Annotated in this window: 45 protein-coding genes and 4 tRNA genes (1 of these 49 cut by a window edge); 27 read left to right on the top strand and 22 right to left on the bottom strand. The window is 43.2% G+C overall.

All coding sequences use genetic code 11. The features are described from left to right. From sdhA to J3U64_RS07735, 4 genes are all read right to left on the bottom strand, one after another. Nucleotides 1–878, bottom strand: the 5' portion of a protein-coding gene (sdhA, locus tag J3U64_RS07750; RefSeq protein ID WP_100141523.1) for a succinate dehydrogenase flavoprotein subunit. The gene continues 892 nt to the left of window position 1, outside the view; 878 of the gene's 1,770 nt are visible here — the first part of the coding sequence; the start codon lies at nt 876–878; its stop codon lies off the left edge, out of view. A 2-nt stretch (nt 879–880) separates the two neighbouring features. Further along, nucleotides 881–1,228, bottom strand: a complete 348-nt coding sequence (sdhD, locus tag J3U64_RS07745) for a succinate dehydrogenase, hydrophobic membrane anchor protein (RefSeq protein ID WP_267389978.1) — start codon at nt 1,226–1,228, stop codon at nt 881–883. Continuing rightward, nucleotides 1,225–1,605 (bottom strand): succinate dehydrogenase, cytochrome b556 subunit, encoded by a 381-nt coding sequence (gene sdhC / locus J3U64_RS07740; protein ID WP_100152105.1) that lies wholly within the window; start codon nt 1,603–1,605, stop codon nt 1,225–1,227. Before sdhC ends, sdhD begins: the two co-directional genes overlap by 4 nt. A gap of 139 nt (nt 1,606–1,744) precedes the next feature. Next, on the bottom strand, nt 1,745–2,512 hold the full coding sequence (locus J3U64_RS07735) for a GntR family transcriptional regulator (RefSeq protein ID WP_267389977.1): 768 nt from the start codon (nt 2,510–2,512) through the stop codon (nt 1,745–1,747). A 223-nt stretch (nt 2,513–2,735) separates the two neighbouring features. Here J3U64_RS07735 and J3U64_RS07730 point away from each other — a divergent pair, with 223 nt between their 5' ends. Next, the gene (locus tag J3U64_RS07730) at nt 2,736–3,713 is read left to right on the top strand and encodes a malate dehydrogenase (protein WP_267408823.1); all 978 of its coding nucleotides are present in this window, start codon (nt 2,736–2,738) and stop codon (nt 3,711–3,713) included. A gap of 58 nt (nt 3,714–3,771) precedes the next feature. Here the strand turns inward: J3U64_RS07730 and J3U64_RS09990 are convergent, their stop codons facing one another. Continuing rightward, complete coding sequence (locus J3U64_RS09990) at nt 3,772–3,948, bottom strand: protein MIGRI (RefSeq protein WP_416384666.1); 177 nt, start codon at nt 3,946–3,948, stop codon at nt 3,772–3,774. An 80-nt stretch (nt 3,949–4,028) separates the two neighbouring features. Here J3U64_RS09990 and metX point away from each other — a divergent pair, with 80 nt between their 5' ends. The 4 genes from metX to J3U64_RS07710 all read left to right on the top strand — a co-directional run bounded on the left by metX (nt 4,029) and on the right by J3U64_RS07710 (nt 8,137). Then, complete coding sequence (gene metX / locus J3U64_RS07725) at nt 4,029–5,168, top strand: homoserine O-succinyltransferase MetX (RefSeq protein ID WP_267408822.1); 1,140 nt, start codon at nt 4,029–4,031, stop codon at nt 5,166–5,168. Continuing rightward, nucleotides 5,165–5,761, top strand: a complete 597-nt coding sequence (metW, locus tag J3U64_RS07720) for a methionine biosynthesis protein MetW (protein ID WP_267408821.1) — start codon at nt 5,165–5,167, stop codon at nt 5,759–5,761. The genes metX and metW overlap by 4 nt, the downstream gene beginning before the upstream one ends. Before the next feature lie 272 nt (nt 5,762–6,033). Further along, on the top strand, nt 6,034–7,755 hold the full coding sequence (argS, locus tag J3U64_RS07715; protein WP_267408820.1) for an arginine--tRNA ligase: 1,722 nt from the start codon (nt 6,034–6,036) through the stop codon (nt 7,753–7,755). 297 nt (nt 7,756–8,052) lie between these two features. Beyond that, nucleotides 8,053–8,137, top strand: a tRNA-Leu gene (locus J3U64_RS07710). A 465-nt stretch (nt 8,138–8,602) separates the two neighbouring features. Here the strand turns inward: J3U64_RS07710 and J3U64_RS07705 are convergent. The 3 genes from J3U64_RS07705 to J3U64_RS07695 all read right to left on the bottom strand — a co-directional run bounded on the left by J3U64_RS07705 (nt 8,603) and on the right by J3U64_RS07695 (nt 8,889). Next, a tRNA-Val gene (locus tag J3U64_RS07705) sits at nt 8,603–8,678 on the bottom strand. A 26-nt stretch (nt 8,679–8,704) separates the two neighbouring features. After that, a tRNA-Asp gene (locus J3U64_RS07700) sits at nt 8,705–8,781 on the bottom strand. A gap of 32 nt (nt 8,782–8,813) precedes the next feature. Continuing rightward, nucleotides 8,814–8,889 (bottom strand) — tRNA-Val (locus J3U64_RS07695). An 886-nt stretch (nt 8,890–9,775) separates the two neighbouring features. On the opposite strand from J3U64_RS07695, the gene J3U64_RS07690 reads away from it, so the two are divergent. Then, entirely contained in the window at nt 9,776–13,129 is a 3,354-nt protein-coding gene (locus J3U64_RS07690) for a PilC/PilY family type IV pilus protein (protein ID WP_267408819.1), read from the top strand. Nucleotides 13,130–13,824: 695 nt separating this feature from the next. Continuing rightward, nucleotides 13,825–17,358 carry a PilC/PilY family type IV pilus protein gene (locus tag J3U64_RS07685; RefSeq protein WP_267408818.1) on the top strand — a complete coding sequence of 1,178 codons (3,534 nt, stop codon included), beginning with the start codon at nt 13,825–13,827 and terminating at the stop codon, nt 17,356–17,358. A gap of 209 nt (nt 17,359–17,567) precedes the next feature. On the opposite strand, the gene ribA is transcribed toward J3U64_RS07685, so the two are convergent. After that, nucleotides 17,568–18,191, bottom strand: coding sequence for a GTP cyclohydrolase II (gene ribA, locus J3U64_RS07680; RefSeq protein WP_267408817.1), 624 nt, complete (start codon nt 18,189–18,191; stop codon nt 17,568–17,570). 4 nt (nt 18,192–18,195) lie between these two features. Then, nucleotides 18,196–18,900, bottom strand: coding sequence for a GAF domain-containing protein (locus tag J3U64_RS07675; protein ID WP_267408816.1), 705 nt, complete (start codon nt 18,898–18,900; stop codon nt 18,196–18,198). A gap of 376 nt (nt 18,901–19,276) precedes the next feature. Between J3U64_RS07675 and J3U64_RS07670 the strand changes: the two genes are divergently transcribed. The 7 genes from J3U64_RS07670 (at nt 19,277) to J3U64_RS07640 (ending at nt 28,597) form a co-directional block, all read left to right on the top strand. Next, complete coding sequence (locus J3U64_RS07670; protein WP_100141536.1) at nt 19,277–19,459, top strand: hypothetical protein; 183 nt, start codon at nt 19,277–19,279, stop codon at nt 19,457–19,459. Nucleotides 19,460–19,980: 521 nt separating this feature from the next. After that, nucleotides 19,981–20,370, top strand: coding sequence for a YgiW/YdeI family stress tolerance OB fold protein (locus tag J3U64_RS07665; RefSeq protein WP_267408815.1), 390 nt, complete (start codon nt 19,981–19,983; stop codon nt 20,368–20,370). A 304-nt stretch (nt 20,371–20,674) separates the two neighbouring features. Next, a complete protein-coding gene (locus J3U64_RS07660; RefSeq protein WP_267408814.1) occupies nt 20,675–21,994 on the top strand; it encodes an SLC13 family permease in 1,320 nt (439 codons plus the stop codon). Nucleotides 21,995–22,341: 347 nt separating this feature from the next. Next, nucleotides 22,342–23,655, top strand: a complete 1,314-nt coding sequence (locus J3U64_RS07655) for an SLC13 family permease (protein WP_267408813.1) — start codon at nt 22,342–22,344, stop codon at nt 23,653–23,655. A gap of 187 nt (nt 23,656–23,842) precedes the next feature. Then, the gene (locus tag J3U64_RS07650) at nt 23,843–25,081 is read left to right on the top strand and encodes a multifunctional CCA addition/repair protein (protein ID WP_267408812.1); all 1,239 of its coding nucleotides are present in this window, start codon (nt 23,843–23,845) and stop codon (nt 25,079–25,081) included. A gap of 17 nt (nt 25,082–25,098) precedes the next feature. Further along, nucleotides 25,099–27,648, top strand: coding sequence for a [protein-PII] uridylyltransferase (gene glnD, locus J3U64_RS07645; protein ID WP_267408858.1), 2,550 nt, complete (start codon nt 25,099–25,101; stop codon nt 27,646–27,648). A gap of 61 nt (nt 27,649–27,709) precedes the next feature. Then, nucleotides 27,710–28,597, top strand: a complete 888-nt coding sequence (locus tag J3U64_RS07640) for an NAD(P)H-hydrate dehydratase (RefSeq protein ID WP_267408811.1) — start codon at nt 27,710–27,712, stop codon at nt 28,595–28,597. 77 nt (nt 28,598–28,674) lie between these two features. Here the strand turns inward: J3U64_RS07640 and J3U64_RS07635 are convergent, their stop codons facing one another. Genes J3U64_RS07635 through J3U64_RS07625 form a run of 3 tightly spaced genes read right to left on the bottom strand, consistent with a single transcriptional unit; the run spans nt 28,675 to nt 31,074 of the window. Next, on the bottom strand, nt 28,675–29,376 hold the full coding sequence (locus tag J3U64_RS07635; protein ID WP_267408810.1) for an aspartate/glutamate racemase family protein: 702 nt from the start codon (nt 29,374–29,376) through the stop codon (nt 28,675–28,677). Nucleotides 29,377–29,410: 34 nt separating this feature from the next. Beyond that, complete coding sequence (locus tag J3U64_RS07630) at nt 29,411–30,061, bottom strand: HAD family hydrolase (RefSeq protein WP_267408809.1); 651 nt, start codon at nt 30,059–30,061, stop codon at nt 29,411–29,413. Between the two features lie 35 nt (nt 30,062–30,096). Continuing rightward, nucleotides 30,097–31,074: a cation diffusion facilitator family transporter gene (locus J3U64_RS07625; protein ID WP_267408808.1), complete on the bottom strand. Its 978-nt coding sequence runs from the start codon at nt 31,072–31,074 to the stop codon at nt 30,097–30,099. A gap of 795 nt (nt 31,075–31,869) precedes the next feature. Between J3U64_RS07625 and J3U64_RS07620 the strand changes: the two genes are divergently transcribed. The 3 genes from J3U64_RS07620 to J3U64_RS07610 are packed head-to-tail and all read left to right on the top strand — an operon-like array spanning nt 31,870 to nt 35,615. Beyond that, nucleotides 31,870–33,273: an MBOAT family O-acyltransferase gene (locus tag J3U64_RS07620; protein WP_267408807.1), complete on the top strand. Its 1,404-nt coding sequence runs from the start codon at nt 31,870–31,872 to the stop codon at nt 33,271–33,273. Continuing rightward, nucleotides 33,260–34,465, top strand: a complete 1,206-nt coding sequence (locus tag J3U64_RS07615) for a DUF459 domain-containing protein (protein ID WP_267408806.1) — start codon at nt 33,260–33,262, stop codon at nt 34,463–34,465. Before J3U64_RS07620 ends, J3U64_RS07615 begins: the two co-directional genes overlap by 14 nt. Then, complete coding sequence (locus tag J3U64_RS07610) at nt 34,455–35,615, top strand: GDSL-type esterase/lipase family protein (RefSeq protein ID WP_267408805.1); 1,161 nt, start codon at nt 34,455–34,457, stop codon at nt 35,613–35,615. The genes J3U64_RS07615 and J3U64_RS07610 overlap by 11 nt, the downstream gene beginning before the upstream one ends. 61 nt (nt 35,616–35,676) lie before the next feature. On the opposite strand, the gene nfsA is transcribed toward J3U64_RS07610, so the two are convergent. Both nfsA and wrbA read right to left on the bottom strand, forming a co-directional pair. Further along, nucleotides 35,677–36,417 carry an oxygen-insensitive NADPH nitroreductase gene (nfsA, locus tag J3U64_RS07605; protein WP_267408804.1) on the bottom strand — a complete coding sequence of 247 codons (741 nt, stop codon included), beginning with the start codon at nt 36,415–36,417 and terminating at the stop codon, nt 35,677–35,679. 17 nt (nt 36,418–36,434) lie between these two features. After that, a complete protein-coding gene (gene wrbA, locus J3U64_RS07600; protein WP_267408803.1) occupies nt 36,435–37,037 on the bottom strand; it encodes an NAD(P)H:quinone oxidoreductase in 603 nt (200 codons plus the stop codon). A gap of 131 nt (nt 37,038–37,168) precedes the next feature. Here wrbA and J3U64_RS07595 point away from each other — a divergent pair, with 131 nt between their 5' ends. The 5 genes from J3U64_RS07595 (at nt 37,169) to J3U64_RS07575 (ending at nt 44,252) form a co-directional block, all read left to right on the top strand. Then, on the top strand, nt 37,169–38,446 hold the full coding sequence (locus tag J3U64_RS07595; protein ID WP_267408802.1) for a YihY family inner membrane protein: 1,278 nt from the start codon (nt 37,169–37,171) through the stop codon (nt 38,444–38,446). A 49-nt stretch (nt 38,447–38,495) separates the two neighbouring features. Continuing rightward, entirely contained in the window at nt 38,496–39,821 is a 1,326-nt protein-coding gene (locus J3U64_RS07590; protein ID WP_267408801.1) for a M23 family metallopeptidase, read from the top strand. Between the two features lie 74 nt (nt 39,822–39,895). Next, the gene (gene xth, locus J3U64_RS07585; RefSeq protein ID WP_267408800.1) at nt 39,896–40,660 is read left to right on the top strand and encodes an exodeoxyribonuclease III; all 765 of its coding nucleotides are present in this window, start codon (nt 39,896–39,898) and stop codon (nt 40,658–40,660) included. 8 nt (nt 40,661–40,668) lie between these two features. Further along, nucleotides 40,669–41,775 carry an anhydro-N-acetylmuramic acid kinase gene (locus J3U64_RS07580; protein WP_267408799.1) on the top strand — a complete coding sequence of 369 codons (1,107 nt, stop codon included), beginning with the start codon at nt 40,669–40,671 and terminating at the stop codon, nt 41,773–41,775. Between the two features lie 110 nt (nt 41,776–41,885). Next, the gene (locus J3U64_RS07575; RefSeq protein ID WP_267408798.1) at nt 41,886–44,252 is read left to right on the top strand and encodes a DNA translocase FtsK; all 2,367 of its coding nucleotides are present in this window, start codon (nt 41,886–41,888) and stop codon (nt 44,250–44,252) included. Nucleotides 44,253–44,334: 82 nt separating this feature from the next. On the opposite strand, the gene lgt is transcribed toward J3U64_RS07575, so the two are convergent. After that, nucleotides 44,335–45,186: a prolipoprotein diacylglyceryl transferase gene (lgt, locus tag J3U64_RS07570; RefSeq protein WP_267408797.1), complete on the bottom strand. Its 852-nt coding sequence runs from the start codon at nt 45,184–45,186 to the stop codon at nt 44,335–44,337. A gap of 276 nt (nt 45,187–45,462) precedes the next feature. Between lgt and hmpA the strand changes: the two genes are divergently transcribed. Then, nucleotides 45,463–46,677, top strand: coding sequence for an NO-inducible flavohemoprotein (gene hmpA / locus J3U64_RS07565; protein WP_267408796.1), 1,215 nt, complete (start codon nt 45,463–45,465; stop codon nt 46,675–46,677). Between the two features lie 84 nt (nt 46,678–46,761). Further along, nucleotides 46,762–47,205, top strand: coding sequence for an Rrf2 family transcriptional regulator (locus tag J3U64_RS07560; protein ID WP_267408795.1), 444 nt, complete (start codon nt 46,762–46,764; stop codon nt 47,203–47,205). Nucleotides 47,206–47,245: 40 nt separating this feature from the next. Here the strand turns inward: J3U64_RS07560 and J3U64_RS07555 are convergent, their stop codons facing one another. The 5 genes from J3U64_RS07555 to J3U64_RS07535 all read right to left on the bottom strand — a co-directional run bounded on the left by J3U64_RS07555 (nt 47,246) and on the right by J3U64_RS07535 (nt 51,928). Continuing rightward, nucleotides 47,246–48,439 carry an LD-carboxypeptidase gene (locus tag J3U64_RS07555; RefSeq protein WP_267408794.1) on the bottom strand — a complete coding sequence of 398 codons (1,194 nt, stop codon included), beginning with the start codon at nt 48,437–48,439 and terminating at the stop codon, nt 47,246–47,248. A gap of 197 nt (nt 48,440–48,636) precedes the next feature. Next, the gene (locus J3U64_RS07550; RefSeq protein WP_267408793.1) at nt 48,637–50,079 is read right to left on the bottom strand and encodes an aminoacyl-histidine dipeptidase; all 1,443 of its coding nucleotides are present in this window, start codon (nt 50,077–50,079) and stop codon (nt 48,637–48,639) included. 71 nt (nt 50,080–50,150) lie between these two features. Further along, nucleotides 50,151–50,888 carry a bifunctional demethylmenaquinone methyltransferase/2-methoxy-6-polyprenyl-1,4-benzoquinol methylase UbiE gene (gene ubiE, locus J3U64_RS07545; protein ID WP_267389944.1) on the bottom strand — a complete coding sequence of 246 codons (738 nt, stop codon included), beginning with the start codon at nt 50,886–50,888 and terminating at the stop codon, nt 50,151–50,153. Between the two features lie 74 nt (nt 50,889–50,962). Then, nucleotides 50,963–51,349 (bottom strand): DUF971 domain-containing protein, encoded by a 387-nt coding sequence (locus tag J3U64_RS07540; protein WP_323811397.1) that lies wholly within the window; start codon nt 51,347–51,349, stop codon nt 50,963–50,965. Nucleotides 51,350–51,685: 336 nt separating this feature from the next. After that, complete coding sequence (locus tag J3U64_RS07535) at nt 51,686–51,928, bottom strand: recombinase RecA (protein WP_267408792.1); 243 nt, start codon at nt 51,926–51,928, stop codon at nt 51,686–51,688. Between the two features lie 356 nt (nt 51,929–52,284). Here J3U64_RS07535 and nadE point away from each other — a divergent pair, with 356 nt between their 5' ends. After that, the gene (nadE, locus tag J3U64_RS07530) at nt 52,285–53,076 is read left to right on the top strand and encodes an NAD(+) synthase (RefSeq protein ID WP_267389942.1); all 792 of its coding nucleotides are present in this window, start codon (nt 52,285–52,287) and stop codon (nt 53,074–53,076) included. A 183-nt stretch (nt 53,077–53,259) separates the two neighbouring features. On the opposite strand, the gene J3U64_RS07525 is transcribed toward nadE, so the two are convergent. Beyond that, complete coding sequence (locus J3U64_RS07525) at nt 53,260–54,978, bottom strand: proline--tRNA ligase (protein WP_267408791.1); 1,719 nt, start codon at nt 54,976–54,978, stop codon at nt 53,260–53,262. A gap of 153 nt (nt 54,979–55,131) precedes the next feature. On the opposite strand from J3U64_RS07525, the gene hemG reads away from it, so the two are divergent. Further along, nucleotides 55,132–55,662, top strand: a complete 531-nt coding sequence (gene hemG, locus J3U64_RS07520) for a menaquinone-dependent protoporphyrinogen IX dehydrogenase (protein WP_267408790.1) — start codon at nt 55,132–55,134, stop codon at nt 55,660–55,662. A gap of 1,163 nt (nt 55,663–56,825) precedes the next feature. Continuing rightward, nucleotides 56,826–57,671, top strand: an 846-nt coding sequence (locus J3U64_RS07515) for a calcium-binding protein (protein WP_267408789.1), incomplete at its 3' end; no start/stop codon positions are given.

Below are 57,671 nucleotides of genomic sequence, written 5' to 3'. Positions count from 1 at the left end.
CGAGACACTACATCGCGGCATGCTAAGTCTTTTACAGTAGGTGCATAGCGTTCCATAAAACGCTCACCTTCACTGTTTAGCAAGATTCCACCTTCACCACGTACGCCTTCAGTAATCAGCACACCAGCACCTGCCAAACCTGTAGGGTGGAACTGCCAAAACTCCATGTCTTCCAATGGAATACCTGCACGAGCTGCAATCCCCAGTCCATCGCCGGTATTCATATAGGCATTAGTAGAGGAAGCATAAATACGACCGGCACCGCCAGTTGCAAAAAGCACAGCCTTAGCATGCAGAATGTAAACTTCACCAGTTTCCATTTCCATGGCAACGACACCAATGACCACACCCTCCGAATCCCGAATCAGATCCAGCGCTGCCCACTCTACAAAGAACTGAGTTTCAGCATGAACATTTTGCTGATACAAAGTATGCAGCATGGCATGGCCAGTACGGTCAGCCACGGCACAAGCACGCTCCACAGCTCTTTTACCAAATTCGGCAGTATGCCCGCCAAAAGGACGCTGATAAATTTTGCCGGATTCAACACGGTCAAATGGCATACCCATGTGTTCCAGCTCTACCACCGCATCAGGTGCACGACGAGTCATGAACTCAATTGCGTCCTGATCACCCAGCCAGTCAGAACCCTTTACGGTATCGTACATGTGCCAGCTCCAGTGGTCTTCCTGCACATTACCCAGCGAGGCGGAAATACCACCCTGAGCAGCAACCGTATGCGAACGAGTTGGGAAAACTTTAGATAGCACCACTGTATTTAAACCTGCTTTAGATAATTGCAGAGCCGCACGAAGCCCTGCACCACCGCCGCCAACAATTACTGCATCAAAACGACGTACCGGCAAACTCTTGGGCATACTCATGCTAACCCCCAAATCACTTTAACAGAATAAATCAGACTGCCTAACAGCCATAAAATAGTAGCCACATGTAAAAACAGGCGTAAACCCGCCGGTTTAATGTAATCCATCCATAAATCACGAATACCAATCCAGGCATGCATCACCAGTGCCAGCACAAATATCTGAGTCACCACGCGCACCCAAGTCAGGCTAAAAAAACAGCGCCAATCCTGATAAGTATGGGGTAAACAGATGATCATGATTAAAAACAGCACTGAATACACCAGCATGATGACAGCGGTGATGCGCTGCATAATCCAGTCGCGCAAGCCATAGTGCGCGCCAGCTAATTTACGGTCTATCATGATAATAAACACGCTCCATAAATAATAACGGTCAATACAATTGCACATACCACCACAGCTTTGGCAGAAGCTCGTGCTGTTTTCAGTTCTGTACCTTTATGTATATCCAGAAGCAGAAAGCGAATACCGGCCAGACTGTGATAAACGTAAGCCAGCAACAGCACAAAAAGAATGCACTTAACCAAAGGATGGTGTACTAATGCCTGATAAGTATTAAACGCAGATTCATGGGACAGCGTACCTGCAAACAGCCACAATAAAACCGGAATACAGATAAACAGTGCCACACCACTGAAACGATGAAAAATAGATACAATACCCGGAATGGGTAATCGTATCTTTTGAATATCCAGATAAACTGGCCTTTCCTTTTGCATCGGTAACTCCTCTTGATTATTAGAAGATTTAACTCAAAACCAGCGACTCACGCCGCCTCAAACCGAAATTTACTGCAATTGACCCAGTTTTTAACAAACCAGTCAAAAAACAACAGATAAATTATTTACAATTCAGTCTTCAAAAATCTGCTGAGCTTTTTAATGAAAGCTGCAAAGCCTGACTTCCGAATTGTAAATAACGCCGGCGCCACTCATAAGCTACACCGTCAACACTCTGACTTAGGCGCCCCAGACAAAGTGCAGATGTAACCACATCCGCTTTTAACAGTTTGGCTGTTTCTGCACGCAGCGAAGTCTGCCAGAGCCATTGTTGCGCAGTATCCACCAGAACATCATATTCAATCAACAAAAAAGCATAAAAACTACCGCGGCGACGCACAAAACGTACATTTAAATCCGGTAATAATGCAACAGGTAAATACATTTCATCTACTGCCACCTCTGTATAACCAGTACGCCACAGCAACATAATTTTCCAAACAGATTCTGACACCTTAATACCCAGCTGCTCAGCCGTTTCTTCATCAGCAGCGGCAACCGCAAGACTCAATACTTCAGCCACAGGCCAGATTTTTTCCAGCCTATCCTTGTGTAAGGCAGGTATTTCCGTAAAAGGAAAACAACCCCAATCCCAGTTTTGCTTAGTAACAAAAGTACCCACCCCTTGCTGGCGCTGCAAAATACCACGCGCCGCCAATTCACTCAGACCCTTACGTATCGTACCCTGACTGACTTTCCACTGCTCTGCCAGATTCCATTCGCTTGGAAGAGGCTGGCCAGGTTTGAAATCGCCATCCACAAGTAGGTGTACTACCCGCTTCATGACAGACTGATATAGAGGAATATGCCTTTTAAGCGGATTAAGTTTGAATCTATTGTACGACATTTCTAACTCAAGTAAACAAAGTCTTATATAAGACATAAGATATCACAAAAATTGCTAAAATATTCTCAAAAAACATCATTCCATTACGTCAATTAATTTAATTTTGAACAAAATTTTGCTATCATACCGACCATAATTTTGTGGTGCAGCATCATCAACCACCTTGTAAAGACAAGAAAAACTATTTGTTGTCGTGTTTATTTATTAATTAAGAGGACAAGTTATGAAAAAACCTGTACGCATTGCCGTAACGGGTGCTACTGGCCAGATTGGTTATGCTCTGCTATTCCGTATCGCCAGCGGCGATATGCTTGGAACCGATACACCGGTTATTCTTCAACTGCTTGATTTGCCACAATCACAGACTGCTGCACAGGGTGTCATGATGGAATTGCAGGATTGTGCATTTCCCTTACTGGTTGATATGTTTGCAACTCATGATCCAGAAGTAGCATTTAAAGATGCGGATATTGCCATTCTTGTGGGCGCTCGCCCGCGCAGCAAAGGAATGGAACGCAGCGATTTACTTCAAGCAAACGCCGAAATCTTCGCAACTCAGGGTGCGGCGCTAAATAAAGTAGCCAGCCGCAATGTTAAAGTAGTAGTGGTTGGCAATCCAGCCAATACCAATGCTTACATTGCCATGAAATCGGCGCCCGATTTACCCGCTAAAAATTTCACTGCACTGATGCGTCTGGATCACAATCGCGCACTCAGTCAATTGGCAGAAAAAACGGGTAAGCCAGTAAGTAAAATCAGTAAATTATGCGTTTGGGGCAATCATAGTCCCACCATGTATGCAGATTATCGCTTTGCCACCATTGATAACGAAAATATAGCAGAGATGATTAATGACCAAAGCTGGTATGAGAACGAATTTCTGCCTAAAGTTGGTAAGCGGGGATCAGCAATTATCGAAGCACGTGGCCTTTCCTCTGCAGCTAGTGCGGCCAATGCCATCATTGATCAAATTCATGATTGGGTAATCGGTACTAACGGCGAATGGGTTACTATGGGCGTGCCTTCTGATGGTTCTTATGGTATTCCGGAAGAAATGGTATTTGGCTTCCCGATGACCTGCGAAAATGGTGAGTACACTATCGTCAAAGATTTGCCAATAGATGAATTCAGCCAGCAACGCATTAATCAGACTCTGGCCGAGCTTGAAGAAGAAAAAGCCGAAGTCAGCAATTTAATTTAACATTTCAAACCTGTTTTCGGCCAGCACTAATTGCTGGCCGTTTTATCTTAGCGAAGCTTCAGTCTCCTTTTAGCACATATAACAAGCATATCAGCGCTGCCATACTTAACAATATTATCGCCAGACTGTTCACCCAGTAATTTATTGATTCTCTATTCCGCTTCCTCAGTACGCATCTGTATATCACCACCAAAAACAAAACAATTATCAACAGACGCAGTAATCGTCCAATCATTTACTTTCCAAAACATGTAATTCTGTGCAAAAAACGTAAAGTCGTTATAATGCCCATTTTCTATTCTTTTACATATTCTCATGAAAGAAATAGACAGTATAGGCCTTGTCACCCCTCAGAAGCTGTTTTTTGACTGCCCGCTCACCCTGCAGAATGGTAGCGTTTTACCACATTTTGAGCTAATGATAGAAACCTATGGCTGTCTAAATGCAGATAAAAGCAATGCGGTACTGATTTGCCATGCGTTGTCTGGAAATCATCATGTTGCAGGTTACCACAATCGCGATGACAAACATCCCGGCTGGTGGGATAACATGGTTGGTCCTGGCAAACCAGTTGATACCAATCGTTTTTTTGTCGTGGGACTGAACAATCTGGGTGGGTGCCATGGCAGCACCGGACCTTTAAGCATCAATCCCACTACCGGACAGGCTTATGGTGCTGAATTTCCAATAGTAACTGTAAAAGATTGGGTGAAAAGCCAAGCTATGCTGGCCGATCGGCTAGGTATCCAGCAATGGGCTGCTATCATGGGTGGCAGTCTAGGTGGAATGCAGGCACTACAATGGGCCATTGATCAACCAAAACGATTACGCCATGCGCTGATTATCGCTTCAGCACCCCGTTTATCTACCCAGAATATTGCTTTCAACGATGTCGCTCGACAAGCCATACTGACTGACCCCGACTTCTGTCAGGGTCACTACGTACAACAACAAAAAATTCCACGTCGTGGTTTGCGCATTGCACGAATGATGGGACACATCACTTATCTTGCTGAAGACGGTTTGGGCAAAAAATTTGGCCGGCAAATGCGTCAGCCAAATTATCAATATGATTACAATGTCGAATTTGAAGTAGAATCATACCTACGTTATCAGGGTGACAAATTTGCCGAAATGTTCGATGCCAATAGTTATTTACTAATGACAAAAGCTCTGGATTATTTCGATCCGGCAAAAGATTTTGATGGCAATTTAGTAGCCGCAGTCTCAACAATTCAAGCTAAAATATTTCTGGCCAGCTTCAGCAGTGACTGGCGTTTTTCACCCAGACGATCACAGGAATTGCTGGACGCATTGGTGGCAGCCAACAAACCTGTACAATATATCGCGCTTAACTCCGTTCACGGTCATGATGCTTTTTTAATGGAAGACAAGGATTATCAGGCCGCCATCCGAATTTACTTCAATAACATAGCTAGCGAACTTACATTATGAACACTTCTACTACGCCATTGCGTGGTGACTTACAACTAATTTTCGACTGGATAACTCCAAATAGCCGTGTTCTGGATCTAGGTTGCGGAGATGGAGAATTGCTGGCTGCACTGGTTAAACGCAAAAATTGTCAGGGTTATGGACTGGAAATTGCCACAGACTACGTCCTGGCGGCCATGCAACGTGGTATCAATGTCATACAGGCTGATCTGGAAGCAGGCCTGCAACACTTCAATGATAATAGCTTTGATATTATCGTTTTAAGCCAAACCATTCAATCCATGCAGAATACAGAAAAAATTTTACAGGAAATGAAACGTGTAGCACGTGAAGCCATCGTTACTTTCCCCAATTTTGGCTATTGGCGCAACCGTTTACAAATTGCTTTGCGCGGTCACATGCCAGTATCTGAACGCATGCCCTATCAATGGTATAACACACCCAATATACATTGGTGTACCTTACAGGATTTTGACAAGTTATGTGCCAAAAACCATTTAAATGTGCTGCAACGCGCCGTAATGAGTGGCAATAAACGTATCTCATTGTGGCCAAACCTATTGGGTAGCCTAGCATTTTATCGCGTAGGTTAAAAATATAGAGAAACAGTAGCTCCTGTTTTAAGCCCTAAAGACATCCGCAAGAGTAACCGTCATGTACGCTCTCATTTCTAACTCAAAAAACGTCACATCAACCTAAATTCAACCCCCAGCACATTCATATTCATAACACCAATGTGGATAAAACTATCATTTATCTCACAATCAGCAGCTATCTAAAATCCCATTGCCGATAATAGCCTTTGCGGATGCGATTTAAGCGTATTTATGCGAAAATTAGTCATTTTCTTAAGTACTGAATCAACATGAAATTACATCAACAAGTTGCGGCTGAAGTAACAAAAGCTTTCAGCGCAACCGGACTTGCTGAACACCAGATCATTTTACAACCCGCCAAAAACCGTGATTTTGGTGATTATCAAATTAACGGCGTAATGGGTGCTGCCAAAAAAACAAAGCAGAATCCACGTGAACTGGCAAAAAAAGTTGCTGACGCTCTATCAGACAACCCATTGATAGCCTCCGCCGAGGTTGCCGGTCCCGGCTTCATCAACTTACGATTGCGTCCAGATAAATTAGCCCAGTACATCCAATCGGCTTTACAAAACAAAAATCTGGGGATTGCCCAAAGCAGCACTCCACAAACAGTAGTAATCGATTATTCCTCGCCTAATCTAGCCAAAGAAATGCACGTCGGACATTTGCGGTCAAGCATCATAGGCGATAGTCTCAACCGCATACTGTCCTTTCTTGGCCATAAAGTAATTCCTCAAAATCACGTAGGAGACTGGGGCACCCAGTTTGGTATGCTGGTAGCCTATCTGATAGAACAGCAGAAAAACGGCAATGCAGCACTAGAACTAGCTGATTTAGAACAATTCTACCGCAATGCCAAAGTTCGATTTGACGAAGACGAAAACTTTGCGAATACTGCGCGCGAGTATGTCGTAAAACTTCAGAGTGGTGACAAAGAAGTTTTTGCATTATGGCAGCAATTTGTACAAACATCTCTTCAACACGCACAGGCCATATATCAAAAACTAGGACTGAAACTGCAACCTGAAGATGTAACCGGAGAATCCTTTTACAACGATCAGTTGCAATCTACAGTCAACGAATTGCTGGATAAAGGTATCGCCGTAGACAGTGACGGCACCAAAGTTGTTTTTTTGGAAGAATTTAAAAACCAAGATGATGAACCAGCACCTTTTATTATCCAGAAAAAAGATGGCGGCTTTCTGTACGCTAGCACTGATTTAGCTTGCCTGCGCTATCGCATTAATACCTTGCATGGTGACCGATTAATGTATGTAGTTGATGCACGTCAGAGCCTGCATTTCGACGAACTATTTACCGTAGCACGTAAAGCCGGCTGGCTACCCGATAGCGTGCATGCAGAACATGTACCTTTCGGTACCATGATGGGTAAAGATGGTAAACCGTTCAAAACCCGCAGTGGCGACACCGTAAAATTAATGGATTTAATTAACGAAGCTGTGAATCGCGCTTCCGCCTTAGTAGCTGCTAAAAATCCTAATCTGAGTGCTGACGAAATAGCTCATATCGGAGAGGTAGTTGGCATAGGTGCAGTAAAATACGCAGACCTAAGCAAAAACCGAACCAGTGATTATGTATTCGACTGGGACAGTATGCTGTCACTAGAAGGTAACACTGCCCCTTATTTACAGTATGCCTATACCCGCGTACAAAGCGTCTTCCGTAAAGCAGGCACATGGAATGAACAGGCACCTATTAGCCTCAAAGAACCATTAGAACTCCAGTTGGCTGTAGAACTACTCAAGTTTGAAGATATACTCGATAGCGTGGCAGAAACATCTTTTCCACATTATCTTGCTGCCTATCTGTACCAAATTGCCACCCTATTCAGCCGTTTCTATGAAGCCTGTCCTATTCTTAAAGCAGATGAATCCACGCGCAATAGCCGTTTACAGCTCACCAGCCTGACCGGTAAAACCTTACGACAAGGTCTGGCTTTACTGGGTATTGACACACTGGAAACCATGTAAACCTATTTTCATATGCAGAGAATACAGTACAGTCTGAAGCAAAGTAATTCAGACTGTACTGTATTGAACGACTACATAAATCATATTTGATTAATATCTGTATATGGTATGAAATTCTATTCAACCACAAGTTACTTAAATGAAATCAGTTTATTTCGTCTTTCTAGCAAGGTTTTCTAGAATATTTTTATTGCCTTTAAACCGAATATTTATCTGTTTGTATATTCTTAATTTATTTTTCTTGGCACGTTTTTCAAACTATCTTATAATAATCGTCTGAATCAAGTTTTGATTTATGCGGATATGGCGAAATTGGTAGACGCACCAGATTTAGGTTCTGGCGCCGAAAGGTGTAAGAGTTCGAGTCTCTTTATCCGCACCACAGATTTTAAAAAAGGTATTTTTATTTAAGATACTTTTTTAATACCTCACATTTTCATCATAAATCATATCAACCAGTCTCTGAATCTAGTCCATAATATCTGGCTTTTTCTAAACACAAACTAACTAAATTCTCTATATACCAATATCTTCATTATCTCTATAAATCTCCAAACAAAAGATTAAATGATCTATAGAAATTTGCTCTCTACCCAAATCCAAGAACAATTTTCAAATTTTTTATTCTTCACTCTGATGATATGATGTACGGATGCGCTCAAAGTAATCACAAATATGCTCATGCACTGTTTTCAGCAAACCAAAATTAAATTATGCAGAATAAGTTTAATATTTACTGAATCTAAGTTAAATTGTTTTGCATATATTTATTAAGCTGTCGGCACCACTAAGCAAGCTAATAACTAGGCAAATATGAATAAAACTAGAATGATATAAAAGATATGTTTGGTGGGTGATGACGGAGTCGAACCGCCGACATTCTGCTTGTAAGGCAGACGCTCTACCAACTGAGCTAATCACCCAAAAGAAAACAGCTAAATAGGTATATTGGCGCGGCGGACGGGGCTCGAACCCGCGACCCCCGGCGTGACAGGCCGGTACTCTAACCAACTGAGCTACCACCGCGCAAATTTTATGCTAATGCATAAAATAAAAACTGGTGGGTGATGACGGAGTCGAACCGCCGACATTCTGCTTGTAAGGCAGACGCTCTACCAACTGAGCTAATCACCCTGTGCTGTTGAGGCGCGTATTTAATCACAGTGCCAACACTTCAGCAAGCTATTTTTTAAATTAGCAATCACTTATTAGCTAGTTATATGTTTTTTATAGATATAATTATTAAAGTAGAAATATGACTTATACATTAAATCATTCTGTAACAATAAAATTATAATTCAATTTGAAGATACAACCAATTTAAAACAACCTTACCACAGCCATACATGGCTCAAACCTCAAAAACACACTAATCTATTAATTGTCTTTTTATCCATCACCCCACTACATTACAGCCATACCAGTTTTTTGTTCAGGGGCTAACCAAGCTCAGCTAATCATCAATATCGGGCTGCAAAATTAACAAAACAAAACATGTATAAATGTGCAATAAGCAATAAAATTGCCAATATAGATAAAAAAGGATTTAATAATTCATTACTGAAATCGAAAATTAAACTAAAGTAAAAGCTAAATACAATCTTAAACTACACAATAAACATATTAATAAATATAAAATACGCAATAAAATTTTAATAAATATTGATTAATTTATCCTTTACATTAATTTATTGGCTCTATCTAAGCAAAGTTAATCTGTTTACTTCTAAAATAAATTAAAAGATTATTTTTATTCAGGTTAGCATCCATGAGCATAAAATTGCCTAAAAATTCTTTTGGAATATAAAACACCGGCAAACGTTTTCAGCTACCAATTTACTGTTTAACGGACCACATACATACCTCCAAACTGAATGATTACTCATGTCTGGATAGTATCCAGCATAAATGTCGGGTTAAAAATTAGCCTTTCTAAATATTTTTTTATCACCTCTCTCTGTTCACCTTGCACAAGTTAAACAGCTGGCTAAAAACAGATATTATCAAACGCAGGAAACTTATGAACCAGCAATCTGAAGCCATTCACAATCAGCAAACCAGAAAAGAGCAACTTTATCAAACGCTGCGATGCACCATTCTGGGAATCTTGAGCTTACTGTCCTACTCTACAGTCTCAGCCTCGACCAATATCTTTGCCAATATCCCTTTACACTTACAAAGCAAATCGATTACCACCTCATCCTACAGCGTTAAACCAAATATCACATTCTACATCGACGATTCCGGCAGTATGTCCATGAACATTGTACCTATTACATACAAATGTCGTGTTAGCAAGTGGGTTCCCAATCCAGATGGAAAAGGTGGCTACTGGCCACCTTTTGCTGGCTATGAATACGGTTTTAACGTGAAACCCAAAAATACCTCAGAAGTCCGCTATAGCTGCGATACCTATCGTCGTATCGATTCAGTAAAAGAAGTATTAACAGACATCATCAATAACTATCATGATGATATGTATTTTGCTTTTCGACCCATGTGCGGTACAGGTGACCAAAAAAAATTCAATAAATTTTATGACACTTCAGATCCCGACAATTACCAGAACATGCTGGACAATATTAAAAAACTTGAAACTCCGTGTGATACACCAACCACACGCCAGTTTCCTGTCATCGCCCGTAATCTAGTGATAAACAAACTTAAATACCGTTGTCAAAAATCCTATATCATTCTGTTGAGTGATGGCGAGGCAGACAATACCTACTCCGTATCCGACAAAAACTACAATAACAGCAAAGACTCACGCTACGATGCTTATTTCGACCGTGATTACAGCAGTGAAAATGAGCGCCTCAATTTTCTGGCACGCAATCACAACATCAACAAACCATTTCGTCTGAAATACTACACAGACAGGCTCAATAATTCTAACTTTGGCAACTATATCTACACCAAGGATTATTATAATTCCAGTGGCCGATCCATTAATGCATCACCAGTCAGAAGAAAAACCGATGAAGCAGGCCAACCATGGGATGAAGTTGACCCAAAAACCGGTAAACGCTTCGTTCAAACTGCGCAGACCTTTACCATTGGTGTAGGTTTAGGCCAGCGTAATACCAATGAAGCCAAAATAGCCATTCCTTATCTGGAAAACGGTGCCACACCTAGTGGTGAATTTAATGAAAAAAACAATCCTAAAGGGCGCTTTTTCAACGCCAATTCTCGTGATGAAATTATCAGTGCCTTTGACAAAATTTTTAAAACCATTAAAGGAGAAATAACAGCCTCTACCATTCAAACCACCACTACTGCTCCCACCATTGCCATATCTAACACCAGTATTGGTAATTTATCCATTACCGCCAAAGTCGAAACCGGAGCATGGAGCAGCCGCATCTGTATATCAGATCTCAATAAAAAAAATAACAACGATACCTGCCCTATGCAGCCATCCTTTGATAACCGGCAATTGCTTTTGAACGATGGCAAAAACACCTATCTCTTTGATGGCAATTTAAACACTTTAAACAACAGCACATTTAAAATCAGCAACAATAATAAAAACCGTTTAGAATGGCGCGACGGTTTACTGGCTTGGTTAAACCGCTCTCTTACCGATTCAACACTCAAAAACAATGATTTTGTATTGGATTATCGCACCCGTCGTCCGTTGAAAGATTTTGGCAATACCCGTGATATCGGCGATATCATCGACAACCCAATTCTTACCGCCGGCAATATCGAAAACAATCGCCAGCAATACCTGATTACCTCAGCCAACGACGGCATGGTCTACGTATTTCGCTCAAGCAACAGTTCAAACCACCCGTATGATTTAAAATTCAACTACATGCCAATGGGCATCGAAAGACAAAGTAACAATGGTTCTGATTTGATCGCTCATTACTATAAAGATTTAACCAGTAAAAAATACGGTTCTAACGATTCCTACCCCCATCGCTACCTCCTCAACGGCGGTATGGTCGTACAACAGACTGATGGCAGCAACAATCGCCCACAACAAATTTTTATGGTTTCTACTTTAGGACAGGCTGGGCGCGGCGCCTTTGGTATCAACATCGGCGGGCATGATGTTATAACTGGCCGTCCTCTTGCTGCAGAAAATATGAATTCATCTAATTGGTATCAAGATGTATTTCTGTTTCAGACTCCTAGCGGAAAAGACAACCAATTCGGATATACCATTGGCACACCTGCAATTGCCCGTGTACGCGTAAACAAGGCAGTCAACGCATCGGATACATCTATAACCGACCACATCCGTCAGGCAGCATTCATCAGCAATGGTTACAACTACTCCTCAACTCTGGCTCAGGATATAAGCGCCAAACCCTCCCCTGAATCGGCATTATATATTTACGATATTCTCGGAATCGATGTAGGCACCAAAGCTTACGCACGCACTGGCACAAAAAAAGGGGAATTGATTGCTAAACTGACTGCACCAAATAGTAAAGGCGGTCTATCCAGTCCCACCGTTATTGATATCGATGGTGATGGCATAGCCGACATTGTTTACGCTGGCGACTATGGAGGAAATCTCTATCGCTTTGATTTGCGTTCCCCTAATCCGGCCAACTGGAAAGTGCATAAAATTTTTACTGCTGCTGCTCCTATTACTTCAGCACCAGGTGTAGTTTTGATACAGACACCCGGACAAAATCACAGTACAAGTCAAACCGCGATTATCACGTTTGGCACTGGAAGTGATATTTATCAATCAGACTTGAATAACAAACAGCAGCAATCAGTTTATGGAATCTACGACAATTTAAATCAGACACAAGTAGAAGAAATAAATAAAAATAATTTGTTAAAACAGGAATTTATTCAAAAAGAGCATTATAGACTACTGAGTAATTACCCATTAAACCCAAAAGTTCACCGCGGCTGGTATTTCCAACTGCAAAACAACACTGGAGAACGTGTAGTCACGAAACCAGTGATAGTATCTTATGCCGGAGCTGTCCTTTCACGCACGTACAACGTGAAAAAAGAAAACAAACTTCCTGATCCATGTAAAGTAACTACCACAACACAGCGCACCTCAGTTATCACTGGCAAAATCCAGTATAATGTAAAAAATGGAGGTGCATTACAGATTTCAGATCCTAACTTTGTGTTTGATGAACATGCACCAGCAGGCGCAAGTATCAACAAAGAAGGACCTTTTGGTTTTATAGTATTAGGCTATAATGCTATTGATATAGGTGGGTCGGCTACCCAAAAGCCACTAAGTGAAAAAACGCCTCTCCCAGATAGTTGCTCACGTGCAGCTGTAGTGGCCGCCACAACCGATGGAGAAAAATTAACAGTAAATGTACCACGCTGTCCTATCAGCATTAAGCAACTTTCATGGCGTGAAATAAGAACCAGCTATCATTAATTAAATCCAAGTTTGCTTTAACAGTTTATTCGTTTTAACAGGCAGATTATATTCAGAATATAATCTGCTTTATTTTTTTATACTGTGTGAATTTGTCTGATTCTTTTTTTGGCAAATTATTACATTGAGCAATAATTTTTACGTTTCGGTAAATGTCGACAATATCAATTATTTAATACTTTATTAAAACATACCATAAAATAATCGCCTGGCAGTTTTTTGATTATTTAGATTCAAATAGGAATGTAATTAAACTGATAATTTCTGTAAATAATATTTAATTCAAATCAATTGACTTAAACAGTTTTTATACCTATATTATCATATATTAGTTTTTATAAAATATACTTAATTTTGAAAAATATTTTTACATTTTTAGTAGTTTAGAAGACAATATCTTCATAAAATCTAACTAGCTGCCCAAGTAACAAGGTAAGGTATGAATAAAGTAGCAATTTAGAATTGAAAACCGGCTTTTCTAAATCTAAAGCAATCATGATCTCAGCAATTATTGAAGATTTGAGTGCTAAGTGAATTTTTAGTTGAATGTATATTTACATAACAATGTTTTAAATTTATTTTATTACACATTTCTTTAAAAGTAATAATATGAAAATATATATGTTTAACTGTTGATTGTATGTAATTAATTTCAAATTTAATATTTGCAGTTATATTAATCGGAGAACAACCCTATGTATAATAAAATCACAAGGGAAGAAAATTCCAGTTGTGGCTTTGGTAAAAGAATTATATTCAAAGCTGTAGCTGGGGCTTTGAGTTTAATTATGCTGCAAACTCAGGCAGCATCTAATATCTTTGCTGATGTTCCTCTGCGTTTACAAAGCAAATCTACTACCACAACTGCTTATAACATAAAACCTAATATTACTTTGTATATCGATGATTCGGGTAGTATGGGCGATTCAATCGGTTATCAATGTCAGTATCGTACATACACCTGTCAAAGATTAAACCCAAACACCAAAAAATGTTCTAACTGGGGTCCGACCAGCGGATGGAGCGGAGAGAATAATATGGTTACGGGATTTCCTGATTTGGCTAGACTAGATGAGAAAATTGATGATCCCAGTTTACCTGTAAATGAACACAAATGGACTTTTTATGGTTACTGTAAAGCTATCGGTATCGATGGTGACAAGAGAACAACCAAAATGATGATGGTCCAAAGAGTATTATCAGATATTGTTGACACCAATAAAAATGAATTTTATTTTAGTCTACAACCAATGAATAACTGGTCTGATGCAGAAAAAAATCCTAATGGATCATATCCTGCATATATTACTCCAGACTACAACAAATTTTACGATACCTCTGAGCTTAAAGATTACCAGTTTATCAAAGATCATATAATCGGAAACAAAGCGCAATCTATTCGAGGATTAAGAGCATCGGGAGGCACACCCACAGCCCTAAGGTTAAACGCTGTTGTACGCAATACAGTGATGAACAAATTGAGATATCGTTGTCAGAAATCTTATTTAATCCTATTAACTGATGGTCTGGATGCCGGTACACTTCCGATAACTGATTCTACTTATTTTGCCGGACGACTTAATTATGGTTATGATGGTTATTTCGATGGAAGCAATATCAGACCAGATGGTACCCTCGTAAACATAAATAATCGGTTTAATTTGCTCAATTACTACACCAATACTTTGGCAAACAAAAATTTCGGTGATTACATTTATTCCAAAGATTTTGTTACTAACTCTGGTGGTGCTTACCAAGTTAATACCAATAAGTTTACAGATAGAAGACTAGTTGATGAAGCTGGTCAACCATGGAATGGACCGGATCCACTGGGCGATAAACCTGGACACACAAAAAATTTTACTCAGACAGCACAAACATTCACTATAGGTGTGGGACTGGGAAGCAGAGCCTTGTCAGCTGACCAATCAAGAGCAATAGCATATTTGTTAAATGGTGCTTCTCCAAAGCCTGACTATGACCCCAAAACTAACCCAAATGCTAGGTACTTTTTCAATGCAAATTCGTTGGAGGAGATTAATGAAGCTTTTAAAAAGATTTTTGAGGAAATAAAAGGAAAAACAACCACTACTACAGTAAATGTTACCACTACCGCCCCTTCTGTAGGTATTTCAAGTACAACAACTAACAACTCCAGAATTACAATCAAAGTTGAAACTGGTGGCTGGAGTAGTCAGATTTGTATTAATAAAATAGATGGTTCTGATAATGAATCCTGCGAAATTCGGCCTAGCTATGCTAATCGTAAATTGCTGCTGAATGATGGTACAAACACTTATTTGTTTTCTGATTCATTAAAAGATTTAAATAATAATTATTTTTTAATTCCAGATAATGATAAGAATAAGACAGAATGGCTGAATGGCTTGCTTACTTGGCTTAGCCGTTCAAAAGCTGACAACGAGATTAAAAAAGACGGATTTGTTCTGAACTACCGCGAGCGTAAGCAAAAAGACAATTATGGAGACACCCACAATATCGGTGATATTGATGATAATCCCATTCTTACTATTGGTGGTGATAGCCATGGCGGTGAATATCAGAAGTACATGATAACTTCTGCCAACGATGGTATGGTATATGTTTTCCAATCTACTAGTAATGAAACTCGGCCTTACGATTTGAAATTTAATTTCATGCCTATGGCTATTGAGCGACAAAGTAATGATGGTAGTGATATTGTTGCCCACTATTACAAAGATTTAACTGATAATAATTATGGCAGAGATAGTGAACATCCACATCGATTTTTATTAAATGGTGGTTTTTCTGTCTATGAAACTGAAGACAGAGGCGGTGCACCTGAACTGATATTTATGGTTTCTAATATGGGTCAAGCCGGACGCGGAGCATTTGCTATTAATATCGGCGGAAAAGATTTGATTTCTGGAAAGCCAATAGGCGCTGACAATATGGGAAGCTCCGACTGGTATAAAAATGTATTTCTTTTCCAGACGCCCACCGGAGAAAATAATAAATTTGGCTATACAATTGGTACCCCTAGTGTAGCCCGTGTTCGGGTCAACACCGATAAAGATGCCTCAGCTGTTTCAGTTAAGGATCACATCCGGGAAGCTGCGTTCCTTAATAATGGATATAATTACTCTGAAGACTACCGTAACTTGCCAACTCAACAATCTGAAGAGTCAGCATTGTATATTTATGATGTATTGGGTATAGATGTCGGTACTGCTGGTTATGTCAGAACTGGAATGCATGCCGGCCAACAAATAGCCAAGCTGGTTGCCCCGGGCGGATCAGGTGGGTTATCCAGTCCGGTTGCTTATGATATTGATGGTGATGGCGTTGCTGATCTTGTTTATGCCGGTGATTATGCAGGTAATATGTTCCGTTTTGATTTGCGTAGCCCAAATCCAGCTAATTGGAAAGCGACTAAAATCTTTTCAGCGGGCGCTCCTATTACTACAGCACCAGCTATTTTTGAAGCCCAAAAAGACCCTAATATTTCTTCAACGGATCAGAAAACGAATCGTAAAGTGGTTATTGTGTTCGGTACAGGTAGTGATATTTATCAGTCTGATCTGGAAAATAAGGATCAACAAACCATTTATGGTATTTACGATGATCTGACACCTAATGTTGATCCACTGGTTAGTAAAAATTCTTTACTACAACAAGTTATGACCTATAACGGTGGAACAGGTGTGTTAAGTAATAATCCTTTTTCAGCTGACAAATACAGAGGCTGGTATTTTAACCTGAATACCGATGGTGAGCGTGTGGTAACACCTGTAGAACAGCTTTTATATTCTGGAATGGTGCTTACCCGTTCTTATTCAGTTTCTTCTGATAATAAGCTACGTGATCCTTGTCAGCCGGTAACCACAAATGAAAAAACCAATGTTTACACAAGAAAAACGCAATTCAATGCTTTAACAGGTGGTGCATTGCTTGAATCGGATCCGCATATCATCTATGATCCAAACACTCCCCTAGCTAGCAGTGTTGGCATTGACAGTCTAGTAGGTATGAAAATTAGTGGTGGAAGTAATAAGAATGTTCTCAGCGTTTCTGGTAAACAAACTTCATTAAATAAACAAAAGGAAAATCAGACAAGCTGTTTACGAACCGCTCCTCAGGTAGCCATGACAGATGGATCCAAACCAGTGATAAGTGGTGTTCAAATGTGTCCGATCAGCATTAAACGATTGTCATGGAGAGAAGTGAAAACAAGTTATCTTGATTAAATTAATTAAATAGCTAGTATTGATAACTTTAATCTGCACTTACTACTTGAGTAATAGCTTAGGTAGTAAGTGCTTTTTTTTATTTAAAATATGAAAAATAATTTTTTTATTGGCTTGAAAAGAAGTTTAGATTAGCGGGCGTTTAAAACTAATATAAAAAGCATATTTTTTAAGTTTTAAAACAAATATTTATTGCGATAATAATCTAATTAGTTTGCAAAATGGCCTAGTTTTTCCATTTTGGTGTGCAAATACTGCTGATTTTCAGGATTTTGCCCCACGTGCAAGGGTACGCGCTTGACTACGTTGATGCCCAATGCTTTGAGGGTATCTACTTTGTGCGGGTTATTGGTCATCAGTTGAACTGAACCGATGCTAAGATAATCAAGAATATATTTGGCCAGACTGAAATCACGTGCATCTATAGGCAGTCCTAAGGCCAGATTGGCTTCTACGGTATCCATACCTTCATCCTGAAGCTTGTAAGCTCGAATCTTATTGAGTAAACCTATGCCCCTGCCTTCTTGCCGCAAATAGACAATTACACCACGCCCTGCCTTCTGTACGGCCTTCATGGCTGCTTCTAGCTGTGGCCCGCAATCGCAGCGCCTAGAAAAAAGAGCATCACCGGTCAGGCATTCTGAATGGATGCGGCTAAGAACTGGTTCGCCACTGCTTACATCACCTACTGTAAGTGCAATGTGTTCCTGTTTATTGCGTACATCTTCAAAACCGTACATTGTGAATTCACCCCACTGGGTAGGCAAACGGCATGCGGAAATGAATCTTACGGGGCTGTTATCTTTTATCTGATTTTGTTGTGTTGCTTTCATGTTTTTATCTCTTGATGGAAGTCTCGATGGCCTGATGCAGGTTTTGCAATAATGGAGGAATGACAATGGCTAATGCTGTCCAATCTATCAGTTCGGCTTCGGTAATAGCATTGGGCTGTATGTGTGCTGCATATAGTACGCCCAGTACTTTCCCCTGTGAATTGGTAACTGGAATAGCCAGCTGGGAATGAGCAGCCTGCTCGCCAGTTAAGCTGCCATCGCTCAGCCAATGCTGGACATTATTTACCTGATTCAGCCAGCCGGTAGTGGCGGTACGTGCAAATAAATACTGCTGCACCTGTTGCTGGCCGCAAACGATTTGTGCTGGCAGGCTGCTACCACGGGAAAGCAGTCGATACAATTGTCCTGCTATTTCATCCAGCTCATATAAGTATAATGCAAAGATTTCGTTATGATGACGGCTGGCTATTGAATCTAAAGCCAAATACATCTGGCGCAAGGTATATTTGCTGTTGTTATTGGCAGTAAAAAGTTCTGCAGGCTGAAGCTGATGCAATGATGCGGTATTCACTCCTAGTTTTTCTGCCAGACTAAAACCATTTTCCTGATACCAAATTGCTGACATATCTATTTCGGCCTGTGCGAGTGTTAAAACCGATTGGGCAGCCAGCATGGCCATCTGCACTTGGTCTGCCGATAATTTTAATCCTTGAGTTTGCAGGTAATCATACACCTGAGCACAAGCCATACGTTTCCTTGGAGATTTCTTTACAAACAAATATTGTAACCGAAAATGATGCTGATTCTAGCAAATATGCTTCAAGCGTCTTTAAAAACTTATTTATTCATTATTAAATTATTTATAAGTTAATGTGATGACAGATTTTATTGGTTATTTATCAGTTATTTTCATGAGTGTTGTGATGGTCTAGGTCTGATTGGTTTCAATGATTCTGTGGGGATATTAGGTGACTGTTTCTTTGTATCTGGGTGAAGGATAAATATGGGCTGTTAATTTAATTGTAACAAGTTAAAATAATGTTAAGTACTTGTATTATATTAAATTACATCGAATAATATCTTCACCGTAGTTTCACGGTTACTATTGTGAATAGGAGTAGTATATGAGTAATCTTAAACCTGGCGATAATTCTGGTACCAACGGTGGTATTTATCAAGAAGTTGATCAGCACGGTCATCCTCTGGAGAATTTTGCAACAATTAAGGATCATGAAAAAGCACCGCCTACTCAGCACGCAGGTAATTGCTGGAAACTGAAAAGCAGAACACCAGACAGTAAGCATTAGTTTTACTTAGACAGCTATCTGGCTGTGGTTTTTGATGGGTTTATAAATAAAATCTGTGGCAGTCAGATAGCTTAGAAACTTAAAACATTGAAAAATAATATCAATTTTTTTTATTTTTTTTATTGAAACTGTACTGTGATGGATACGTGAATTAAGAGTATGAAACTCTGCTTTTCTGACTAAATCCACTTTTACATGGATAATACTATATAATAATTTAAATCTAGTATCCCATTTTTTGTCTACTATTTAGATTTCTTCTCCAGTTTCTTCCTTATTTCTTGCTTAGAATATAGCTATTTGTTATCTCTGCGTTCTCAAATGCTGTCTCCAATATTTGTTTATTTTTTCGTTAATATTCTGATTTTTCAAATCTATTTTCATAATACTCTTTTGCATTTTCAGCAGATATTAGGTATTTGCCATATAATTTTCTTTACTTTACTTCAAAGTCGATATTTAATACCGTTATTTACTATCAATAACAGAACTAGCTTTGTTAAACGTAGAGAGAAATCACCATGAAAAAAATTACTGCATTGTCTGGGATTATTGCAATGGTTTTTATGCCGCTAATAGCTGCCGGTCAAGGAGGATTTACTGGTCCTTCTGTGTCCACGCAAAAGAGTGGATATAAAAACCCTAATGCCGCTGTAACCACTGTTATTCATGCCAAATCTTTGCCTGACGACAGTCGTGTAATTTTGCGTGGCAAAATAACCGAACGTGTTTCGGATGATATGTATAAGTTTAAGGATGCTACTGGGGTAATAGATGTGGATATCGACCAAAAGCGTTGGAACGGACTAAGCGTCGGTCCACAGGATACCGTGGAAATTCAGGGAGAAGTAGATAAGGACTGGAATTCAGTAGAAATCGACGTGAAACATCTTCGTAAGATTGTGCCATAAATCTAGCGATAAACAGTGCCTGCATGTTCAGGAGACGCCATCTATGTTTTGTCTGAGTATGCGTTGATTTTGTTAGCCTGACTATGTCTGGCATGGCTTGTAGAAATATGTGACTAAATAATTTAATAAAAAATATTATGCTGAATGATTAATACTAATTAAAGTATAAGTATATCGGCTTTATGCCACAGCTTGAGGAAATGAGTGTGAAAAGGTCGCTACCCAGTTGCTGCTTTGTTGGTAAATATGTTTTGCCAGTTTGAATATATTGATTAAATATAATTTATAAATATCAGGTTTGTTTATGTCTTTTCTGCAAATACTGTCTTTGGTATTGCTGGTATTGATACTGGTGTTATCTATCTGGCGACATGTAAATATTGGTTTATTAGGATTTTGTGCAGCTGCCGTAATGCTGGTGGCTTCACAGACTTATCCTGATAGTGGTATGGCCTCTCAAGCTCAGGCTTTAACTGCTAAAACGGTATTGGCTCATTTTCCAGGATCTATTGTGACATTGTTGATCGGGGTGTCTTTACTGTTTGCTCATTTTGAACGCAGTGGCAGTCTCAGCTGGATTACCGATAAAGTTTACAAAACAATTGGTAATCATACAATGCTGATTCCTTGGGTTGGTTATGTGTTTGGTCTGTTTATCTCAACGGCCGGTGCATTTTCTACTGCTACCATTACTTTGCTGGTGCCGATTACGGCTGCTTTAGGCAGGCGTTTGCCAAAAATATTTTTTATTTGTGAGGTGGCGGCTGTTGTAGGGGCGAATACTGGGGCATTATCTCCTATAAATCCTGTTGGGATGGTGATTAAAGATGCTGCCAGCCATGCGAATGTGAGTTTCAACGGCTGGCAGCTCTGGTTGTTGGGAACGATTGTAAGTGCTGTAACAGTATTGATCTTGCAATTTATTTTTAGCCCTAAAAGAATGACAGAGAGCCCAAAAGGCCAAAAACCTGGGCGTGGGCTAGCCCTGTTGAAACCGATAGCGTTGGATAACAGTGAGAAGAAACAATTGTGCCCTTCTTACGCTGTTTGCTCTACGCTGGCTGTGTTGCTGTTTATTGTGCTGGTGGTGTTTGCCGATGCTGATGTCGGTCTAACTTCGATTTCGCTGGCTGTGGCTTTGATGCTTTTGTTTCCGCAGCAAAGTAAGGATTTTGCTAAAAAGATTCCTTGGAATGCGGTGATTGTGATTAGCGGACTGCTGGTGTTTATTGGAACGATGATGTCAGTACATACGATGCAGGCTGTGGAAGAAAGCTTGCTAAGTATGACAAGCAATCAGATTATTCTGCTATTTATCATTGCTTATCTCACGACCTGCCTGAGTAATGTGGAATCATCGACTATCGGGGTAATTAGTTTGATGACGCCGATGATTTTCACCATTTTTGGTGGCTCTGAACATTTACCACTGATTTTGGCAGCCTGTACGGCACCAGCTTTGCTGAGTGTAATCAACCCGATTCATATTGCCGGCACCTTAATCGTCAGCTACACAGATGAGCAGCAGCAGGACGCGATGTTTAGGCGTCTGCTGACTATCGCTTTTTTTACCATACCGATTATTCCGGGAGCCACAATGATTTTACCGGCCATTCTGTTCTGAATGTTACCGGCAGTCTGATGTTTTACGGGTGATGGATTGGATTTGTGCATAGAAAATATTTTGTGATTATGCAGCAGGTGCTTAGTTAATGCTTATTCAGCTGATAATTTATTTATTTTCTGATTCATGCTAACAAACTTTATTTTTTAATTTAATTCCAAAAATTAGTGATTAAGTTAATTTTTGTTTGTTTATTTTACCTAGATACTTTATAACGATAAACACATTTATCTTCCTATTTTGCTGTAAGAAACATACTGAAAGCTGAATAAATTTAAATTTTGTTTGATTAGTGTGAATTTCAACGCAACTTTTCTTTTCAGAATGATAACAAATCAGGACTACTTATGAACTTACCACAGATATTATCGCTCGTATTACTGGTTGTGATTTTAATTCTGGCTGTCTGGCGACATGTCAATATTGGTTTGCTGGGGTTCAGTGCAGCAGCTGTAATGGTGATGGTCTCTGCTTTAGGTGCAGATGGTTCCGCTGCTGAGACAGTGCTAAGCAGTAAGGCAGTGCTGAATCATTTTCCCGGTGCCATTGTGACGCTGCTCATTGGTGTATCTTTGTTGTTTGCCCATTTGGAAAAAAGCGGTGGGCTGAGTTGGTTTACCGATAAGGTATACTCAAAAATGGGACATCGAACCCATTTGGTACCATGGATAGGCTATTTTATCGGTTTTGCCATTTCTACAGCCGGCGCGTTTTCTACTGCTTCGATTACTTTGCTGGTTCCTGTAATAGCAGCTCTGGGCAGAAAACATCCCCGATTATTTTTTATCTGTGAAATGGCTGCAATTATCGGGGCGAATACTGGAGCTCTGTCTCCTATTAATCCCACTGGACAGGTTATTCTTGAGGCAGCGAAAAAAGCCCAAGTCATCTATAGCCCATGGCTAGTATGGTTTCTGGGGATGGTGCTCAGTTTTGTGCTGGTTATCGCTTTACAGATAGTTTTCCAAGAAAAACGGGTAGTTGATGTATCCGAATTGAATAAGGGCAAAAAGGGTTATCTATTACTTAAACCTGTGACTCAGGAAAGTTGTGACAATCATCAATTGCAGCCTTTTTATGCACTTTGTTCGACAATTGCGGTGCTGATATTTCTGTTTCTGGTGATTTTTGCTAAGGCTAATGTTGGTTTAACTGCATTAACGTTAGCTGTGGTGATGATGCTGTTTTTCCCTAAAAACAGTAAGGATTTTGTGAAGAAGATTCCTTGGAATGCGGTAGTAGTAATCAGCGGGCTTTTGGTTTTTATCGGTACGATGATGCAGATTGATACCATGAAAGCTGTAGAACAAGGACTATTGAGTATGACCAGCAGTAAAATTGCGCTATTGTTTATGCTGGCCTATCTGACCACTTTCCTCAGTAATGTTGAATCGTCTACTCTTGGTGTAATCAGTCTGATGATTCCGATGGTATTCACGATTTTCGGAGACTCACCACAGATTTCCCTGATTTTAGCAGCTTGTGCGGCTCCGGCTATGCTGAGTGTGGTTAATCCGATTCATATTGCAGGCACACTTGTTGTGAGTGTTACGGATGAAAAACAGCAGGAAACGATGTTTAAACGCTTACTGATTATCGCTTTTGCTACAGTACCGTTTTTCCCTGGTCTGGCTATGATTGTGCCGGCCATCATGATGTAAACTGATAATGAAATACACACATTTGCCGATGAATAAGCGCTGTTGGTGATACGGCTGGTAATTTCTGTTTTCTCTCTGTAGTTTTGCTGCTTAAGACAGGTGGACAGTTTGAGGGAATGCAAAAAGCGGTTAACAATTGGGCAGGAGTACGGCACAATTGACTTCTGTTTTCGACTGATATTTTCATATGCAGATTTATTTGGTTGGTGGTGCGGTAAGAGATAAATATTTGCAGCGTCCTGTGTCTGACCGCGACTGGGTAGTAGTGGGTGCCACGGCAGTAGAAATGTCTGAGGCTGGCTATCAGCCGGTGGGCAAAGATTTTCCGGTGTTTCTACATCCGCAAACACACGAAGAATATGCGCTGGCGCGTACAGAACGCAAAGTCGCCGCAGGCTACAGTGGATTTACTTTCCATGCGGCAGCAGATGTGACGCTGGAGCAGGATTTGCAACGGCGTGATTTAACCATCAATGCAATGGCAGAAGATTCTGAAGGCTATCTGATTGACCCTTATCATGGTCTGGATGACTTACGTCGTGGAATTTTGCGCCATGTTAGCCCTGCTTTTGCTGAAGACCCAGTGCGCATTCTGCGCATTGCCCGCTTTGCGGCTCGTTATGGCTTTCAGGTAGCTGATGAAACCATGGGGTTGATGCGGCAAATGGTGGACAACGGAGAAGTCAACGCACTGGTCGCAGAAAGAGTATGGCAGGAGCTGGCTAAGGGATTGATGGAGAAAGAGCCGCGTCTGATGATTGAAGTTTTGCGTGCCTGCGGTGCCCTGAAAATTATTCTGCCAGAAGTAGATGCTTTGTTTGGGGTACCACAACGAGCTGTGCACCATCCAGAAATAGATGCGGGTGAGCACACGCTACTGAGCCTTCAGTATGCTGCGGAACACGATTATTCATTACCCGAACGTTATGCTGCCCTCACCCATGATTTAGGTAAAGCGTTAACTCCTAAGGATAAGCTACCTGGTCACCCTGGCCACGATTATGCTGGAATCAAGCTAGTAGAAGCTGTTAATCAGCGCTGGCAGGTTCCCAAAGCCTGTGCCCAGTTAGCTTTACTGATATGCAGCTATCACATCAGGCTGCACAGTGTGGGACAGTTGAAACCCAAAACTGTTCTGGAGATTCTCAAGCAAACAGATGCGTTACGGCGTCCACAACGCTTTGCTCAAATTCTGCGAGTATGTGTGGCCGATGTCCGTGGTCGGCTGGGTTTGGAGCAACAACCTTATCCGCAGCAGCAACACTGGCTGGCATTACAGTCGGCAGCCATGGCAGTTGATGCTGCGGCCATTGCACGAGCTTCTGATAATCCGCAACATATTGCGCATGCTATAGAACGAGCGCGGCTACATCAAATCAGCCCATTGCAGAATGCTTATCGTCAATCACAATCTAATGGCTATTAATTATGGTAGTTGCAACGTTGGTTACTTCTCTGGCCGATAAATTAAAACTGCATAAACAGCAGGCTGCCGAAACTTACCGGCGACGGAAGCATCCCTTTGTTTACTTCCGCCAGCACACGCAAATTATTTCTGAAATACTGACTACTTTGTGGCAGCACTTTTTTGCCGAGCAGGAATTATGTTTACTGGCAATAGGTGGTTTCGGCCGTGGTGAGATGTATCCATATTCAGACGTGGATATGGCTATTATTAGTAGAGAGCCAGTCAGTGATATGTTGCAACATCAGATCGCTGCATTTATTCAGATTTTGTGGGACATTCATCTGCAACCTGCTGCCAAAGTAGGTACGATTGATGAATTATGCGAAAGCGCACGGCAGGATTTAACCGGCGATTCCGCATTGCTAGAAAGCCATTATTTGTGTGGCAGCCGGCAGCTGGCGACAGAGTTAATCCATCAACTGGATTTACAGCGTGATGTCGCTGCATTTACAGAAGGTAAAATACTGGAGCAGAGCCAACGTTATACAAAAGCTTCTGGTGAAGCCAGCTTGTTGGAAGCTAATGTAAAAACCACTCAGGGTGGTTTACGTGATATTCATACTTTATTGTGGCTGGCAAAAGTACAGGGACTACCGCCCCAGATTCATGATTTGATGCGCAATGCCATTTTAAACCGCACCGAGGCAAGATTGCTACTCAGCTGCCAGAAGCAGCTTGCCAGAATCCGCATTGAGCTGCATTTGACCGCTAAACGAGCTGAAGACCGGCTGATTTTCGACCTTCAGACACAGGTAGCAGAAAATCTGGGATATGTGGATGATGCAAATTCACGCTCCAGTGAAAAGCTGATGCATGATTTTTACCGTGCCATTAAAGGTGTAAAACAACTCAGTGGCATTCTGGTGCCGATGCTGCGAGACCGTGTCTATGCCACGTTGCCTCGCGTGGTTGTGGAACTGGATGAACATTATTATCAAGTTGGCAATATGCTGGCGGTACACAATCTTGAGCTTTTTCGGCATAAGCCGGAGCATATTTTTATCAGTCTGCGGATTGCACAGGAACACAGCGATATTATTGGTCTGGCACCAAAAACCCTGCGAGCATGGTGGGCTGCAGCTCATCAGCAAGTGAATGAAGCGTTTTATCAGAATCCAATCAATCGCGAATGCTTTGCTGGCTTCTTCCGGCATGGCAATGGTCTGACGCACTTACTTAGATTTATCAATCTGTATGGTGTGCTAGGCAAGTATCTGCCGGCGTGGGAAAAAATTGTGGGTTTACTGCAACACGACCTGTTTCATATCTATCCGGTAGACGACCATATTTTAATGGTGGTGCGTAATATGCGCCGTTTGGCTATGGAACGACACAGCCATGAACTGCCATTTGCTTCTACTTTGATGCATGCTTTTGAACGCAAGCACATTTTATATATGGCAGCATTGTTTCATGATATAGCTAAAGGCCGTGGCGGCGATCACGCCGTGAAAGGCGTAGCTGATGCACGTTCCTTTGCAAAAGATCATTTTCTGGACGCAGAGGAAAGTGATTTGCTTGCATGGTTGGTGGAACAGCATCTGTTGATGTCGATGACTGCGCAAAAAGAAGATATTCAAGACCCTGAAGTAGTAGCTCGATTTAGTAATCAAGTTAAAACAATTGAACGGTTGACCGCATTGTATTTGCTTACGGTTGCTGATATTCGCGGTACTAATCCGAAAATCTGGAATTCATGGAAAGCCAGCCTACTGGAAAGTCTATATAAAGCCGCACTGCATTACCTAAACGGTAGACAGAGTAACCGGCAGACAGCCATTCTTGACCGGCGTCAGCAGGCGATGCATGAATTAAGCCAGTATCAAATCAGCGAGTCACAGCAGCGTGAACTGTGGCATATTCTGGGGCAGGCGTATTTTGCACGCCATGAATGGCAGGATATTTTGTGGCATTTGTCCAAAATCATCAATTATGAGCAGCAGCCACAGGCACATAGCCAGTGGCTGCCGGATACAAATACATTAAAAGTGATGGTTTATATGCCAAACCGGCCAAAACTCTTTACAGAGCTGGCTTCAGTGTTTAGTGAGGCAGGAATGAATATCCTGACTGCGCGTGCCTATATTACCGACCACAACTTTATTCTGGATACTTTTATTCTACAATTTCCATCTGGCCTCAGCACTGCTGATTACCTTAGTATTCAGAATAAAACTGAGCTGGCACTAAATCAGTTTGTGAATGGCAATCTGTCGATAAGTGCTGCCACTCCGGCTAGTCTGAGCCGGCGCAGCAGGCATATGCCGATAGCGCCCCGCATTACCATCGATGAGGAAGATAACCCTGGCTGGTATAATTTACACATCATTACGGCTAATCGACGCTTTTTATTGGCCAATATTGCCGCAGTGTTATCAGAGCTGAATATCAGCATCCGATTTGCCAAAATCACCACATTGGACGAACGTGTAGAAGACAGCTTTCTGGTGTATGCGCCCCATCTAGCAGATACCCAGCAGCAATTACAGTTAAAAAATGCACTGCTAGACCAGCTTCTGTGCTGAACAAGTCAATGTAGTAAAGGCCTAAAAACTACAGGTAAACAATACATATAGCGAAGAGATAATGAACACATTCAGGACTGACAGGGAATTATTACGCCAATGGCAGCGGCTGGCACGCAGTCAGTTTCCTGCTATATGCCAACCTCGTCCTGCAGAAAGCCATAAAGGTACCTTTGGTACACTGGGTATTATTGGTGGCGCTGAAGGCATGGCTGGATCGGTTTCTTTGTCGGCTGTAGCAGCTTTGCATTGTGGATGCGGTAAAGTCTGGCTTGGCTTTAACCAGCCTTCTTTACCCTTACCCGTACTGGCACAACAGCCGGAAATTATGCTAGCTACTGCTGAGCAACTGCTGCAACGCTCAGACATTAGTGCATGGGTAATCGGTTGTGGTTTGGGCACACAAGAATCGGCTGTATCAGTACTGACAGCATGCCTGCAACAACACAATATAGTTACGTTATTGGATGCAGATGCGCTTAATCTGCTGGCACAGCAGCCAGATATCCTGACCGATAGAAAGAATAAACACAATATTATACTGACACCTCATCCCGGAGAAGCCTCTCGCTTGCTGAAATGCAGCATCAGTGAAATACAAGGAAACCGCAACCAAGCAGTATGCCGATTGGCAGCAAAATATAATGCATGGGTTGTTTTGAAAGGACATCAGAGCCTGATCGCTTCACCTAACGGGCAAGTTTGGCAGAATAACAGTGGCAATCCCGGGCTAGCTACGGCTGGCAGTGGAGATGTGCTCGCCGGAATTATAGGAAGTCTATTGGCGCAACAAATACCATTGGAGCAAGCCGTTTATGCTGGTGTGTGGTTACATGGTACAGCTGCCGATATCCTTGCTGCCAATGAAATTGGCCCTATTGGTTTATGTGCCGGTGAAATTGCCCCAGCTGTACGCTGGCTGAGAAACCGCCTGAGTGAAACTAATTGAATAGTAAACAAGCCGGATATTTGGATAAGTAACCGGCTTTGACTTTCCTTCTAAAGGTTTATTGTACGAAAGGGCTATTATTGCTTATCTGCCAGTGCCCAGTTCACGGCCGCAGTAGCGTGGATGGCAGTTGTATCAAAAACAGGCACCGGACTATCTGCTTCAGATACCAGCAACATGATTTCAGTACAACCAAGAATTATGGCCTCTGCTCCCGCATCTGCCAAATGTTGAATAATCTGCCGATACTGCTGGCGCGACTCTTCACGAATAATGCCGGACACCAGTTCGTTATATATGATTTTATGCACTGTTTGGCAATCATGATCATTTGGAATCAGTACCTGCAAACCATATTTATCGGTGAGCCGTCCTTTGTAGAAGTCCTGCTTCATGGTAAATTCCGTACCCAGCAACCCGACTTTGCGAAGTTTTTGGCGGCAAATTTGTTCGGCAGTAGCATCGGCTATGTGTAGCAATGGAATGCAAACACTGTTTTGCACTTGCTCCGCCATACGATGCATGGTGTTGGTGCAAATAACGATACATTCTGCACCGCCCTGCTGCAACTGACGCGCGGCATGGCACATTTTTTCAGCCAACTTATCCCACTGACCCTGATGCTGTAACGCTTCTATTTCTGCGAAATCAACAGACAACATAATGCTTTGAGCTGAATGGGTACTGCCTAGTCGATCACGTACCTGCTCATTTATCATGCGGTAATATTCCGCAGAACTTTCCCAGCTCATGCCGCCAATTAAACCGATGGTTTTCATTATTAACCCCCTTGAAATACATCTAAAAAATTATTTATTTTAATAATTTGAGAATTTGTTCAGGCTTCTCAATCACATAATCAGCTGGCCAACTCGCTGTATCGTCTGTGGCACTGATGTAACCCCAGTTTGCCAATACGGTAATCATACCGGCTTGATGTCCTGCTTGCATATCACGTTCAGCATCACCAACATAAATACAATTTTCCGGTGCCACACCGATTTGTCTGCAGGCGTAATACATCGGTATGGTACTGGGCTTAGGAGCGCTGGTGGTATCACCACTTACAACTACAGATGGTTTAACACTACATTCTAATTTTGGAAGCAGGCGGTCAGTAAACACATGTGGTTTGTTGGTAATAATGCCCCAAACAATATTTTGCTCAGCTAACTTGAGCAAAAGCTCATTGATGCCTCCAAACAATACAGTTTCATCAGTAAAGTGCAGCTCGTATTCGGCCAGAAAATCACGCCGCAAAGTGGCAAATTCAGGATGATCCGGTTGCCATCCAGTTCCTAGTGTGATCAGGCCAGAAGCACCATGGCTGGCTACCGGTCGAATTTCGGTCATGCTTTTTTGCGGCAGATGCTGCTTTTCCAAAACTCGGTTGAGAGCGGTACCCAAATCTGGGGCAGTATCTGCAAGTGTGCCATCTAAATCAAATAATACCGCTTTAATCATTATTTCGTTTCCATCCATGAGCTGCATGTATTGTATTAATGTGCATGTTGATGAGCAACAGAAGGCATGCAGCATAACAAATTTTCACTGTGCGTATGGGCATTGCTTTCTGTCTGTACTGTCACATGATGGATATCATGTTTGAGCAGAACAGAGGCAAGCTCATTCACTAGTTTCTCTGCTTCGGCAACAGTAATGGTACCATCCACAACAATATGACAAGATAATGCGTTCATATTACTGGTAATTGTCCATGCATGTAAATCATGCACGGCCTTGATTCCGGGCATGGCCAATATCACATTGCCTAGCTGCTCAAGTTCGATGTCGACTGGGGTTCCTTCCATTAGAATACGCAATGTTGTTTTCAGAATACCGATACCACTGTAAGCAATCAAACAGGCCACTACTACACTGGCCAACGGGTCTGCCCAACGCCAGCCGAACAGCATCATGAGTATGGCCGCTACAATCGCCCCTACAGAGCCGAGTAAATCACCCAGCACATGTAAAAAAGCACCGCGCATATTTACATTATGCTCGGTCTCGCTGCTTCGATGCATATACCACGCGATAGCGATATTCACCAGCAAACCCAAGACACTGATAATCAGCATGCCACGAGTAGCAATGGCTGGTGGATTAACGAAACGGCCAATGGCTTCATAGACAATCAATACTGCAATCACCATCAGTGCGATGCCGTTAACGGCTGCGGCGATAATCTCAAAACGCTTATAACCGAATGTCTGCCGCTGATTTACCGGCCGTTCACTCAGATGAAATGCTATTAGCGACAGTGCCAGTGCTAGCGCATCGGAAAACATATGGCCGGCATCGGAAAGCAGCGCTAGACTATTGGTTAACCAGCCACCGATGATTTCCACCAGCATATAAGCCCCGATAACCAACAATGAAACACGCAGTACCTGCTTATCCGCTGCGTGTGCTCCGAGATGATGGTGATGCCCGCTTTCATGAGTGTGCTCATGAGTATGATTGTGTTGGTGCATAGTAAGCCTTATCTAAAATAGCCTGAGAATACTTCAGGCTAAACCCTGACGTAAGGTAAAAGTCAATTACTGATATCAGCCGAGCTGAGGATAAATGATGGCATAATGCATTAAAGATACAGAAATTTATTGCCACAGATTAGCTGAGCTTTTGGATAATAGCAAAAAAAAATAAACTTACTGCTATTTCAATTCACCTATATAAAAAGCTTTCACTGAGACTAGCCAAACAACCATAGATAGTGCGTTTATGTTGATACATGATAACTATAGTTATATTCTTAAATAAAATTTTTTTTGATAACAAAATTTTATATTTGAATTTCGTTACAATATTTCACACTTACAGGTAAAATAGTCACTTTCTAATTTGATGCAATTTTGCCCCACCATGGCTCTATCAATATAGAAATTTACAGCCAATCTAGATTAACCGAAAAGAATGTTATTCAGCAGCCTCAGAAAGAAACAAACACAGTATTCCGAACCAGAACGGTGAAAAATTTTTATTCAGAAATCAATTAAACCACTACAGTAGAATCTTTGTTTGCAACTTCGAGTGATATACAGCCTAAATTTCTGTGTCCTGCCGATAGGCATAAACATGAATTAACTGATTTTAAACAGAAACTTTTCTGCTTATATGTTTGGCATGGTTAAACAATCTCTTTTTTATTTTTGCTTATTGGCTTCATGTTTAGCTTTATATCCATCGAATTTAGTCTGTGTTTCATTGTTTTTTTCTGCCTATATTGGCTTCTGGGCGCCAGACCAAGGCTCCAGAATTTTCTTTTATTGTGTACCAGCTATCTGATTGTGTATCTATGCGGTAGACTGCCGGCTCTGGCCACCCTATTAATATATACATTTATCATTTATGTGATATCAGCCTGCATTAATCGCAGTAAAAAACCGAGAATCTGGCTGATATCTGGAATTACCATTACCATTCTGCAACTGATATTGTGGAAATATTCCGATTTTTTCTCTGCACAAATAAACGAGAATTCGGATTGGTTTAGGAGTAACACAGACTGGATAGCTAATGTTATATTACCGCTGGGCTTATCCTATTATTCATTTCAAGCAATTAGCTATCTGGTTTCTCTTTATCAACTTCGCAATGGTAGACAAATAGCCGGCCAGCCTTTATCTTTGTCTGCTCTGGCATTGCATCTTGCTTTTTTTCCGACCATCACCGCAGGGCCAATTGCTCGCGCTTATGATGCTCGTGGTTTAACGGACATATCTGGTCAGCCCTGTGGCATGGCCGCGCAAATCCAAGCTGTAGAACGCCGCCGTATTTTGGCCCCAGCAGTGGCTTTGTGTCTGATTGCAATGGCACTGACGAAAAACTGGTGGTTTTCGGGCTGGATTGGAGATAACTGGGTGGATCCGGTTTTTGCCAATCCCATGCAGTATCAGAGTTTGGAAATACTGGCTGCCATTTACGGTTATACTTTACAGTTGTTTTTTAATTTTTCAGGCTACAGCGACCTGATGGTAGGCATGGGTCTGCTGTTGGGCTTTCGCTTGCCGCTTAACTTCCGTTCGCCGTTATTAGCTTATAATATTCGCGATTTTTGGAAGCGCTGGCACATCAGCCTGTCTACATGGATTAGGGATTACATATTTATTCCGTTAGGTGGCAGCCGGAGCAGCTTTATACGCACACAGTTTAATCTGCTTATTGCAATGGCATTATCCGGTATTTGGCATGGCAATGGCTGGCCATTTCTCATCTGGGGATTATTGCATGGCGCAGGGATGATATTCCTAAACCTGAGCGACTGGCTGTATAGTCGTCTACGTCACTGTTCTGCTGAACAGGCACGCGATAGTCTGAGCAAAAGTGGCCGTGTTGGCAAAATTTTAAGCATCATCATTACAGTACATTTCGTGTGTTTCTGTTTTGTGTTTTTTCGGGCACCCACCCTTAACGATGCTTTAATGTTGCTGCACGCTTTGTTCTGTAATTATATTAACGTACCGCTAAGTACCAACCCTTTCTACTTTTTCAGCCTGTTGCTGCTGGCCTGGATAGCTTATCCATTGCTAAACAGACTGACCAAACAGTTATTCCAGCGTGCAGAGAGTTTACCGCGCTACAGTCTGATTGTGCCTTTATTATTGCTGCTGGTGCTGATATTAATCTGTGCGCCGGCCGGAATTCCGGGATTTATCTATGCAAACTTCTAAATATCGCCGCCTGCCAACCTACCATAGTCATAACCAGAAAAAAAAATATACTCAGTTCGAGCAAATGCCCGTGGTAAGCGTTAAAACAGTGACCACTTTACCCATGGTAGTGGTATCAGATGAAGAACCTGAATCAAAAGTACAACCACCTAAAAGCAACAAACAGCAGTTTCGGTATGTTTTGCTAAGCTTAATCCTCGCTGCCGGCTTATCTTTATGGTTGATGCAGGATTCCGTAGAAAACTATTATCAGCAGACGTATCATAAAAACAGTATTTTATCCAAACTAAAACAATATTCGTGGTGGCAAGCAGGCGCCAAAGCAGCATTGGTACTCAATAGTGGTATCAGTTGGCTGAATCAGAACATTACATCTGCCAATCACAATGTCACAACAAGCTTTAATCAGCATGTTGCTGATGCAGAAAAAAATAAGACCACTATTACACAAAAACCACAGTTGACAGTGCAGCAGAATCTGCAACAGACAGCTAAACAAGACAGTATCAAATCAGCTTTCACACTGGGAGCCAAAGATGAAGTATTCTTTGCCGGTGATTCCTTAATGCAGGGGGTGGCGCCACATATCCAGAAATGGCTAAGCGAAGGCTATGGTATCAAAAGCATTAATCTTGCCAAGCAAAGCACTGGACTCACCTATCCTGGCTTTTTCAACTGGCCTGAAACCATCGCTCGTACCTTAAATGACAATCCCCGCATTAAGATTATGGTAATATTTCTGGGGCCAAACGACCCGTGGGATATTCCTGATCCGCATAATGGCACCCGCTTTATCAGCTTTGCTTCTGCGCGCTGGGAAAGCATGTACCGCAGCCGCATACAAACGATTATGGACACTGCCCGCCAGCATCAGGTAACTGTGCTATGGCTTACCCCGCCGGATATGCGCCGCCATAAACTTAATCAGCAAATGGTTTACCTGCGTCAGTTGACTACTGACGAGGTAATGCGAAATCATGGTTTTGTTGTTGATACCCGCGCCATGCTCGGTAGCAATGGAGATGAATATACTGATACCTTGATGCAACCAAATGGCAAAAAAATCAAAACCCGTAGTGCAGATGGTATTCATTTCACCATCTCAGGGCAGAAAATTATTGCTAGAGATATTTTCAACCGCTTTATCTTACCGGCACAGCCAAATAAAAACGATTACTCAAATGTACACTAAAACACATTTAGCTATCCTAAGCTGCTGCTTGTGGATTATGGCCTGCTCTGCCGATCCGGCTCCGGCTCAATCTAGCCGTAAGCACCATAGTACAGCTTTACCGGACAATAACACGGCACAGCTGGCAAAGGCCTTTAAGAAAAAAAGTATTAACATCGTACAGCTAGGAGACTCACATACAGCTGCTGATTACCTCACAGACGCCGCCCGTGTACGTCTGCAACAGCAGCTGGGCAACGGAGGCCCTGGTTGGGCTATGCCTACTCAGTTTCCCGGTATGCGACTGGCACGCTATACCTATCAGAATCAGGGTTGGCAGGCCATATCAAGCCGCACGGACACCAACGTAAACTATACGCTCGGCGGCTTGATTGCCACTCCTGCCGTCGGTTCAATAATGACAATAGCAACCAAAGAACCAGAAGCAGAGCAAACTGTAACAGTCAGCATCCGGCAAGGGCCGAACGATGAAGATTTATCCGTTACCGATAGCAACGGCCAGCAGATTGAACTGGCCGCCCATCCTAAGGATAATCAGTGGCATTTCAGCCAGTTTAATGCCCGTTTTCCGATTACCGTCAAAGCAGGCATGAATTTTCAGACTGCCATCGGTGGCTGGTGGGCACGTAATCAAAACAGGCAAGGAGCAGTATTTTCGGCACTTGGAATCAACGGTTTTCAGCTCAACCAATGGAATCGCTGGAATACAATGGCGTGGCAGCAAGAACTGAACGTTATAGCTCCAGACCTCATTATTTTGGCCTTTGGTACCAACGAAGCCTACAACAATCTAGACACCGCCACAGTAAAACAGAATCTTATCGAAACCATTGCTCTCATCCGTACCGCCTCACCCAATAGCGCTATCATGCTGCTAGGTGCTCCAGAAAGCCTTAAAAGTACTGCTGGTTCATGCGGCGTACGTCCAGAAAAACTAACCGAGCTGCAAAACATGCAGAAAGAAGTAGCGCGTAATCAGCATACTTTCTACTGGGACTGGCAGGCTGTCATGGGTGGCGAATGCAGTATGAAAACATGGATTGGTGAGGGGTTAGCGCGTAGCGATGGTGTGCATTTCACAGCCAGTGGTTATCAACGTCTGGGTGAGGCACTGGCCGACAGCATACTAGCATTACCACAGCATCGTTAACGCTTTATCAAATACAAAACACCTGTCCAGACAACACGGACAGGTGTTTTTTCCAATCAGCTTAGCGTGTGGCCAGCCCCTGCTGATGCAAAAATGGCAGAATATGCGGGCGCACCGGCTGAGCAAAATTATTGGCAACGGCCTTACTCCAATTGAGATCCAGACCACTACGATCACGATAATACTGCGTCAGCTGCTCATCATAGGCAGCCAGCTTAGCCGGATCAAGCGGACGATAGCGGTTTTCACTCACCAGCGTATCCAAAGGCAGGCGCGGACGATACATCGGATCCTGTGCCGGATATCCCAGACACAACCCAAACAGCGGAAATGTTAGTGACGGTAATTCCAGAATTTCAGCTGCACGGGCTGTATCATTGCGTAAAGAACCAATATATACACCACCCAGACCCAGTGATTCCGCAGCCAGCAAACAGTTCTGAGCCATGATACCTGCATCAACTGAGCCAATAATCATCGCTTCAGTCCAATCAAGCTGCGCTTCCGGAAAAGCCAGCCGGTGTCTGGTATAGTCTACACAAAATACCCAAAATTCAGCCGCCGTACGCACATATTTCTGATTGGCAGCCACTTCGCACAAAGCCGCACGCTTATCTGCATCTGTGACACGGATAATATGTGTACTTTGCATAAAACTAGAAGAAGAAGCCGCCCGTCCTGCCTCCCATATAGCTTCACGCTGCTCATCAGTTAAAGCTTCTTCAGTAAATTTACGAATTGAGCGGTGGCGATAAATTGTGGGCAAAGTAGCCGCACTCTTCAAATTGGTGTGATAAGTCATAATTATTCCTAAAACGATTATTTGCGTGCCAGCCGCAAAGTTAGCTCTGCTAGCCGTTTACCCTGAGCAAATGCCAGCGCTTCTTCAGCTTCACTTAACTGAGTGTTGTTGTGCATTCCGGCCACATGGCTGGCACCATAGGGCGTACCACCACTATGTGTAGCATTAAGCTGTGGCTCGCTAAACGGAATCCCGCATATCAACATTCCGTGATGCAGCAATGGCGTTATCATGCTCAGTAAAGTACTCTCCTGCCCACCATGCAAACTGGTAGTGCTGGTAAATACACAGGCAGGCTTGCCAATCAGGCTGCCGGCCAACCACAGACTACTAGTGCTGTCGAGAAAATATTTCACCGGTGCGGCACAATTGCCAAAACGGGTGGGACTACCCAGCGCCAATGCGGCACAATCCTGTAACTCTTCAAGCGTAACATAGGGTGCGCCGTCATCCGGAATGGCGGCAGCAGTTGCCTCACATTCAGCCGATACCTTAGGTACAGTACGCAACAAAGCTTCACAACCAGCAACGCTATTTATACCTCGTGCCAGCGCTAGCGCCAGATTGCGTGTACTGCCAGATAAACTGTAATACACCACAAGAATAGGCAAATCTTTCATCAAGCGCTCCTGAACCTGTTTTCATGCCATTATTGTGCCGCAACTGCCCCTACTTGAACAGTCAGCACCGAAATTCTGCTGCAAAACCACATTTTTGGTTACAATCAGTTAGCCGCTTGTCAGGAGTAGCCATGAATATACATTTATTTAAAAGCAAATATTTACAGCAGCGCCTGCCCCAGTTTTTACTTTTTGTTGCACACAACTACCAGCGCTGCAATCTGCCTCTGATTGCCGCCAGCTTAACTTTCACCACCCTACTGGCATTGGTACCGTTTTTCACCATTACCGTAATTGTGGTTAACGCATTTCCCATGTTTGCCGATATGGCCACACGGTTTAATCAGTTTCTAACTCATATTATTGTTCCTGCAGCCGGCGCAGACTCCGTGAGCGATTATCTATATGCTTTTCGTGACAAAGCCAGCGGCCTCACCGCAGTAGGCATCAGTTTCATGATCATCACTTCGCTGATGCTGATTCAGACCATAGAACACGCATTCAACCAAATCTGGCAGGCACGCGACCAGCGTCCGATATGGATACGTATTCTGATTTACTGGGCCTTGCTGACACTGGGACCGTTGGTGCTGGGCATGAGTCTTTCAGCCCTCGGTTTTTTGTCCAATCCAGACAACGTAGCCGGCCAAATTCCGTTTTACAGTAAAATTTTCAAAATCAGCACCAATCTAGCATTGATAACTCTGTTGCTGTTTCTACTGTACAAACTGGTACCATTCTGTTTTGTAAACTGGCGGCATGCCTTAACCGGTGCATTAATCACTGCAATCGGGCTGGATTTACTGCGACGAGGATTTGCTATATTTGTCACCCACTTTGGCAATTATCAGCTTGTATACGGTGCTTTTGCTGCCATACCAGTATTTCTAATCTGGCTGAATTTGTTATGGCTGCTCTTACTCGCCGGCGCCGTACTCACTTCTTCATTACCTTATTGGCATCAAGACAGATTTCTACATCTACGTCAGTATCAGCCGTTTGAAAATGCACTTGACCTCATGTACAGACTAATCCTGTGCCAGCAGCAAGGACAGGCCATAAAATCCTGTGAACTGCAGCAGCTTCTAAGCATCAGCGACAAACATCTGGACCAGATACTAAGCAAACTCAAACACAAGCACTACATTACCGACAGCAGCAATGGCTGGGTATTACAAACCGATCCCAACAAAATTACGCTAGCCGATTTATATCAACTATTTATATATCAGCCCAACCAGTACTCAGCCATAGCCAGCTCCATACAAACACTGCTCAACCCCTGTTTACAACATATGAATATCAGCCTGAGCGAATGGGCTCGCCATTTCCGCGCGCAAGAAAAAGAAAATCAACAACAGAAAAAAGCACAAAAACCAAACAAGGCACTGGCAATTTCGGATAAATAGTTTTACATTTACCGGTTTTAGCGTTGCATAAACAACACAATACCTGACCATGAGCAAGTTTAACCAAGCAGCAGCGTTAATCAGGCGCCTGAAAAATAAAATAGCCAGTCATCCCCAACTATGGTTTGGCACAGCAGCAACACTGATACTGCTGCTGGGTATTGTGATTCCGGCCAGCTGCCAACACCAGCCACAAACCTACCAGCCACAGCAAACCACCATCAAATTGCCTCCGGTAAAAATCACACCACGAACTACCAATCTCAACTTCTGGCGCGACGAAGTCGTACAGCCGGGCGATACCATCAGCATGGTTTTACAACGATTTCATATTAATGACGAAGAAATCCGACAAATTACCAACCTGAAAATCATTAAAAACCAAGTTCAACACCTGCAAGTGAACCAAGTATTCAGCATCCGTATGGACAACAACGGCCACCTGACCGATATCCAGTTTTTCAATGATGACGATAACGGTGAAAAAAATCTGGTAGCACTCAAAAAAACCGGCAACAATTGGAATGCCGATATCGGCGCAGTAGATACCGAAACCCTCCCAACATTCAAAGCCGTTGTCGTCAAAACCTCCGCCCGTGGAGCACTGGCGCAGGCCGGCATCCCCGTCGAAATCCGCGAATCATTGCGGGAAATATTTAAAGACAAAATAGACATTAATACCCTGCAAAGCGGCGACACCATCCGCTTGATTTACGACAGCCTGTACTATCGCGGACAGGAACTGGCTACAGGTGACATCCGTGCGGCGGAATTCAGCCACAACGGCACCCTATATCAAGCCTATTATTTCGACACCGGCAATGATGGCAATGGCCAGTATTACGACGCCACAGGCAAACCCTTACGGCAAGGATTCACCAGTGTACCTGTAGAAGGTGCACGCATTTCCTCTCCATTTGGTACCCGTTTCCATCCAATACTGCAAACCCTGCGCATGCACAGCGGTATAGACTATGCCGTGGCTAGCGGTACACCGATCCACGCACCGTCTGACGGAGTAGTAGAAAGCTACGGCATCAAAGGCGGCTATGGCAACGCAGTGATATTACGTCACAACGACAGCATGCAAACACTTTACGGACACATGAGCGCTTTTGCCAACCTCAGTCCCGGCCAACATGTACAAGCCGGAGATATAATTGGCTACGTCGGCAGCACAGGCGTTTCCACCGGCCCACACTTGCATTACGAAGTTAGAATTAACGGTCAGCCAGTTAATCCCGCCAGCGTAGCCCTGCCCACCCGAAAACTGAATGCACACGAACTGGCGACTTTCAAAAAGATGGAGCAGCGTTGGAATTCCCGTCTGTCAGACATCCGCAATCTGAGTGTTACTATCGCCCAGATGGATTAACCATCCACACTAGCACGCTAGAACTCAGTTCCGAATACGCATACAATAACCGCTTTGCTGACAGTGTATCCATCATGAAAATTGCCACCTGGAATGTCAACTCTTTAAACGTACGCCTGCCTCATACCCTGCGTTGGCTAGAAGAAAACCAGCCGGATATACTGGCCTTGCAGGAACTGAAACTTGAACAAGACAAATTTCCGGAGGCAGAATTCACCCGCATCGGCTATCACGCTGCATGGAACGGCCAGAAAACCTACAATGGTGTGGCCATTCTCAGCCGTCAACCGTTTCAAGAAGTGAGCATCGATATTCCGGAATTAAACGAACCGCAAAAGCGCATCATTGCCGCCACAATCGATGATATCCGCATTGTCTGTGCCTACTGTGTCAACGGCGAAGCCATAGGCAGCGAAAAATTTGCCTATAAAGAACGCTGGTTTGCCGCTCTCCAAGCCTATATGCGCACACAGCTAGAAAAATATCCCCAAACTATATTACTCGGCGATTTCAACATAGCTCCGCATAACATCGATGTATACGACCCTGAAAAATGGCAAGATAAAGTTTTATGTTCGCCACAGGAACGGAGCTGGTTTCAGCAACTGCTGCAATTGGGCTTTACCGACAGCCTGCATCAACTGTATCCCGACAGCGCTCACTATACATGGTGGGATTACCGCATGAATATGTTCAAACGCAAGCTTGGCCTTCGCATCGATCACATCTTGCTGAGTGAAAAACTTGTCCCCCTGCTGCGTGACGTACAGGTGGACAGTAGTGCACGCGGCTGGGAACGTCCCAGCGACCATGCACCTGTAATCGCTACCCTTGCCTAATGAACAGCATGCAACCTTTTCAATACTATATCGGCCTAATGTCAGGTACCAGCATGGATGGAATTGATGCCGTGCTGGCCACACTCAGCGGTACCAAATGGCGGGGCGTCAGTGCTCATGCCTTCATTGCTTATCCCGATGAACTGAAACAACATTTACTTGCTTTACAAATCCCCGCCCACAACGAGCTTGCACAGGCCGCACTACTAGCACAGCAACTGGCTCAGCTCAATGCACAGGCCGTCAGTGCCGTTCTCAGCCACGCTCGGATAAAGCCAGAAGCCATCACCGCACTCGGCTGTCATGGCCAAACCATACGCCATGCACCACAACAGCACTACAGTATTCAGTTGATGGATTGGGCACTGCTGGCCGAGCTGACAGGTATTACCACAGTTGGAGATTTCCGTAGCCGCGATTTAGCCGCAGGCGGTCAGGGAGCACCACTAGTTCCAGCCTTTCATCAAGCTGTGTTTGCCAGTACACAGCAATCACGCGTAGTACTGAATTTAGGCGGCATAGCCAACATCAGCGTCCTACCTCCTAGCCGGCCGGCTTTCGGCTTCGACACAGGGCCTGCCAATATGCTGATGGATGCATGGGTACAATTACACTGGCAACAACAATATGATCACAACGGTACACTTGCCAGTAATGGGCAAATTATTGTGTCACTGCTGCAATCCATGCTTAGCGATGCTTATTTTGCCCAGCCTTATCCCAAAAGCACCGGCCGTGATTTATTCAGCCTGAATTGGCTCAGCCACTACCTCAGTGGTAGAGAAAATCCGGCAGATGTATTGCGTACCTTACTGGAGCTCTCCGCACAAACAGCTGTCAGCGCCATCATCAGCGCTGCACCCCACACCGAATGCGTATACGTCTGTGGCGGCGGCAGCCAAAACATGCTGCTCATGCAAACATTGAGACAATTACTCAGCCGGCACCACATCACCCTGCATACCACTGATGCATTACAACTTCCAGCACAACTGGTTGAAGCAGCCGCTTTTGCATGGCTTGCCTCGTGCTGGTATCAGCGCCAGCCGGTAGCCACTCACTTCGCCACCGGTGCTGCCGGTGCGCGCATTCCTGGCTGCGGCTACTGGGCTTAACCATCAGCAAAAAACCGTTAAATCCTGTTACCAGCACCAGTATTCCGTCCAACAGACTTTATAATAACCAGTTAATTTAAGATAAGAATACCGCTACAGTCGCAATATTTATGGCCACAACACCAAAAAAATCTGTTTCCCGCAAACAGCCCGCGCAAAAAGTAAAATCAACCAAAACCAGCAAACCAAAACAGCCTTGGTTAATGAATTTAATTAACGACATATTCTGGTTACTGGCACTAATGGTAACGATTTTTGTCATGCTGTCTTTAGCCAGCTTCAACATGGCCGATCCTGCATGGTCGCGCGGCATCGTCCAGCTCGACAAAATCCATAATCTAGCCGGCCTTACTGGAGCATGGTTGGCTGACATCGGCTATTACATTTTTGGCTTTTCAGTCTGGTGGTGCATCATTGCAGCACTAATTGCCTTGTATCAGAGTTTCCGCCCCCTAAATGCCCGTTCACTCAACACCAGCGATAACAGCAAGCCATACAGCAGTTGGCTGGCCATAACCGGCCTGATTATCCTACTGATTTTCAGCCCCACACTGGAAAATTTAGTACTGGCAAACCTGTTAGAAGAAGCCCTGCCCATCGGCGCCGGCGGATTAATCGGACAGATATTGAGCCATCTACTGCAACAATTTTTCGGCCTAACCGGCGGACTGGTAATCAGTATTTTCATGATGCTGATTGGCCTATCGCTACTAATACAAGTTTCATGGCTAACGGTAATCGAAAAAATCGGGGCGCAATTCGAATGGATATGGTGTAAACTGCTGCGCCGCCCGCAACGCCTGATTACCGAATTCCCGAATAACAAAACTGTACAGCGCATGGTTAAACAAGCCAAAACCATCACTGCCAAAAATATTGATACACCGGTTGTGGCCAGTAGCAATCGCAAAAACGTAGTCGTGCGCAGCGAAGCCCCCGCAGCTCAGGAACTAACCATACCCGAACCAGCAGATACCAGTCCCGCCAGCAGCAAAAAAACACAGGGATTGATACAGCTACCGGAAATCAATCTTTTGACCAAACCCACCATCCAGCCAACAGCCATCAACAATGAAGAGCTGCAACAAACTGCCGCACATATCGAATCCAAACTAAAAGAATTCGGAGTAGAAGTAGACGTTACAAGCGCTACCACCGGCCCTGTCATCACCCGCTATGAAATCGAACCAGCACAAGGCGTAAAAGGCAGCCAGATAGTCAATCTCAACAAAGATCTTGCGCGCTCACTTTCCGTTCAGAGCGTAAGAGTCGTGGAAACCATTGCTGGTAAAACCACCATGGGTATCGAACTTCCAAACGAACAGCGCCAGAACGTTCTACTGGCAGAAATTTTAGGCGCTAGAATATTTCACGACGCCAGCGATAAACTGACCATGGCCATGGGCAAAGACATCGCAGGCGCACCTGTTATCGCCAGTTTGGCCAAAATGCCACATTTACTAGTAGCCGGTACTACTGGTTCCGGTAAATCGGTCGGCGTTAACTGTATGATATTGTCGATTCTGTACAAGGCACAGCCAGATGAAGTCCGCTTTATCATGGTAGACCCAAAAATGCTCGAACTGAGCGTATACGACGGTATCCCGCATTTACTTGCACCTGTCGTTACCGACATGAAAGAAGCGGCACAGGCACTGAACTGGTGTGTAACTGAAATGGAAAAACGTTATCGTCTACTGGCACACGTTGGCGTACGCAATATCAGTGGCTTCAACGACAAAGTAGCCGTAGCCAAAACCAGCGGCACACCACTTGTTAATCCATTCAGCACCAATCCAGATGAACCAGAACCACTAAACAAACTGCCGTATATAGTTGTGGTAATTGACGAACTGGCTGATCTAATGATGGTTGAAGGAAAAAAAGTCGAGCAGCAGATTGCCCGTCTGGCACAAAAAGCCCGCGCAGCCGGCATTCACCTGATATTGGCCACCCAACGGCCTAGCGTCGATGTCATTACCGGACTGATAAAAGCCAATATCCCCACCCGCCTATCCTTTCAGGTATCCAGTAAAATCGATAGCCGTACCATTCTCGACCAGATGGGTGCTGAAAACCTCTTAGGCAAAGGAGACATGCTGTTTTTACCTCCGGGGCAGGCTGAGCCTACACGGCTACATGGTGCCTTTGTATCCGATGAAGAAGTACATGCAGTTGTTAATTTTATCAAGCAGCAGGCACCTACCCAATACGTAGAAGGCATACTTTCTGGAGAAGCCGCACAAACCAACGTCAATCAGGTTAACCCAAATGCCAACAGCGACGAATTATTCGATCAGGCCGTGGCGTTTGTACTTGAAACCCGAAAAACCTCAATTTCATCCCTCCAGCGCCATTTACGCATCGGCTACAACCGTGCCGCCAACCTAATGGAAGCACTGGAAGCCGCCGGAATCGTTTCTGCCGCCGAGCTGGGAGGCAACCGGCGCATACTGGCACAAAAGGACAATATCTAAATCTTTGTCTCTTCTGCCAGCTTCCAAAAAACTCAAGCCGCAACCCTAATCGATTGCGGCTTTAAAATTTTATCCTGATAACCTATTTCGCCCTTTTGCCGGCATATACAAAACCAAAGGCACCAATCACAATCATCGGCAGACTCAACCATTGCCCCATCGACATATGCATCGCTAGCAACCCTAAAAAATCATCCGGTTCTCTCGCAAACTCAACAATAAAACGAAACACTCCGTAGCCCAGCAAAAATAACATCGATGTCTGTCCCAGAGGACGAGGCTTTTTCACAAACAGCCACATAATCACAAAGAGCACAATACCTTCCAGCAAAAACTCGTAGAGTTGCGAAGGATGACGTGGCAACATCTGAAACTTTTCCCATACCGGCAGCCATTTCTGTGGATCCTGCATCACCAGCGCCATATCTTCTTCTCGCGCATGCGGAAAACCCATCGCCCAAAAAGCATTCACACTGGTTACCCGTCCCCATAGTTCGCCATTAATAAAATTACCAATACGCCCGCAGGCCAGTCCCAGCGGCACCAGTGGCGCCACAAAATCCGCTACCCCCCAGAACCGCAAGTGGTGACGGCGCGCAAACAGTAACATTGCCACCAGCACACCCACAAATCCGCCGTGAAACGACATCCCACCCTGCCAGACTTTCAGTATTTCCAATGGATGGCTCAGATAGAATGCCGGCTGATAAAACAGCACATAGCCCAAACGGCCGCCTAATATCACCCCAAAAACACCCCAGGTAATAAAATCATCCAGCAGCTCATTAGTAAATACCGTTTGTCCGCTTCGTATGCGCCGTCGCCCAAGCCAGATAAACAAACAAAAACCAACAATATAACTCAACGCATACCAGCGAATCGCCAGCGGTCCCAGATGCACCAGCACCGGGTCAAAATTCGGATGAATCATCATAAACTTAGCATTCCTCAGATATCCTGCCCAACGTACCGGCCAAAAACTCACAGCCGGACATAAACACCATGGCCATAACACCACAGCCAAAACAGCTCACAGTTTAACTCAAGCAGCCAAACCATGCCCTAATTTCATTACAACCACACATTAGCCACTAACGGATAGCCGCAGCAAATATCACAAATATCCTCAACTGCATTGACATCACAACGCAAGCCGCCTAACATAAAATATGTATTTTATATACATATTAAAACAATCAGGAGAGCACTTATGCAATTAACTGACAAACAAATCGAACTAATTCAGGCCACCATACCCACACTCCAGCAACACGGCGTAGAACTAACCCGCTATTTTTACAATAGAATGCTTAGCAACCATCCAGAGCTAAAAGAAACATTCAATCTCGGCAATCAGCGCAACGATGCACAGCCACAGGCACTTGCCAAAGCCATACTCGCCTATGCACAAAACATCACTAAATTGCAAAATCTTGGCGACGCCGTCAGCCAAATAGCACACCGCCATGTCAGCCTCGATATACAGCCAGAACAATATCCAATAGTCGGCACCAACCTATTACATTCCATCAGCGAAGTATTAAACGTACCTATGGATAGCGAATTGATAGCAGCATGGACAGCCGCCTATCAGCAACTAGCCGATATTCTCATAAAAACCGAAGCTAATCTTTATCAGCAGCAGGAGAAAAATTATGGCGGCTGGAATGGTTGGAAAAAATTTAAAATTGTAGACAAACAGCCAGAAAGTAGCGAAATCACATCTTTTTATCTACAACCTGCAGACAATACACCACTACCCACCTATCAACCCGGACAATATATATCCGTACGCGTCATGGTGCCCCAGTTAGGAATCAAACAACCACGTCAGTATTCTTTGTCAGACAGCAACCATCCAGACTATTTTCGCATCAGTATAAAAAAAGAAGCTGCAGACCAGCAGCATGAAGCAGGTTATGTTTCCAATACCCTTCATCAACATTATCATATCGGAGACGAAATAGAAGCCACCCATCCTACTGGTACTTTCCTATTACACCATACCGATAAAAGCATCGTACTCATCAGCGCCGGTGTAGGTATTACTCCTATGATTGCCATACTTAATACCCTTGCCGCAAACAAAAACCAACAACATATCAGCTTTATCCATGCCTGCCGCAACAGCGACGTACTAGCCATGCACCAACACATCATCGGCTTGCAGCAGAGCATGCACAATCTACATAGCTATCTGGCTTGTGAAAATCCTGGTACCGAACTGATGGCAGACAAAAAAGGGCGACTTGAGCTTTCCGAATTGGATAATAGCCTCCTACCCAGCGATGCTGACTATTATCTGTGCGGACCCAAAGCATTCATGCATAGCCAATATCAGGCTTTGCGCAAACTGCACATCCCCCAGAATCAAATCTTTATGGAGCTCTTTGGTACAGGTGGATTCAGCCAGCATGCAGCCTGATAAACCGGCAGTTTTTAAACATTGAACTTTTCATGGCAGCTGAAAACAGGCAAAATCATTACATCAACAACCCAACAGTCTGCCATGCAATTAAACCGATTCACCGATTTAGGTTTGCGCGTCTTATTATCCCTGCAATACCTGCCCGAATCCGAACTTTCCACCGTAGAAAACCTAGCCAAACAGCTTAACGTCTCCAGAAACCATCTGGTAAAAATCGTCTATTTCATGGCACAGGCAGGTTGGATAGAATCTTTCAAAGGCAGAAACGGCGGCATCAGACTGGCTGCCGGCAGCCAACAGCTCCAACTAGGCTCAATCGTACAAGCTCTAGAAGAAGCCTCATCCGAAATAACCACATTAATCAACTGCCAGCAGCCCCTCTGCTCCATGACAGAATTCTGCTTTTTGCCCCAGATGTTCAATCAGGCACAACAGGCATTCTACGCATCACTAAACCAATATACCCTCAAACAGCTTCAAGTACCTCCTACCAATCAGGCCGTTATCAAATGGCTTTCTCAATAGAGCGAGTTAAAAAGCCGGTACCTAATACCGGCCAAAACCCTTACATCACATCTTCAGTTTCAGATGAAGGAGACTCAGACACCGGCGCGCCAATTATTCCATTCAGCAGCCCCTCTGCAGCAGGCGGCTGTGGAATCAGCGTATTCAACGCCAGTACCGATGCATTCAATACCGGATAGTCTCTAAAATCAATCTGGTACCCCCCGTCACTGGTCGAATGCAGACTAGCACGTGCCCCTAGCGGGAATGTAACCTTATCAGTTGTATGCCCAAACGGAAATCCAGTTAACACGGGTATCCGCGTCAAACGCGCTATCGTCTGTACCACCGCATTAAATGTATAGCTACTGTCATATACATCCCGTATCGCACCCATACGAAAATTGCCCAGCACAATCGCCTGCTGCCGCTTCAAAATGCCACTCAGATATAAAGTTTGAAGCATTCGTTCAATCCGATAAGGCTGTTCCCCTACATCCTCAATAAACAGAATCCCGCCCTCAACCTGAGGCATATAAGGGGAACCCACCAGCGCAGACAGCACACTCAGATTACCGCCCCACAACACGCCTTCAGCCCGAACCTGATAATTCTGCATCGCAGGTACCACAACCGACATCGACGGATTGCAGCTATTATCTATAAACGAACGAGTGGTGAATTCACTCATCTGTGGCTTACCAAACTCACTATACAGCATCGGGCCGGCAAAACTGCACATCTGCCCCTGTGCCAAAAGCGCCAACTGTACTGCCGTCACATCACTATAACCAAACAGCAGCGTACCCTGTTCTCGCATACGGGCACCCAAAGTCGGCCAATTAACCAAAGGCAGAATACGCATCGCCCCATAGCCCCCGCGCAATCCCATCAACATTTTAGGAACTTGCACACGGCCAGCGGCCACATCCTGCAAATCAGCCGCACGCTCAGCATCACTGCCGGCAAAACGCTGATAGCGGCGCACATATGCCTGCTGATTAGTAACTGCAAAACCAGCAGTAGCCAGACGTTGTGCCGCCAAATCACTGCGGCTGGTACTTTCTCCAAAACCGGAACACGCAAAAATACGCATAGAATTCAGATTACCATTAGATGGTTTCAGCACTTTAGAAGCAGACACCGGTGTAACAGAAGGTTTCTGAGTACTGCCACATGCCTGCAACAAACCAGCACCGGCAAAAGCAGCACCAGCACGCAAAAATCCACGACGGCTTTGATGTTGTAAATCCATAAATACTCACTTTCTGCTCCGGCAGCTCATCCCGCTGAGAAAACAGCAGCCAATATCATACAAAACAGCTCAAACCAAAAACTACCGGCCTGCACCGTTAAATAAAATCCTACTATAGCCCTGTTTGTCATTAATAGCAGCAAAAAAATTAACAAAAGGCATGGAGTCACCATGCCTTTCTACATCCAGAAAATAATTTAATGTTGCTGAGGTATCGCTTTTAATAAATCCAGCAGAATAGCCCAGCATTCTGCCACTGCCGCAATCTCTACCCTTTCCTTAGGCGAGTGCGCCGCACGGATTGTTGGGCCGAAAGAGACCATATCCAGATGCGGCGCTTTTCCACTCAGAATACCGCATTCCAACCCCGCATGAATAATTTGCAATGGCGGTTTCTTACCATAATGGCGCTCAAAAATATCACTAGTCAGTTTCAGCAAAGCCGAATCGGGATTTGGTGCCCAGCCAGGATAATCTGCTGTCAGTTCCAGCTTTGCTCCAGCCATACGTGCCAAAGCTTGCAAACGCAGACTGAATTCATCTTTTGGTGTCTCCAGCAACGAACGCATCAGACAGTGAATCAGCAAACCATCCGCACCTGTCCTGACTTCTCCCATATTCGAAGATGTCTCCACAACTCCCTCAAAGTCCGGACTCATACGCATTACCCCGTTGGGAACCGCCATCAACAAATCCAGCGCCTGCTGTGTACTCTCAAAAGAAGCTGCCTGAAGCAGATTTTCCGCAGCCAGCACCTCAATACATAACTGCGTTTCTTCCGCCCACTCATCTGTAATGACCGCTGCAATCGGCTCCAGCAGCGCTTTTGCCCTAGCTTCATCCAGCACAATCACCGCTTCCGCCTCGCGCGTAATCACATTTCGCAACTCACCACCCTGCCACGAGCCCAGAGCAAATGGTACCTGCGCATAGATTTCAGCCAGCACACGAGCGAGCAAAACGTTAGCATTAGCATGATTTTTATCAATATCTACGCCAGAATGGCCGCCACGTAAACCAGAAACACGTATCCTACAGGCAGAAGCCTGATTAGACAGCCAATCTAGCGGCAAGGTTATACTGGCATCTCTTCCACCGGCACAGCCAATAAAAATCTCACCCGCCTCTTCCGTATCCAAATTAATCAGATACGGCATCTGCAACCAATCAGCACTCAGCGCTTCCGCACCACCCATGCCGATTTCTTCTTCCACCGTCACAATCAGTGTAATATCAGGATGTGCCACATCATCAGCAAACAGCACAGCTAGCCCCATAGCCAGACCAATACCATTATCTGCACCCAGCGTAGTATCGTTGGCCCACATCCAACCATCCTTAATCTGCATCTGTATCGGATCACGCTTAAAATCATGCAGCGACCCTGCACCTTTCTGAGCCACCATATCCATATGTGCCTGAAGTGCCACTGGTGCATAGTTTTCCATACCTACTGTCGCAGGTTTCTGAATACGCAGATTACCCTTAGCATCAATATCCGTGTTCAGACCCCGCTCATGTGCAGCCTGCACCAACATGTCGCGCACCGCCTGTTCATGAAATGTAGGACGAGGCACCGCACACAAACGAGCAAACCATTGCCATACCGGCTGCGGTTGTAAATCTTCTATAGTATTCATATTTAAATCCATCACCAACAAAATAAATCAGGCCACCATATGGCAGCCTGAACATAGTGTCAACCGGCAAACTAAAACTTAACACCTTTATGCAAAGCCACCACCCCTGCCGTTAAATTATGGTAACTCACACTATCAAAACCAGCATCCAGCATCATCTGCTTCAATGTCTCCTGATCCGGATGCATACGAATAGATTCAGCCAAATACTGATAACTGTCTGCGTCTTTCGCAATCAACTTACCCATCAGTGGCAGCATCTTAAAAGAGTACAAATCATATACCGGCTTAAGCGGCTTAAATACATGAGAGAATTCGAGCACCAACAGCGTTCCACCAGGCTGCAACACTCGATACATTTCTGCCAGTGCCACATCCTTGTGCGTCATATTTCGCAAACCAAACGACACCGATACCAAATTAAAATAATTATCCGGAAACGGCAGCTTTTCTGCATCACACAATGCCACTGGCAAAGCCATTCCTTCATTCAGCAGCCGGTCACGCCCCACTGTCAACATCGAAGAATTGATATCCGTCAGCCAGACCTCACCACTGTGTCCTACCCTTTTGGCCCAACCACGCGACAAATCACCCGAACCACCGGCAATATCAAGCACCTTATCTCCTTTACGTAAAGGAGCTGTGGTAATCGTAAAATGTTTCCAAACCCGATGCAGACCACCAGACATCACATCATTCATCACATCATAGTTTTTGGCTACCGAATGGAATACACCGGCAACACGTCCCGCCTTTTCATCTTCATCAACAGTCTGATAACCAAAATGAGTTTTGTGATCGCTCATACCACACTTTCAGAGTTAAACATTGCCCAAATAAAATCAGCCAGCCATCCACATCAGCTCAGCCGCAGCTTCAATTAGGTAGGTTCACGGCTGGCACCAGCCAGCAATAATTTTTGTTCATAAGCAGCCCAAAGCTCAGGCTGACGTATCGCCAAATCATACAAATAAGCCCAATCATACAGCCCAGTGTCATGCCCATCAGAAAAAGCAATACGCAAAGCATAATTACCCACCTGCTGTAAACCGGCTATCGTCACGTAGCGTTTACCAGTTTGCAATACCTCTTGACCCGCACCATGACCTCGCACCTCTGCACTCGGCGAATATACACGTAGATACTCAGCCATCAGTTCAAACGTCTGTCCAGTATAATCCAGTCGCAGCACCTGCCGATTCTGGCACAAACGGATTTCTGTCGGCACCTTCTCCTGCATAGAAACCGTATCCCCATCACAAGACATTAAGAAACCATACCTATTCTAACCTAATATACCCTATACTGCCCACCCAATAAGCATTCAGCATAATTGGTAATATCACTAATTTACATATAATGAACAGATTAAGAAAAAATGTATTCAACGAATTCAAGTACTTGACAAATATAAATCATTTTATTCATTTAACGAATTAAGTATGATTAAATGTCTTAATGAAATTAATTCCAAGCAGTTCAATCATTATCAGTAGAATTCAAACTAAAACTGGCTTTTTTTAGTTAAAAAATACCCAAGAAAATGCTGATGTTAGGCACTAATCATAAAAACAAATGACAAACTCCAATTAAATTACCATATTTACCCATTATTGTTTTGTTTCACTAAATGCAAAATATTATTGATAGCGGTTTTAGCCTGAGGACTATTTTTCCAACAAACTGAGCCTGTTAACAATACCCCTTGGTTAAGGATTTCATCTGAAGTAACCTTGCGTAATTTATCAAAAGAATCGAGCTGCATTTGCTCGAGTCTGTCAACAATTTTGCTACCCACAAATTTTAGTTCTAGCAATTGCTGTCGCTCAGATTCAGAAAAAGCCATATCAAACCTTTTAAATTACATAAATATTAATTTTAAGTTACGTTTGCATTATTGCGTTCAATTTTTTCTACTCCCTGATTTTGCTTCGAAACGTTTTAAAAGGTGCCACCGAACTGATATAAATAAAACACACTACCGTCCAAGATTCAGGGAAAAGTAAACAACAAATAAATTAATGACATCAAAATCAACATAATCTATCTTTGAGCAAATATCGTTCATACTACAGAGCTTTTGGGCAATACCCTAAAAATTATTCAACCCAATCCGTACAGACTATTTTATGCATACACTTTGCAAGCCACTACTTAAAGAAGTATATTAACCCTATCAAAAATAGCCAGAGGACGCATACCATGCAAACCAAAGCCATCATCGAATACATCGTAAAATGGTTACGCGACTACGCCGCTCAGGCCAAATGCAAAGGTTTCGTCGTCGGCGTCTCCGGCGGTATCGATTCCGCCGTGGTTTCCACACTTGCAGCCCAAACCGGCCTACCCACACTGGTACTAGAATTGCCCATTCACCAGAAAGTAAACCAAATAGCGCGCGCGCAGGAACACATTCGCCAGCTTAAAAGCCGCTTCAACAACATTGAAGAACACTGGGTCGATCTCACCCGTACTTTCGATTCATTCACCATGGCCGTTGACATCGGCGACAACAAAGATGAGCAAACTCAGCTAGCACTAGCCAATGCCCGCAGCCGTCTGCGAATGATTGCCCTTTACTATTACGCTCAAGAGCGTGGTCTGCTCGTAGTCGGTACCGGCAATAAAGTAGAAGATTTTGGCGTCGGCTTCTTTACCAAATACGGCGACGGCGGCGTAGACCTCAGCCCTATCGCCGACTTACTAAAAACACAAGTATATGAACTGGCCAAAGAACTGAATATCGATCAAAAAATAATCGACGCCCCGCCCACAGACGGCTTGTGGGATGCAGACAAAACCGATGAAGAACAAATTGGCGCCACCTACCCTGAGCTGGAATGGGCAATGGGTGTTTACTCCAACCACACCATAGATGATTTCAGCGGTCGCGAGCGCGAAGTTTTTGCCATCTACGATCGCTATCATCGCGCCATGCAGCACAAAATCAACCCAATACCGGTATGTATCATCCCGCCCGAATTACTCAGTTAATACAAAAAAACCAGATTTTTTAATCTGGTTTTTTGTCGACAGTATTTCTGTACCTGAAACATCCAGAATTATCAGGCCATTTCGCAGCAGTTATCCATAAACAAAAATTAAAAAAACTATCCCAATCCTGAATTCAAAAAGCCAGACAAATTATGTCTGGCTTTTTGAATTAACATTTGAAACTCAATCTTGCTTCAACAAAGAACAGATATATCCCACCACATTATTCATATCCAATTCAGTTGGTTCAGCATCTCTGCGAGCCTGATACTCCACCTTGCCGGCTTTCAGACCGCGGTCACCAATCACAACACGATGCGGGATACCTATCAGTTCTGAATCATGCAGCAGCACCCCAGAGCGTTCATCACGATCATCCAGCAACACATCTACACCGGCCTGCTGCAATTGTGCGTATAAATCATCTGCAGCAGCCTTCACCGTATCAGATTTACGATAATTCATCGGCACTATCACCACCGTAAACGGCGCCATCGCTTCCGTCCAGATAATACCGCGCTCATCATTATTCTGTTCAATAGCAGCCGCTACTACCCGTGTAATACCGATACCGTAACACCCCATCTCCAGCACAACATTCTTGCCGTTCTGATCCAGTACTGTAGCCTGCATCGCCTCTGAGTATTTAGTTCTCAGCTGAAATACATGCCCTACCTCAATACCTCGAGCCAGCTTCAGACTACCCTGACCACACGGGCTCGGGTCACCAGCAATCACCTCACGTAAATCCACAAATTCCGGTTCTGCCGCATCGCGGCCAAAATTAAATCCGGTATAATGATGATCATCCTCATTGGCCCCGATTACCCAATCAGCTGCTTTTGCCATAGCAAAATCAGCATAGACCTTACCATTAAAACCCACTGGTCCCAACGAACCACCATGGGCACCATTAAAAGCTTTCTCAATTGCAGCCACCGATGCCATCGTCAACGGTGCTTTCACACCGGCCAGCTTCTCAGCCTTGATTTCATTCAGATGATGATCGCCACGAACAAGCAAAAGCACCACTGTACCCTCTTCTTCGCCCTCAACCACCAGCGACTTCAGCGTCTGTTCTGCCGGCACATTCAAAAAAGCCACTAATTCATCAATACTGCGCACATTCGGCGTATGCACCTTAGACAACTCTTCAGCAGCACTATGACGTTCACCACTTAGCGGCAAAGTAGCAGCCAGCTCAACATTAGCCGCATAATCAGACCCATCACTATACGCAATTACATCCTCACCGCTTTCCGCCAGTACCTGAAATTCATGCGACCCCGTACCACCAATACTGCCTGTATCAGCCGCAACTGGTCGATAATCCAGACCCAGCCGGTCAAACACCCTGCAATACGCATTAAACATATCCTGATACGATTGTTGCAATGATTCAAATGTCGTATGGAAAGAATAAGCATCTTTCATCACAAACTCACGCGCCCGCATTACCCCGAAACGTGGCCGCACCTCATCACGGAATTTAGTCTGAATATGATAAAAATTCAGTGGCAGCTGCTTATAACTACGAATCTCACTGCGCACAATATCCGTAATGACCTCTTCACAGGTCGGTCCCAGACAGAACTCACGTTCATGGCGGTCTGTAATTCGCAACAATTCCTTACCATAAAACGACCAGCGCCCACTTTCCTGCCATAACTCCGCAGGTTGCACCACCGGCATCAGCAGCTCAATCGAACCGGCACGATTCATTTCCTCACGCACAATACGTTCTACCTTGCGCAACACCCGTAAACCCATTGGCATCCAAGTATACAGACCACTGGCTAAACGACGAATCATCCCCGTCCGCAACATAAGTTTATGGCTGGCCAGCTCCGCTTCTGCCGGAGCTTCTTTCAAAGTCGAAATATAAAACTGACTGGCTTTCATAAAAATCTCCCAAAACAGCCGCCATTGTACCAGCCTCCAGCCACTAAAAAAGCATATCCCTTATAGTAAAAATAAATTTTTCAGCAACAAAAGCCTGAGCAAAATCCATTAGGCGTGATATGATTTATCTACACCAACCACCTAATATCCACTATGAAATATCTGCTCATCTATAGCAGCCGCTTCGGCTACACCAAGAAAATAGCCCAGAAACTGGAAGCACAGTGGACAGCAGCTGGTATTACAGTAAACATAGTGAATCTTGCAGATGCTCCCATTCTCCAGTCAGGAGAATATGATAAAATAATTATTGGAGCCTCTATTCGCTATGGACACTATGCAGCTGCATTGGCACCCTGGATTATTCGAAATCAGCACATCCTCAACAGCACCCCTAGTGCCTTTTACAGCGTCAGCATATTGGCCAACAAACCACATCGCAACACACCGCAAACCCATACTTATACGCGCAAATTCTTCGCTAAAAGCCCTTGGCAGCCTCAAACTATCGGCATTTTCGCCGGAGAACTGCACTATGCCAGATACAATCTTATTGATCGATATATGATGCGCTTAGTTATGAAACTAAACAAAGGCGAAACCAATCTTAACGCGCATATCGAATATACAGACTGGAAAAAAGTAAGAGAATTTGGAGAACAGATACTTAAACTAACCAAATAAACTCAAACCTGATATTACAATCACAAAATCGCCTTTAAAATAAAAAATTGCATACTATATAAGCACACAAAAAAATTTCATTCATAATGAATAAAATAACATCAGAGTAAAACCATATTCTGAACCATCCCTACAAATTTAATTATTGCAATCTAAAGCATATAAACATAAAAATTAAAAACATTTTAAAATCATTATGATAAAAAAATTAATTGAAATAAACTTCCCTTCAGTCTAAAATAATCATATCTCTACCTAAATTATACATTCTTAATTAAGAATTTAAACTTATATTGTTAAAAACAAATAACAAATTGATTTAATTTGGTAGAAAAAAAATAAAAACTCAGAAAATCATATTATTAACATAAAATTTGAATATAAGAATGATTTTTATATCTTATATATAAAAAAGGGGAAAATCTTCATTAAAACCGTTACAACCTCAATTCCATCATGTACAAAAAATATTGTAATTATAAAATTCATAGTGCACTAAAAAGTAAATGTATAAATTCATTAATTTATTATTACGAAATACCAAATAGAGTTCAATAAAAAACATGATAATTAATACATTGAAATATTGATAATTGAAAGGAAATCATACCCAAATCAATAAAAACCAGTATACAAATACCAAATGTCAAATTAGATATTCTATTCAGAACCTATACAATTATAAAGTTAAATTAATTTAAAACTAAAAAAATAAAATAGTTACATACTATAAAATATATTTTACATAAAAATAAAACCTTATTAAGAACAATAAGAAAGAAAAAATAAGCAACCCAAATTTATTAAAATCTACTCAAAGGACTACAATAATGATACAAACAGATAATGAAATGCCAAGTGAAAATAACGATAGCTCATTTCAATACATATTTTCAGCAGGACATGGACAAAACACTATCAACAGCCAGATAAGTAACAATAACAATTATCAGCATATTAAAATACTATTCGAAAATACCAATGTTACAGATATTATTTTTTATCACTTTAAAAATGATTTCATCATAAAAAATAAAAATAACGAAGATTCAGTTACCCTGACAGATTTTTTTAACACCAATCAAACCAATAAATGCCTTTTTACTTTTATCTTCAACGATAAAACATTCAATCCTGAAGATATAACTGATTTAGTCACCACCTTGAACGGCACCGAAAAAGATGATGTACTGAATGGTACCAATAACAACGACATCATTTATGGTGAAAGTGGTAACGATAAACTAAGCGGAAACGAAGGAAATGATCTCTTAATCGGAGGCGATGGAAACGATACTTTAAATGGAGGCAATGGAGACGATATCCTAGTCGGAAGTGAGGGGGACGATATTCTCAAAGGCGATAATGGTTACGACACTCTGATTGGAGGACCAGGCAACGATACCCTTTATGGCGGAAATTTCCATAAAGACCAATATATCTTTCAAAAAGGACATGGACAGGATATTATCATCGACAACGGTTATCAATACGACAAACAAGAGTATAACGATATCGTATTTGAACAAGCTAGCTCCATAAACGCTGAATTCATCCGTTCTAATATGGACTTAATCATCCAAGCATATGGTAACGACGATTCCGTTACTTTCAAAGACTATTTTGACCCAAACAGTAATTACAACAACGCCTTCAATTTTATATTTGAAGATAAAACATTAAGTTACGATGATATTACTGCTATGTCGTTTACCTTAGGTGGTACTTCTGGTGACGATATCATAAAAGGCTGGAATGGCAACGATATCATTGCAGGCGGTGCAGGTAATGACCAATTGTATGGTGGTAACGGTGTAGATAATATTTTTGGCGGTAAAGGCAACGACACACTCTATGGTGAAAACGGTAGTGATTATTTAAGCGGTGGTGATGGTAATGATACTCTCAACGGCGGTGCCGACAATGATATCCTGTATGGTGGCTCTGGCGACGACACCTTAAATGGTGGTACTGGCTACGATATCCTTATTGGCGGTACCGGCAATGAT

The organism is Snodgrassella sp. B3800, from assembly GCF_026535865.1.
GTDB classification, from domain to species: Bacteria; Pseudomonadota; Gammaproteobacteria; order Burkholderiales; family Neisseriaceae; genus Snodgrassella; species Snodgrassella alvi_E.
This window is presented reverse-complemented; position numbering and strand designations above follow the sequence as displayed.

Bases quoted from the DNA above. Each gene is read 5' to 3' on its own strand.
- J3U64_RS07665 (WP_267408815.1), top strand. From the start codon at position 19,981: ATGAAAAAAATTACTGCATTGTCTGGGATTATTGCAATGGTTTTTATG.
- nadE (WP_267389942.1), top strand. From the start codon at position 52,285: ATGCAAACCAAAGCCATCATCGAATACATCGTAAAATGGTTACGCGAC.
- xth (WP_267408800.1), top strand. From the start codon at position 39,896: ATGAAAATTGCCACCTGGAATGTCAACTCTTTAAACGTACGCCTGCCT.
- J3U64_RS07675 (WP_267408816.1), bottom strand. From the start codon at position 18,900: ATGGCTTGTGCTCAGGTGTATGATTACCTGCAAACTCAAGGATTAAAA.
- nfsA (WP_267408804.1), bottom strand. From the start codon at position 36,417: ATGACTTATCACACCAATTTGAAGAGTGCGGCTACTTTGCCCACAATT.
- J3U64_RS07550 (WP_267408793.1), bottom strand. From the start codon at position 50,079: ATGAATACTATAGAAGATTTACAACCGCAGCCGGTATGGCAATGGTTT.
- metW (WP_267408821.1), top strand. From the start codon at position 5,165: ATGAACACTTCTACTACGCCATTGCGTGGTGACTTACAACTAATTTTC.
- sdhD (WP_267389978.1), bottom strand. From the start codon at position 1,228: ATGATAGACCGTAAATTAGCTGGCGCGCACTATGGCTTGCGCGACTGG.
- J3U64_RS07610 (WP_267408805.1), top strand. From the start codon at position 34,455: ATGTACACTAAAACACATTTAGCTATCCTAAGCTGCTGCTTGTGGATT.
- argS (WP_267408820.1), top strand. From the start codon at position 6,034: ATGAAATTACATCAACAAGTTGCGGCTGAAGTAACAAAAGCTTTCAGC.
- ribA (WP_267408817.1), bottom strand. From the start codon at position 18,191: ATGAAAGCAACACAACAAAATCAGATAAAAGATAACAGCCCCGTAAGA.
- J3U64_RS07635 (WP_267408810.1), bottom strand. From the start codon at position 29,376: ATGAAAACCATCGGTTTAATTGGCGGCATGAGCTGGGAAAGTTCTGCG.
- J3U64_RS07525 (WP_267408791.1), bottom strand. From the start codon at position 54,978: ATGAAAGCCAGTCAGTTTTATATTTCGACTTTGAAAGAAGCTCCGGCA.
- J3U64_RS07670 (WP_100141536.1), top strand. From the start codon at position 19,277: ATGAGTAATCTTAAACCTGGCGATAATTCTGGTACCAACGGTGGTATT.
- J3U64_RS07590 (WP_267408801.1), top strand. From the start codon at position 38,496: ATGAGCAAGTTTAACCAAGCAGCAGCGTTAATCAGGCGCCTGAAAAAT.
- J3U64_RS07660 (WP_267408814.1), top strand. From the start codon at position 20,675: ATGTCTTTTCTGCAAATACTGTCTTTGGTATTGCTGGTATTGATACTG.
- J3U64_RS07535 (WP_267408792.1), bottom strand. From the start codon at position 51,928: ATGGCTTTTTCTGAATCTGAGCGACAGCAATTGCTAGAACTAAAATTT.
- J3U64_RS07615 (WP_267408806.1), top strand. From the start codon at position 33,260: ATGCAAACTTCTAAATATCGCCGCCTGCCAACCTACCATAGTCATAAC.
- J3U64_RS07640 (WP_267408811.1), top strand. From the start codon at position 27,710: ATGAACACATTCAGGACTGACAGGGAATTATTACGCCAATGGCAGCGG.
- J3U64_RS07625 (WP_267408808.1), bottom strand. From the start codon at position 31,074: ATGCACCAACACAATCATACTCATGAGCACACTCATGAAAGCGGGCAT.
- J3U64_RS07630 (WP_267408809.1), bottom strand. From the start codon at position 30,061: ATGATTAAAGCGGTATTATTTGATTTAGATGGCACACTTGCAGATACT.
- J3U64_RS09990 (WP_416384666.1), bottom strand. From the start codon at position 3,948: ATGATTGGACGATTACTGCGTCTGTTGATAATTGTTTTGTTTTTGGTG.
- wrbA (WP_267408803.1), bottom strand. From the start codon at position 37,037: ATGAAAGATTTGCCTATTCTTGTGGTGTATTACAGTTTATCTGGCAGT.
- hmpA (WP_267408796.1), top strand. From the start codon at position 45,463: ATGCAATTAACTGACAAACAAATCGAACTAATTCAGGCCACCATACCC.
- J3U64_RS07735 (WP_267389977.1), bottom strand. From the start codon at position 2,512: ATGTCGTACAATAGATTCAAACTTAATCCGCTTAAAAGGCATATTCCT.
- J3U64_RS07655 (WP_267408813.1), top strand. From the start codon at position 22,342: ATGAACTTACCACAGATATTATCGCTCGTATTACTGGTTGTGATTTTA.
- hemG (WP_267408790.1), top strand. From the start codon at position 55,132: ATGAAATATCTGCTCATCTATAGCAGCCGCTTCGGCTACACCAAGAAA.
- J3U64_RS07595 (WP_267408802.1), top strand. From the start codon at position 37,169: ATGAATATACATTTATTTAAAAGCAAATATTTACAGCAGCGCCTGCCC.
- lgt (WP_267408797.1), bottom strand. From the start codon at position 45,186: ATGATGATTCATCCGAATTTTGACCCGGTGCTGGTGCATCTGGGACCG.
- sdhC (WP_100152105.1), bottom strand. From the start codon at position 1,605: ATGCAAAAGGAAAGGCCAGTTTATCTGGATATTCAAAAGATACGATTA.
- J3U64_RS07540 (WP_323811397.1), bottom strand. From the start codon at position 51,349: ATGTCTTGTGATGGGGATACGGTTTCTATGCAGGAGAAGGTGCCGACA.
- metX (WP_267408822.1), top strand. From the start codon at position 4,029: ATGAAAGAAATAGACAGTATAGGCCTTGTCACCCCTCAGAAGCTGTTT.
- J3U64_RS07730 (WP_267408823.1), top strand. From the start codon at position 2,736: ATGAAAAAACCTGTACGCATTGCCGTAACGGGTGCTACTGGCCAGATT.
- J3U64_RS07685 (WP_267408818.1), top strand. From the start codon at position 13,825: ATGTATAATAAAATCACAAGGGAAGAAAATTCCAGTTGTGGCTTTGGT.
- J3U64_RS07555 (WP_267408794.1), bottom strand. From the start codon at position 48,439: ATGGATTTACAACATCAAAGCCGTCGTGGATTTTTGCGTGCTGGTGCT.
- ubiE (WP_267389944.1), bottom strand. From the start codon at position 50,888: ATGAGCGATCACAAAACTCATTTTGGTTATCAGACTGTTGATGAAGAT.
- J3U64_RS07690 (WP_267408819.1), top strand. From the start codon at position 9,776: ATGAACCAGCAATCTGAAGCCATTCACAATCAGCAAACCAGAAAAGAG.
- J3U64_RS07580 (WP_267408799.1), top strand. From the start codon at position 40,669: ATGCAACCTTTTCAATACTATATCGGCCTAATGTCAGGTACCAGCATG.
- J3U64_RS07560 (WP_267408795.1), top strand. From the start codon at position 46,762: ATGCAATTAAACCGATTCACCGATTTAGGTTTGCGCGTCTTATTATCC.
- J3U64_RS07575 (WP_267408798.1), top strand. From the start codon at position 41,886: ATGGCCACAACACCAAAAAAATCTGTTTCCCGCAAACAGCCCGCGCAA.
- J3U64_RS07650 (WP_267408812.1), top strand. From the start codon at position 23,843: ATGCAGATTTATTTGGTTGGTGGTGCGGTAAGAGATAAATATTTGCAG.